Origin of the sequence: Algihabitans albus (assembly GCF_003572205.1) — a bacterium.
In the GTDB taxonomy this organism is placed as follows: Bacteria; Pseudomonadota; Alphaproteobacteria; order Kiloniellales; family DSM-21159; genus Algihabitans; species Algihabitans albus.
In genome coordinates this window covers 784021-841179 of record NZ_QXNY01000004.1, presented here as the reverse complement: position 1 = coordinate 841179, position 57159 = coordinate 784021, and the positions used below count along the sequence as shown (strand labels likewise).

Genomic DNA, 57159 nt, shown 5'->3' with positions numbered 1-57159 from the left:
CTTCGACGTCGACTTTCAACGCGATATCCAGAAGGGCGATTCCTTCCGGCTGCTGTTCGACGGCTTCCGCGACGAGACGGGCGCCTTCGTCAAGTCGGGCGACATCCTCTTCGCCGAACTGGTGCTGTCGGGCAAGCCGGTGCGGCTCTACCTGCACACACCCGGCAGCGGCGTCACCGACTACTTCAACGAAGAAGGCCAGTCGGTGCGCAAGACCCTGCTGCGCACGCCGGTCGACGGTGCCCGCCTGTCGTCCGGCTTCGGCATGCGCCGCCATCCGGTGCTCGGCTACAACAGGATGCACAAGGGCCTGGACTTCGCCGCCCCAACCGGCACGCCGATCTATGCGGCCGGCGACGGTGTGGTGGAGAAGGCCGCGCGCTGGGGCGCCTACGGCAATTACGTTCGGATCCGCCACAACTCGACCTATAAGACGGCCTACGCTCACCTTTCCAAATTCGGAAAGGGCGTGTCTGCGGGTACGCGCGTCAAGCAGGGTCAGGTGATCGGCTACGTCGGATCGACCGGTCGCTCGACCGGTCCGCACCTGCACTACGAGGTCCTGGTCGAGGGGGCTCAGGTGAACCCACGGAGCATCAAGCTGCCCAGCGGCGAGGTTCTGAAGGGCGACGAACTCGCCGCCTTCCAGGCCGAGAGGAAGCGCGTTGACCACTTGATGGCGACGCTGAGGACAGCGCCTCAGATTGCGAAGGGCGACTAGCCGCTCTCCCTCAGTCGCGCAAAAACAGCGATCCTGACCGAAACGGCACGGAGCCGACGAGGCCTCGTGCCGTTTTGCGTCGGTACGGCGATTGGGGTTCAATCGCGCTTCTAAAGAACCACGAAGCGATTCACCGATCGCCGAGACCTCGCTTCATCTGTTCGATCATGGCCATACCGAGAGCAATTGCCGGAACCACGAAAAGATTCCGGCCGATCGCTCTTCGATCTAATTCCCGGCGACGGTGGTGCCATCGATGCGCAGGGTCGGCGCGTCGACCGAAGTACGGAAGACCAAGTCGTCGGCCGGCGTAATCTGGGCGAACATCTCCTTGAGGTTGCCGGCGATGGTCGCCTCGCTGACCGGATAGGCCAACTCGCCCCCCTCGATCCAGAAACCGGCGGCGCCGCGGCTGTAATCGCCGGTCACCGGGTTGACGCCCTGCCCCATCATCTCCGTGACATAGAAGCCTTCCTGGATGTCCTCGAGCAGCGCCTCGCGGCTGACCTTGCCCGGCGCCATGTAGAGATTGGTGACCGCTGGCGATGGCGGACCCGACACGCCGCGCGACGCATGGCCGGTCGACTCCAGACCGAGCTGCCGCGCCGTCGCGAGGTCGAGCAGCCAGGTGGTCAACACGCCGTCGTCGATCAATCGGCGCTGCGTCGTGGGAAGTCCCTCGGCATCGAAGGGGCGCGAGCGCAGACCCCGGCTGCGGTGAGGATCGTCGAACACCACGATGCCCTCGGCAAAGATCCGTTCGCCGAGCTTATCCTTCAGGAAGGAGGTGCCACGAGCCACCGCGGCGCCGTTGATCGCCCCGGCCAAGCTGCGCAGCAGTCCGCCGGAAACGCGCGGGTCGAAGACCACGGGATAGCGTCCCGTTTTCGGACGGCGCGGATTGAGCCGTTTGACCGCCCGCTCGCCGGCGCGCCGACCGACCTCGGCCGGATCCTCCAGGTCGGCGCCGAAGACCGTCGTGGAGTAGTCGTAGTCCCCCTCCATCTTCAGTCCTTCGCCGGCCAGAACCGAACAGCTCACCGCATGGTTGGAGCCGGCATAGCTGCCGGAAAAGCCGTTGGAGGCGACCAGGGTGGCCCTGTTGGACCCCCAGGCCGCAGCGGCCCCGTCGGAATTGGTCACCCCGGAAATCGCCAGAGCGGCCTCCTCGCACAGGCGGGCGCGTTCGATCAGAGTGTCGGGCGAAGGTTCTTCAGGATCCAGCAAATCCAGCTCCGGGCGCGCCTCGGCCAGTTGCTCCGGGGCCGCCAGGCCGCAGTAGGGGTCCTCGGGCACCACCTTCGCCATGGAGACCGCGCGCTCGACCAGGGCCCGCAGCGCGTCCGCCCCGATGTCCGTCGTGGAGACCATGGCCTGACGCCGGCCGATCAGAACGCGCAAGCCAAGGTCCTGGCCTTCGGCGCGCTGCAGCCGGTCGGTCTCGCCGTGGCGGAGTTCCTGCGAGAGCGACCAGCCGCGCACGAGAATCGCATCGGCCGCATCGGCGCCCTGCGCCTTGGCTTTGGCGACCACATCCTCCAGCAGCGTACGATCGGTGTCGGCGTGGGTGTCCGTGGCGGTCATGAAATCTCCTGATCCAGAAAGGCGGGTCACGCGGGATATAGGCGCGGAGGGCCAAGCCGTCAGGCCCGCCGAACCTCCGAAGGCAATCGGAGGGCCGTGCCTTCAGAGGCCGCCAATGGCCTTGCCTTTTAATGGCGGCCGACGGCCGCTGTGGAATTTACGTTAAAGGCGGCCAACGGCCGCCGTGGGATTCTCGCCGATATCCCACCATAGCCCGGTCATGATCTGCAGCCCCTCGCGACAGACCGGAGCGAGCACATGCTCGTCGGGAGCGTGCTGCTGACAGCCTGCGTAGGAGTGCGGCACCCAGACGGTGGGCATGCCGAGAATCTCGCTGAATGCGTCGTTCGGGATGGTACCGCCCAGATTGGGCAGCAGCATCGGCGGATGGCCCAGCGTGCGATCCAGCGAGGCGGCGGCAAAGGCGACGCTCGGATGATCGCTGTCCAGCCGCGTCGCCGGCATGGGGGTCGCCTCGGCCGGCTCGACCGTACAGTCGTCGAAGCCTTCCGCCTTCAAGTGCCGCTGCACCGCCGGCACGATGTCGCGCCAGTCGGTGCCGACGACGAAGCGAAGCTGACAGGTGGCGACCGCCTCGCCGGGGATCGCATTGACCGGCGCCGTCGGATCGCCGGTGCCGAAGGCGAGAATCTCCAGAGCATTCCAGCCGTAGAGCCGTTCGACCGGGGTCAAGCCCGGCTCGCCCCAGCCGGCATCGATCTCCGGCGCGTTGTCGCCGCCGTCGAACTCCAGCTTGCCGAGGTCGGAGCGCAGCTTGTTGGACAGGGGGGCCGGGCGCAGGTCCGGTACCTTTATCTCACCCCGCGGGCCCACGACGGCCGCCAGCGCATGAGCGAGCCGAACGCCAGGATTGGTCAAGACGCCGCCCCAGTTGCCGCTGTGATGCGCGCCGTCGCGGGAGTGCAGCCTGATCCGGAAGTTGAAGACGCCGCGCGACCCCATGTAGAGCGTCGCCGCTTCGGGCTTCAGCCGTGGTCCGTCGGAGGCAACCAGCAGGTCGGCCGCAAGCCGGTCCTTCTCGGCCCGGCAGAACTCGCGCAACCCCGGCGAGCCAACCTCCTCGCCGGTCTCCAGCAGCACCTTGACGTTGAAGCCAAGCCGGCCGCGGGTGGACAGCACGAAACCCAGAGCCGCGATGTTGATGCAGTGCTGCGCCTTGTTGTCGGCCGTGCCGCGCCCGTACCAACGCTCGTCCTCGGTCACCAGCGCCCAGGGGTCGAGGCCGTCTCGCCAACTTCCCTCCTGACCGCGAACCACGTCGGCATGCCCATAGGTCAGAACGGTCGGAAGATCGGGATCTTCGATCCGCTCAGCCACCAGGAAGGGCACGCCCTCGATCACCGGATTGTCGTGCAGGCTGCAGCGAAACCCCATGCGTTCCAGCTCGGGCGTCATCTCTTCTGCCAGGTAGCGCCGCAAGTGGGCGCGCTTGTCGACCTCCTGGCTCGTGCTGGGAACGGCGACCCGGCGTGCCAGAACGGCCCGAAAGCGGCCGTCGTCAAAGTAAGCTTCCGCAGCCTCGACGGCGGCGGAACGGTCTTGGGTGGAGGCATCCATGACGCTGAACGGTTCCCTTGATGATGGCGTGATGATCGTAGCGCGGTCGTCTTGCTTCGCGCAGCGGCGCGCGGCGGTCAAGCACCAGAGGCTCCACCTGGAGGTTTCCGGTCTCTGCAGGAAGGCCCTTCATCCGGTGGGAGACACGAAACGCGCGATCCAGAGGCCCGGCAGAAGGTGCGCCCTGATGGTGCGCCAACCCACCGCCAGCAGCGCGCCATCGGCACTGCGCAAGACCGTCGCCAAGTCGAGCCGCGCGCCGGCTCCGAGACGCTGGACTTCGCCGGGAAAACCCTCGGTAGCGAGACCGCGATTGCTACCGGGAGCCGTATGTCGGCGCACAACTTTTACGAATGCTTAGCACATCTCAATCTAGTGTGAGGCTCGTTGCGAAGACTTGAAAGCCCTCTTCATGTCGATAGCTCTTGCAGACAACCGGCAGGCTGAGAAGGCTGGCCTGCGGCTGGCAGCCGCGCTCATTTTACTATCCGCTCTGGCGTTGCTGACTCTGTCCCTGCGGCAACCGCAGCCGGAGATGGAGGTCGCGCTGATCTTCGCGCCGGGAACAAGCCAAGACGCGGCCTTGATCGCGGTCGCGGAAGCGAACGGACGCACGGTACGGCCCGGCGCCTGGTCCAACATCCTGGTGGCCGTCTTCCCCAAGGAACTCGCCTGGAACGAACTCTGGGAGATGGGCGCCCTGGTGGCCGTCGATCCTCTGGCTTTCGGAGCTTGCCTGATTTCGGACGGAGCTGACGCATGAACGCGCTGATCTCTCTACGCCTGCAAGTCGCAAAGGCCATGTTGGCCGCCTTATGGCTGCATGTGCTGACCGTCGCCGCGATCGCGATCATGGCGCAGCACGACTGGCTGGCGCCGACCGGGGTCGCGGTTCTCTTCGCCGGCATTGCAACGGTCCTGTGGCGGCTGGATCCTCAGGCCCCGGCCTTTCGCTACGCCACGGCCGTCGCCTTCGTGGTGCAGATTGCCCTGATGATCTATGAACTGCGCGGCCATCCCTGGCAGATCGACCTGCATATGTACTTCTTTGCGGCCCTTGCCATGATGGCGGCCTTCTGCGACTGGCGAACGATTCTGGTTGCGGCGACGGCAACGGCCGTGCACCACCTGACTCTCAACTTCGTCATGCCGGCCGCGGTCTTTCCGGACGGCGCGGACCTCGGCCGCGTCATCTTGCACGCCGTCATCGTCGTGGTGGAGACAGGTGTCCTGCTCTGGCTCACCCACAGGCTGGTTGCGGCCTTCGCGAACTCCGAGGAGGCCGTGACCCAGGCTCGCGCGGCGGAAGCCGAGGCGCAGCGGCTCGGCCAGGCCCAGCAGGAGACGGAACGGCACGCCACCCAGGAGCGCAAGCGGACCCTGACCGAGCTCGCGGACCGCTTCGAGGCCAGTGTCGCCCAAGTCGTCGAAACGGCAGCCGGCAGCGTGGATCGGATGCGCGGTCAAGCCGAGGGGCTCAGCGATATCTCTCAGCGCTCGGCGGGAGCTGTAGCGGGTGCCAGCGAGCGCGCCGGCCAGGCGACCGAGAACGCCCAGACCGTGGCGGCGGCCTCCGAGGAGATGTCGGCCTCGATTGGAGAGATTTCCAAGCAGGTCAGCCACGCCCAGGGGATCAGCCAGGCCGCCGTCCAACGGGCGGAAACCACCGATCAGACCGTCCAGAGCCTGGCTCAGGCGGCGCAGAAGATCGGCGAAGTGACCAATCTGATTTCCGACATCGCGGAGCAGACCAATCTGCTGGCCCTCAATGCCACGATCGAGGCCGCCCGTGCGGGTGAGGCCGGCAAGGGGTTCGCGGTGGTCGCCTCCGAGGTCAAGAATCTCGCCAGTCAGACGGCCAAGGCGACGGAAGAGATCGCCAATCAGATCGGCAATATGCAGTCCGTAACCGGCGAAGCGGTCCAGGCGATCGGCGGCATCCGGCAGACCATCGGCGAACTGGCCGAGGTGGCGACCGCGATTTCCGCCGCCGTCGAAGAACAGACCGCCGCGATTGGAGAGATCAGCAGCAACACCACCAATGCGGCGGAGGCGACGCGCGCGGTATCCGATGAAATGTCCAACGTCCGGACCTCGACCGACGAGACACGCTCGACGGCCGGCGAAGTCTCCAACGCGACCAAGGACCTATCCCGCGAAATCGACGGCTTGAAGCAGGAGGTCGCCAACTTTCTGGATCAGGTGCGGGCGGCCTGAGGCGCATGTCCGTGAGGCGGATCGGGATCGTTCGGAACCGATCCGCTCCAGCCATGCACTACCAGAGCCAGGTTTCCGGATTGGGGTAAGGTTCGTTCCGGCTGACGGCCTGAATGCCTTTGACGCAGCGGACGATCAGCCAGACCCACAGGAAGAGTAGCAGCAGCCACCCGATGATCACGATGGCCAACAGCGCGCCAACGAGGCAGCCGAGCAGAAAGATCCAGAAGGTTCGCACCTGGAAGCGGAAGTGGCTCTCCAGCCAGCCCGACGACTTGCCGCGATTCACATAGGCGACCACCACGCCGATCAGAAGCGTGATGCCGGAGACGAGAGCGCCAAGATAGAGCGCATAGACCACCACGGCGGGGGTCGTCGATTCATCGGAATGGCCCTGCGCGGGCAGGACGGAGTTGCCGTCTCGATCCGGCTCCTCGGGTGCAGTTTCGCTCATATCGAACCCCACGGCTTTTCTGCGCGGTCCCGACCATCGGGCCGGGATCGGGCTACTTCCAGATCGCCCTGCCCGAACCCGGCAAGCCCAGGTCGGGCCAGAGACGGTCGACGCGATCTATGACGTCCTGGTCCATGCGGATCACGTCGCCCCAGTCGCGCTTCGTTTCCGGCGGCCACTTGTCGGTGGCGTCGAGACCGATCTTGGAGCCCAAGCCGGAGTCTGGGCTTGCGAAGTCGAGATAGTCGATTGGCGTGTTCTCGAGGATCGTAGCGTCCCGCGCGGGGTCCATCTTGGTCGAGATCGCCCACATCACATCCTTCCAGTCGCGGGCGTCCACGTCGTCGTCCACCACGATCAGCCACTTGGTGTACATGAACTGCCGCAGATAACTCCAGGCGCCGAGCATGACCCGCTTGGCATGGCCGGGGTAGGCCTTTTTCATGGAGATCACGGCGATACGGTAGCTGCAGCCCTCGGGCGGCAGCCAGAAATCGCGGATCTCCGGAAACTGCTGCCGCAGCAGCGGTATGAAGACCTCGTTGAGCGCTTCGCCCAGAACCGAAGGCTCGTCCGGCGGACGGCCGGTGAAGGTGGAGAGGTAGATCGGCTTCTCGCGGCGCGTGATGGCGGTGACGGTGAAGACGGGAAAGGGTTCCACGGCGTTGTAGTAGCCGGTGTGGTCTCCGTAGGGACCCTCGTCGCCGTAGTCCTCCAGACTGACGTAGCCTTCGATCACGATCTCGGCCTCGGCCGGAACCTTGAGCGGCACTGTCTTGCAATCGACCAGCTCGACCCGCCGGCCGCGCAGCAGCCCTGCAAACTGATACTCGCTGAGGGTATCGGGGACCGGAGTCACGGCGGCCAGAATCGTGCCGGGATCGGCCCCCAACACGGCCGCGGCCGGCAGCGGCTCGCTCTTGGTCTTCTTCCAGCGCGCGTGATGCTGCGCCCCGCCACGGTGCTTCAGCCAGCGCATCAGCGTGGTGTTCCGGCCGGTCACCTGCATGCGGTAGATGCCGAGATTGAAGGCGTCGGCCTTGTCCCCCTTCGGATTGGGACCCTGGGTGACCACCAGCGGCCAGGTGATCAAAGGCGCCGGCTCGCCCGGCCAGCAGGTCTGCACCGGCAGGTCGCTCAAGTCGATCTCGTCGCCCTGCAGCACGACCTCCTGACAGGGCGCGCGACCGACCGTCTTGGGCTTCATCGCCACGACGGTCTTCAGCAGGGGCAGCATGTTCCAGGCCTCGCGAAAGCCGCCGGGCGGCTCGGGCTGGCGCAGAAAGGCCAGCGTCTCGCCGACCTCGCGCAGCTGCGCCGGCTCGCGCTCCATGCCCCAGGCGACCCGCTCCACCGTACCGAAGAGATTGACCAGAACGGGCATGTCCCAGCGGCGACCCCGGCCGTTGTCCACCGTCTCGAACAGCACCGCCGGTCCGCCCTCCGCCAGCAGGCGCGTTTGAATCTCGGTCATCTCCAGAACGGGAGAGACCGGATGCTTGACGCGCAGCAGCCGGCCACGACTCTCAAGCTGCTCCATGAACTCACGCAACGACCTGTAGGGCATGCCCCGTTTCTCTCCCCGAACTTCGACCCGCGAGCGCTTCAGATAAGGGCAAGATGACCGCGCCGCAGCCGAGCGGCAATGCGACGTGGAATAAAATCCGATCGAGATCGTTGTCTGGGCATGACGCTCTTCATCACATCCAGTGCGAAAGGATCCGCCAAAGCGAAGATACCCGGCACAGACCTTTCAACACGTCGCGGCAACCGTCCTCCTCCACCCGACGTGTTCGGACGGCGGGGCTCCCCCTCCCGGCCCGCCGTCCACGGTCTTGCAAGAGGCCGGCCCGCCCTCCACATCGATTCGTGACCTCGGCAACCTTGGCGTTTCTGCTGTGTATTCGCGTGACGACGAAGCCCCCGTTCCGGCACCGCAGGACATTCTGGTGCGCGAAGTCGCCGGCCCGATTCAACACCGCAGCCGAATCGCTTTCTGCTTCTCCGAGACCGGCTGGGAGCTCCTCGTCTCCAACTCCGGTCACGAGACCATCCTGCGCGGCCGCGACAAGCGCGACTTCGCATTCGGCGGCTGGGCGGACCTCAAAACCGGACGGATCTGGGCGGCCAACGGCACGATCAAGAACGTGCCGAAGCGCTGGCGCGCCACGGTCGCCGGAGCGTTGGAGAACCATTTCCGTCAGTTTTTTCGATGGCACTAGGTCGGCCTGCGCTTCGAGAGAGGCTCCAGGCCCCGGCCATCCCCCGCAGCTCCTGAAACGCCAAATCGCCCAGTCGGGCTTTGGAAAGTTTTAGGGCATTCCGGATTAGACGTTGCAGGTCAGGATGATGTCTACTAGGTGCAAGACCTAAGCTTTTAGTCATCCGCCTTGCTTAGACGAAGGTGCGAAACAGCCATGCAACAGTATTGGGTCGTCGGCGGCGAGTATCGCGACACGAAGTTCCAAAAGCCGATGTGCGGCGCCGAAGAGTGGATCGGTCCCTTCCAAAGCTATCAGGACGCGAAGCAGGAATGGTCCCGGCGCGCCTGGCAGACGGTGGACGACGCCCACACGCGCTACCGCATCGAGCAGGGCGATCCCGATCTACCGCCGCCCTGCACGGACTGACGTCGTCGCGGCTGGCCGGATCCGACGGCCGCTCCGATAGCGGGGCGCCGGCGGTCTGCGTCCGCGGAGCCTTCGATGCCCTTTGAACTCCCCCGCGATGCCGTGGCCCGTCTGGCCTTGGCCAAAAGCTACCCTTTCGAAGCGCCAGACGGCTGCTTCCTTTGGCGTGCCACCGGCCTCGCACCTACCCTGCATCCCATTTCCGAGGCCGACTTCAGCGGACGGACGCCCGTGCTCGCGCACGGCTCCAATCGGGCGCCGATGCAGTTGGCGCGAAAGTTCGCCGGTCAGCCCGGGCTGGAATCCGATATCCCCGTCACGGCGGGCTGGCTACAGGAGTCGGACGTGGTCTACTCGGCCCATGTCACGCGCTACGGAGCCATCGCCTCGACGCTTCGGTCGGTGCCTGGGTGTCGGGTCAGGATCGCAATCACCTGGCTGACCGAAGGTCAGCTCGGGCGCATGCATGAAACCGAAGGCCTGAACTACCGCTACGGCTGCCTGGCCCGGCGTTTCGAGGCGGACAGCGGACCACGGCGATCCCTCGACAGCCTCCCGACCTATCTCAGCGACCACGGAAGCCTGACCCGCGGCGACGGCGCGCCGCTCGGCCTCGCCGCCGTTCGGGCCGAGGGTCGGCGGCACGAGGCGATCTCCCAAACCACGGCGCTGGCCTTGGTGCGTGACACTCACAGGCCGGCCGAAGACCTGGACAGCCATATTCTGTCCAACATCGACGACGGCGTACGTCGCAGCAGGCTCATCGCGAGCCTACGCGCCTCGGCACTGGCCGCCGATCTCACGGATTTCGAGCCCCTCTCGTCCCAAGGCGACTGACGGACCGACCCGGAACCGACGCGGGCTATCGGAGGATCTTACGGTCGTTGCTGTCGAAGAAGACGGCGAATCCCAGAATACGGTCGACTTGCCGTGCCTCGCCGAAGGGCAAGAGGACCCGCTCGTAGCGGACTTGCCCCCCGTTCGCGCGCCAGGTCATGGACCCGGAATGGTAGACCGGCGCCGCCCGCGACAGACAGGATTCGTAGTCCTCCAGAAGATCCGGTCGCTGGGTCGCTGGAATCAGCTCCGTGAGCTTCTTGCCCGTGATCTCGAAGCCGTAAAGATCGCGATAACTCGTACCGGCGAGACGGAGGTACATCTCGTCGATGGTGGAGCCGTCGATGATGAAGACGCGCGACAGAAAAGGCTTCAGCTCGAGAGGATCGATCGTTCCCGATTTCGGCAAGCTTGAGGGGCCGCGCAACTGATCCCAATGCGCAACGATCGCACTGATCTCTTCGTCAGAGCGGGGCGGGACTTGCGTATCCAAACGTAGCGGGGCGATATCCATCTTTACGCGCCTAAGAGGCGGACAGGCCGCAGATTCCTTAGTGACTATAGATGATTTGCTAAGAAAGCGCGAAATTTCCCAGCGTAATCAACTTTTGCGGTATTTTCCGACCCATCAGACGACCGAAATGCGAAAGCGATTGTCCTCGAACGCTCGATTCGCCCTCACCAGGTAGGTCGCCGGTCGGTTTAAACGTAAATACGGCAAATAGCTACGCCCCGAGACGGGCGGGGCGCTCACCCGACCGCAGAAGCGAAGTTGGGGCGATCTACAGCGGTCCGGCCAGAAGAATACCGGCGAGAAACAGCGCACCCGCATCGCGGTTGGACTTGAAGCGCACCAGGCAATTGCGGGGATCGTCTATATCCAAAGTGACGATCTGCCAGACGAAATGGCCCGCCATCGCGGCAACGCCCAGGAAATACGGCCAGGCGGCCTCGGCGCTCCATCCTGCGACGATCAGAAGCAGGACTGCGACGGCATAAAAACCGGCAAGCCAGGGTCGGCTTTCGTTGCCCAGCCGCAAGGCGGAAGACCTGACGCCGATCAGGGCATCGTCCTCCTTGTCCTGATGGGCGTAGATCGTGTCGTAGCCGAGCGTCCAGAAAAAGCCGGCCACGTAGAGCAACAGCGCCGGCCAGGCGATCGAGCCAGTCACGGCCGCCCAGCCCATCAGAGCCCCCCAGTTGAAGGTCAGGCCCAGCCAAGCCTGCGGCCAGTAGGTGATGCGCTTCATCAGCGGGTAGGGAAAGACCAGCAGCAGGGAGGCCAGGCCCAGGAGAATCGCAGTCTGCGAGAGCTGCAGCAGAATGGCGAGTCCCAGTCCCAGCAGCACGGCGAGAAAGACAAGCGCCTGCAGCACCGAGATCTGGCCGCTGGCGATGGGGCGGCTGGCCGTCCGCGCCACCTTGGCATCGATCCTGCGGTCGAGCAGGTCGTTGACCGTACAGCCGGCCGCGCGCATCACGAGGGCGCCGAGACCGAAGAGCAGCAGCAGAGGAAGGTCGAGTGCCTGGTCCTGCCAAGCCGTCGCCAAAGCAATCGACCACCAGCAGGGCCAAAGCAGCAGCCAGGTCCCGATCGGCCGGTCGGCCCGCGCCAGCCGCAGGTAGGGCCGCCAGGCCTCGGGCGCATGGCGGTCGACCCAGGAGTCCCGGGGAATGTCACTGCGTTTGGCGGTTGTTTGCTGCGATCCGGCCATGGCCTAACCTTGGACGTCTGTGGTCGCAGACACAATGAAAGACAGACCGAAAGACACGGCCCGAGAGTAACGGCTGCGGATCTGGAAGACCGATTGTGATCGAGCCATGCGATCCCAACAACGCGAAACGAGAGAAACGATGGTACGAGATAAGGTGGCCACGCGCCTGTATGTCGAAGACGACCTGGCGAACGGTCAGATCATCGGCCTCGATCAAGGCCGCGCGCACTTCCTACGCACCGTTCTGCGGCTGAAGGCCGGCGCCCGCGTTGCGCTGTTCAACGGGCGCCACGGCGAATGGTCGGCGGTCCTGGAGGGTCTCGGGAAAGGCTGGGCCTCGCTGGCCATCGGCGACCAGCGCCGGGTCCAGGTCGCCGAACCCGATCTCTGGCTGGTCTTCGCGCCGATCAAGCGCGGGCGGATCGACTTTCTGATCGAGAAGGCGACCGAGCTCGGCTGCTCCGAACTGCACCCGGCGATGACCCGCTTCACCGCCATGGATCGGGTCAACACCGACAGGCTGGCCGCCAACGCCCGGGAAGCGGCGGAGCAGTGCGAACGCCTGTCAGTGCCGCAGGTGCGAACGCCGCACGACCTCGACAAGCTGATCGCAGCCTGGCCGGCAGAGCGCCACCTGCTGGTCTGCGCGGAGCGCCGCGACGCAGCCCCGATTGCGGACTCGCTCGCCGACGCGCGGACCGCGGGGCTCGTCGAGCAGCCCTGGGCCGTTCTGATCGGCCCGGAGGGCGGCTTTGCCGATCACGAATTCGCGGCGCTCTCGCGTTTGCCGCGCGCACGTTTCGTTGGACTCGGTCCGCGCATTCTGCGCGCCGACACCGCCGGCATCGCCGCCTTGACCTGCTGGCAAGCCTGGCTCGGCGACTGGCGGCACCATCCCGAGGTCCGAAGCGATCTTTGACCGGAGCGCAAAGGTGAGCGGTCGTATCTCCGCTTGACCCCTCCATCGGCATGGCTTCTTGTGCCCGGAGGGAGAGGTCGGGGCATCGGCCGGAGTCGGCGAAAAGCCGGAATCAGCAAAAAGGACGAACATGTCCGCACCGCCGCAGGAGAAGGGTGCGCCGATCGAGTGCAAGGCGCAGCTTGTCGAATACTTGGAAGCCGGCTGCAAGGCGGCGGACGATTGGCGCATCGGGACGGAACACGAGAAGTTCGCCTTCGATCAGCAGACCCTAAAGCCTCTGCCCTACGAAGATCCGACCGGCGGCGCGAAGTCGATTCGCCGTATTCTCGAGGCGCTGGCCGAGCGTTTCGGCTGGTCTGCGATCGCGGAGAACGGCAAGCCGATCGCGCTGACCAAGAACGGCTGCAACATCACGCTGGAGCCCGGCGGGCAGGTCGAGCTCTCCGGCGCGCCGCTGGAGACGATCCACCAGACCTGCGACGAGGTGCATACCCACCTCCATCAGGTGAAGGAGATCTGCGGACCGGTCGGCGTCGGCATGATCGGCCTGGGTTTCGCCCCGACCTGGACGCGGGCGGACATGCCCTGGATGCCCAAGAACCGCTACGAGATCATGAAGTCCTACATGCCGAAGCGCGGCAAGCTCGGGCTCGACATGATGCTGCGCAGCTGCACGGTTCAGACCAATCTGGATTTCGCCTCGGAATCCGACATGGTGCGCAAATTCCGGGTCTCGCTCGCCCTGCAACCCGTCGCCACCGCCCTCTTCGCCAATTCACCCTTCGTCGAAGGCCGGCCGAGCGGCTTCCTGAGCTATCGCAGCCATATCTGGACCGACACCGATCCCGACCGGACCGGCGTGCCGCAGTTCGTTTTCGAAGACGGCATGAGCTTCGAGCGCTACGTCGACTACGCGCTCGACGTGCCGATGTACTTCGTCTACCGCGAGGGTCGCTATCTCGACGCCTCGGGCCAGTCCTTCCGCGACTTTATGGCCGGCCGTCTGCCGGCCCTGCCCGGTGAGACGCCCTCCGAGAGCGATTGGGCCGACCATCTGACCACCCTGTTCCCAGAAGTGCGGCTCAAGCGGTTCCTGGAGATGCGCGGGGCCGACGGCGGCCCGTGGAAGCGGCTTTGCGCCCTTCCCGCGCTTTGGGTGGGTTTGCTCTACGACGCGGACTCCCTGACGGCCGCCGAGGAGTTGATTGCCGGCTGGACGGCTGAGGACCATCAGCGCCTGCGCGACGAGGTGCCGCGCTTGGGCCTCGCCACCGAGGCTCCGGGAGGCGGCGTGCTACGGGATCTGGCCCAGCGCATGCTGGACGCGTCGGCGCAGGGCCTGAAATCCAGAGAGCGGCTCGATTCGGCAGGCGAGAGCGAGGTTCACTTCCTCAACACGCTGCGAGAGATCGTCGAATCGGGCCTGAGCCCCGCGGAACGCAAGCTCGAAACCTACCGCGGCCGCTGGAACGGAGACCTCGCCCCGCTGTTCCGAGAGTTCGAGTATTGACCGCGGAAACAAGCCCTTTTGGGGGACTGGAATGAGCCCCGAGGACAAGGACTGGCTGAAGGAGTGGCTGCCGAAGGTCGGAGTCGTGGCCTATCTGCTCTGCATTCTGGCCTTCATCGGGTCCCACGTTCGGCCCGGCTCGCCCGACAGCCTGCTCTTCGCCCTCAAGATGGGCGTGGCACCGGCGCTGCTCGGTACTCTAATCGTGATCGCCCTGATGTATCTCTGGCGCCGCCGCAGCTGAGCGGTCCGCGACGTCCTGGTGACGGTCGGGGTGCGGCGAACCATGAAAAGAGCCGCGGTTGGGGGCCGCGGCTCTTCGGGTAACGTTCGCTCTCGACGTGAGAACTAACCTCTTGGGGAAGGGCTAGTCGGAAAAGGTTAATCCCTGAAATCTTAACGAGACCTTAACGCTGCGAAGAAAGCAGAATCTTTTTCGCGTGACAGGCAGGAGCCTCCAATGGTCGAGACCCTTCATCCTTGCTACAGCCCGACGGGCGCGCCGAAGCCCTTTTCCACCTACAGCCCGATGGTCGAAATTTCGGCCGGGCGGCGCAGCTTTCACGTCTCGGGTCAGGTCGGCGTTCGGCTCGACGGCAGCCTGCCGAACAGCGGCGAAGACCAGATGCGACAGGCCTGGGTGAACCTGCTGGCTGTACTGGAGGGCGCCGGACTCGGCCCCCAGCACCTGGTGAAGGTGGTCGGCTACATCACCAGACCCGAGTTGACGCCTGCGTTCCGAAAAACCCGGGACGAACTGCTGGCGGGCGCCCGGCCCGCCTCCACGCTGGTGGGCGTGCCCTTCCTTGCCCAACCCGACTGGCAGGTCGAGATCGAGGCGGTTGCGGCGATCTGAACGCGCCGAGTCCGCCGCCGGCATTTAACCGGTCGCCGAGATCGGGGCGTTTAGCGTCCAGTCGTAGCGGTGATCGAAAATGCCGGTGACTCCGGCCAGACGGCCCGCCAGTTCGGGCTCCGCATAGTCGCGCAGGTGCGCGATCACACCTGCCTCGCTGTCGCCGAAATCTTCGCGGAACCAGCGGTAAATGCTGGAGACGACCAGACCGCCGTTGGAAAAGGCGGCGCCGCGCGGATGATTGACGAAAGCACGGGCCGCCGCGTCGAGGGTCGCACGGGCGGTCGCGGCCCGGAAGGCCCGCGGCTGAAGGTTCGGGCAGCCGAGCGCGGCGCAGTTCACCGCGTAGTGGATCAGCGGATCCCGATTCCAGATCGGCCGCAGAATGCGGTGTTCGATATCGTCAAGGGAGAGCGCAGTGGCCTCCACCTCGATCAGCTTTGCGCCCCAGGGACCGGAGCTGAACAGTCCGGGCGAGATATCGATGTCGCGGATCGAGTCCACCGGATAGTGCGCCAGCACGGTCTCGACGGTCAGCGCATTGTAAAGATTGACCCAGTAGGCGAACTGCTCAGGACGATCCAACTGGGACACCGCTTCGCTCGCCAAGTCATCCAGGTATCGCCTGAGCGCGCCCCGATCCTCGGCCGTGACCGCCGCGTAAGCCACACGCACGATCCCGTCGCCATCGGAACGAGCATAGCGCGCCAGAAGTGCGTCCCAGGCAGCGTGATCGACTTGCCGATCGGCGCCAGAGACGTGCGGCAACCAGCGTGGCCAGAGATCCGAGGCCGGCGCGGCGGCGGCCGGCGGCGCGGTTCCGATACCAACAGCGGCCGCGCAAGCGAAACCGAGAAATCCCCGGCGCGTGACGGTCATGGCGGTCATCCCTGGAGTGGAGCGTAGTCGTTGAGGCGCCAGTCGTAATCGTGACTGGCCCAATCGTCCAATTCGGTCAGCAAGGCGGCGCGCGCACCCCTGGCGTAGCGGCGCAGATGCTCCAGCACGGCGCTGCGGCCATACCCGAAGTCGCGACCGTACCAGACATAGATGCTTGAGACCCGCAGACCGTTGAAGCGCATCTGCAGGCTGCGCGGATGATTCACGAAGGCCGTCGCGGCGGACTCCAGCTGATCCTCGAGCCGCCGGGCGTCCAACGCGTCCGCTGCGAGATGGGGACACCCTATCGCCGCACAGTTCAGCACGTAGTGCAGGCGGGGATCGCGCCAGATCGGCCGCAGAATGCGGTGCTCGATGTCATTCAGGGAAACGGCCCGGTGTTCGACCGTCACCAGCTTTTCCGCCCAGGGTCCACCGGTGAAGAACGCTCCCGACAGATCGACGTCGCGGACCGAGGCGACCGGATAGACCTTGAGGACCTGCTGCAGCACCAGTGCATTGTAGAGATTGACCCAGTAGGCCAGTTGCTCGCTGCGCGGATACTGGGTGATCGGCACGTCGCTCAGCCGGGCGACATAGCCGTCGAGCGCGGCGCGGTCGCCGGGTGTCACGGCACCATAGTGGAACAGGCTGTCGACACCGCCGGTGATCGGCTGCGTTTTCAGATAGATCTGGAGCAGGCGGCCGAAGTCCCCGTGGTCGATCCGCGCCAAAGTGCGTGGATCGTAATAGTTCCAGTGCTCCCAGAGCTCGGGATTGGGCGCCGCTTGGACTGTTTGAGGGAACGCGGCCAGCGGACCGGCCAGGGTCATTCCGGTGAGCAGGGAGCGACGGGTGATCGAGGCAGGCATCCTGCGAAAGCCTCCGGTTGGGAAACGGCAAGACTGGCAGCAAGGCTGCAGCGACATCCCTCGCCCAATGCGTTTCGGTTGACGCGTCCATACTTTGAGGTGGGGCGGCCAGTGCCTCATACCCAGACACCTTTTCGTGACGCGACCGCCTTACGTGCCGGTCTGGTCCGAGGGATCTCCAACCCTTGTGTCATTTCCGCAACACACCATATCCGTCAGGAAACCGGAGATGCGCGTGACGCACATCAAAGGTCCCTCCGGGAGGCGCCGCTAATCTTAGGGCCTCTTGGGGTCTGACGGAGAGCGAGAGACTATCGAACGGCATCGTCGATCGCGGGCTCAACATGAGCCGTGAACGGAGAGGGCAGAAGAGAATGGACTTCGAGAAGTATACCGACCGCTCGCGCGGTTTCGTTCAGGCCGCGCAGACACTGGCGCTGCGCAGCAACCATCAGCGCCTGACGCCGGAGCACCTTTTGAAGGTGTTGCTGGACGACAAGGAAGGCTTGGCCGCCAACCTGATCCGCGCCGCCGGGGGCGACCCCAAGCAAGCGCTGACCGCGACCGAAGCGGAGTTGAACAAGCTGCCGCAGGTGGAGGGCGGCGGAGCCGGACAGGTCTATCTGGCGCCTGAACTGGCCCGTCTGTTCGAGCAAGCCGAGCAGATCGCCGAGAAGGCGGGCGATTCCTACGTTACCGCCGAGCGCCTGTTGCTGGCGCTCGCCATGGCAAGCGGAAGCGCCGCCGCCAAGGCCTTGGGGGACGCCGGTGTATCGCCGCAGTCGCTCAATCAGGCGATCGAGCAGGTCCGCAAGGGCCGCACCGCCGACAGCGCCAGCGCGGAGGAGGGCTATGACGCCCTCAAGAAGTACGCCCGCGACCTGACCGAAGCGGCCCGCGAAGGCAAGCTCGACCCGGTCATCGGCCGCGACGAGGAAATTCGCCGCACCATTCAGGTGCTTTCGCGCCGTACCAAGAACAATCCGGTACTGATCGGTGAGCCGGGCGTCGGCAAGACCGCCATCATCGAGGGCCTGGCACAGCGCATCGTCAACGGCGACGTACCGGAGACCCTGCGCAACAAGAAGCTGATGGCCCTGGACCTCGGCGCCATGGTGGCCGGCGCGAAGTTCCGCGGAGAGTTCGAGGAGCGCCTGAAGGCCGTGCTGCAGGAGATCGCGGCGGCGGAAGGCGAGATCGTCGTCTTCATCGACGAGATGCACACCCTGGTCGGGGCCGGCAAGGCCGAGGGCGCGATGGACGCCTCCAACATGCTGAAGCCGGCGCTGGCGCGCGGCGACCTGCACTGCGTCGGCGCGACCACTCTGGACGAATACCGCAAGCATGTGGAGAAGGACGCCGCGCTGGCCCGCCGGTTCCAGCCGGTCTTCGTCTCCGAGCCGACGGTGGAGGACACCATCTCCATCCTGCGCGGTCTGAAGGAGAAGTACGAGCTGCACCATGCCGTCCGGATCACCGACAGCGCCATCGTCTCGGCCGCGACCCTCTCGAACCGCTACATCACCGACCGCTTCCTGCCGGACAAGGCCATCGACCTGATCGACGAGGCCTCCAGCCGCTTGCGCATGGAGGTCGACTCCAAACCGGAAGAGATCGACGAGCTGGATCGCCGTATCGTTCAGCTCAAGATCGAGCAGGCCGCGCTGAACAAGGAGTCCGACCAAGCCTCGAAGGATCGTCTGGAAAAGCTGGAGCAGGAGCTGGCCGACCAGGAGCAGCGCTCCGCTGAACTGACGGCGCAGTGGCAGGCCGAAAAAGACAAGCTGGCCGACGCACAGAAGATCAAGGAACGGCTCGACCAGGCGCGCGGCGAGATGGAGATCGCCCAGCGCGAAGGCCGCCTGGACCGCGCGGCCGAACTGCACTACGGCGTGATTCCCGATCTTGAACAACGCTTGACCGAGGCCGAGCAGGCGCAGGAAAGCCATATGCTCAACGAGCAGGTCAGCGACGAACAGGTCGCAGCCGTGGTTTCACGTTGGACCGGCGTACCGGTCGACAAGATGCTTGAGGGCGAGCGCGAGAAGCTGCTGCGTATGGAAGAGGTGCTACGCCGCCGGGTAATCGGCCAGGAGGAGGCCGTGGCGGCCGTCTCGCAGGCCGTTCGCCGCGCCCGCGCCGGACTGCAGGACCCGAACCGGCCGATCGGCTCCTTCCTCTTCCTCGGACCCACCGGCGTCGGCAAGACCGAACTGACCAAGGCTCTCGCGGCCTTCCTGTTCGACGACGAGCAGGCCATGGTCCGCCTCGACATGTCGGAGTACATGGAGAAACACGCGGTCGCGCGCATGATCGGCGCGCCGCCGGGCTACGTCGGCTACGAGGAAGGCGGAGCCCTGACCGAAGCGGTGCGCCGCCGGCCCTACCAGGTGATCCTCTTCGACGAGGTCGAGAAGGCCCATCCGGATGTCTTCAACGTGCTGCTGCAGGTGCTCGACGACGGCCGCCTGACCGACGGCCAGGGCCGCACCGTAGACTTCCGCAACACCTTGATCGTGATGACCTCCAACCTCGGCTCCGAAGTTCTGGCTGACCTGGAGCCGGGTCACGACAGCGACGAAGTGCGCGAACAGGTGATGGCGGTGGTGCGCAGCGCCTTCCGGCCGGAGTTCCTCAATCGGCTGGACGACACGCTGCTGTTCCACCGGCTGACGCGCGAGCAGATGACCGGGATCGTCGATATCCAGCTCGGCCGGCTGGAGACGTTGCTGGCCGACCGCAAGATCGAGCTACGGCTCGACGAGGCGGCCAAGCGCTGGCTGGGTGATACCGGCTACGACCCGGTCTATGGGGCCCGCCCGCTGAAGCGGGTGATCCAGCGCGAGCTGCAGAACCCGCTGTCGGAGTTGATCCTGGCGGGCAGAATCGCCGACGGCCAGACGGTGACCGTCAGCGCCAGCCCGCTCGGCCTGATCATCGACGGCGCACCGGCCAAAGCGGCGGAGTAACGGGTCGAAGACGCGGTCCGGCGCCTCCTCTCCATCTCTAGGCGTAAGCCTTCCAGAGCAAGACGCCGGCGACAGCCAGGGCAGAGGCGAAGACCAAGCGGAGAAAGCCGGACCAGCGGCTGCGCAGAGCGATCCAGGCGATGTCGCGAGGCGAAAGGCGACTCCGCACGCCGGCTTGAGTCAGGCTCGGGCGGACTTGCAGCCGCGCCCAATAGGCTGCCAGGCCAGGACGCCGGCCCTCTGCCCAAAGGCGACCGTGACCGAGCAGTGCAAGGCGCGCCAGCAAGACCGCCCAGAAGACATCCGCCAGGGTGAAGTGTTCGCCCGTCAGAAACGGGCGATGGGCGAGCGCCGCTTCGGCGCGGTCGAGGGTCACCTCCAGTTGACGCTCGACCGCAACGATGCGGTCGGGACTCGAGAGATCCCGGGCCAAACGATCGATCTCGATTGCCTTTGCGTTGTAAAGACCCGCCAAGTCCGGATTGACCGCCGCCCGGTCCTCGAGGCGATGGAACTGCCGCCGCAGGTGGCGCAAGGCCAGGCGCGGAAAGCGCGCCGCGGTCAGCAGCGCAACCGGCAGTCGGTCGACCAGATCGATCCAGGCCTGCGCCTCGCCGCGATGGTCGAGCAGCGGGCCGTCGAAGGCCCCGTCCAGATAGCGGCAGATCGCCTCCGTGCCCGTCACCACACGCTCTCGATCGCACAGAACCGGTAGCTCCATCGCCGGGTTGAGCTTGACGAACCAAGGGTCGAAGGCCTCGAGTCCCGGGCCGATATCGACCGTCGTCCGGCGCCAGGACAGGCCTTTCTCGACAAGGCAGAGCCGCACGATCTGACACATGAAGGACAGCGGATGGTTGTAGAGCTGAAGAATCTTCGCGGCACGCCGAACCATTCGGAGACCCTAACGTCGGCTTGACGGAAAGACCAGATTGAGGGCATCCGGCAAGACGCGGACTTCGGCGGGCAGAGCGGCGACGATGTCACCGTCGCCCTGAACCGGATCCTCGACCGGACCCTGGATACGGATCTGGCGGCCGGTCACGATCCGAAAATCCGAAAGACGGGGCAACAGCCCCAAGGCCAGAGCCGCCGCATACTTCAGCGCCGCTGCACGGCCCGGCGTATCGAACAGGCAGACTTCCAGCGTGCCACTCTGCAACTGCGCTTCCGGCGCCATGACGAAGCGGCCACCGTAGTATCTGGCGTTGGCCACCACGGCCGAAGCCACCGTCTCTTCGACACCGTCGATGCGGACGTTGTAGCTGGGAAAGTCGAAACGGCCGATCTGGCGCATCGTCTGGTAGATGTAGGCGCCCTTGCCGAGCCGGCGCTTCATGCCCTTGCTGACCTGCGCGACGACGTGGGCGTCGAAACCGACCCCGGCCATCAGCGTGAAGCGTCGGCCGTTGGCTTCGCCCAGCGTCACCGGATGCACCGGGCCTTCGAGGATCGCGCGGGCCACCTTGGCGCTGGAGGTCGAAAGACCGATTTCCAGGGCCAGCACGTTGGCCGTACCCAGCGGAAGTAGCGCCAGCGGTGTGGTCGCGCCGCCGGCGCGGTTCTGCCCCAGGCCGTTGATCGCCTCGTTGATCGTTCCGTCGCCGCCGGCTACGACAAGACGGTCGCAGGCACCGCGCTCCAGCTCCGCCGCAAAGGCCTCGGCGTCGCCGCGACGGCCCGTCGGGCGCTCGTCCACCTCGACGCCGGCCTGCAACAGACGATCCAGCACAGCGTGGTACTTCTGCCGTTTCGCCCCTCCGGCAGTGGGATTGAAAATCACCTGAACGCGGCGGATCGCGGCGGTATGAGGTAAGGCTTGTCCGCTGTCCCGCCCCTCGCTGCCAAGTTTAGAAGCTCTATCGATCACTGTCGCGCCAAGTATTGACATTTATTTGGATCTCTATCGTTTGGCGCAGTTTAAGACATTTCAATTGAGTTACCGTCGCGTGAATTTTCATGGAAGATGTTGCGTAGCAATGGACGGCTTCGTCCATATATTGATATACGCCCTGGAACAGCAATAGGAATTCCGCGCGCGCCGTTAAAGCAGACAACGGCCGACTCGACAAGACGAGGGCTCGTGATGCACGGAATGGTCGATCAAAAACGCTATAGAGCGATTTTCATTTCTGACATTCATTTGGGTACGCGCGGATGTCAGGCAGAATACCTGCTCGATTTTCTGCGTTGCACGGAGTCCGAATACCTCTTCCTCGTCGGCGACATATTCGACGGCTGGCGTCTGAAGCGGACCTGGTACTGGCCTCAGGCGCACAACGACGTGGTGCAGAAACTGCTGCGCAAGGCGCGCAAGGGCACCAAGGTCATCTATCTGGCCGGCAATCACGACGAAGCTCTGCGCAACTACACCGGCGCGCACTTCGGCGGCGTCGAGGTCTGCAACGACCACATCCACGAAACCGCGGACGGCAAGAAGATGCTGGTCATCCACGGCGACGCCTTCGACGGCGTGGTCAAGTACGCCAAGTGGCTCGCCCTTCTGGGCGACTGGGCCTACAACTGGATGCTCTGGCTGAACACTTGGTTCAACCGCCTCCGCCGGATGCTGGGCTTCGGCTACTGGTCACTCTCGGCCTATCTGAAGAAGCGGGTCAAGAACGCCGTCCAGTTCATCGACAACTATGAACAGGCGGTGACGGAAGAGGCGCGCCGCCGTGGCGTCGACGGCGTGATCTGCGGCCACATCCACCACGCCGAAAAGCGAGACATCGACGGCATCCTCTACGTCAACGACGGCGATTGGGTGGAGAGTTGCACCGCCTGCGTCGAGCACGAGGACGGTCGGCTGGAGATCGTCCATTGGGTGGAGGAGCGCAACCTTTCCCTGCTCCCGCAGCAAGACGAGCTGGCGCTGCTGGCGCCGCCGGACGCCGCCCAGGAGCTCGGCCGGGAGCGCGACCGGAAGGTCGCCGCAGCCTGATGCGCATCGCACTGGTCAGCGACGCCTGGTTCCCGCAAGTCAACGGCGTGGTCCGGACCCTCAGCCGCGTGCGCGAGGAGGTCTTGGCCCTGGGTCACGAGGTCGAGGTGATCTCCCCCGACCTCTTCCGGACTTTCCCCTGCCCGACCTATCCGGAGATTCGCCTGGCGGTGCTGCCGGCCCGCAAGGTCGGCGCCAGGCTCGATGCCTACCGGCCCGAGGCGATTCACATCGCCACCGAGGGCCCGCTCGGCTGGGCGGCCCGCAGCTATTGTCTGCGACGGCCTGTGCGCTTCACCACCAGCTACCATACCCGCTTTCCCGAGTACCTCTCGGCACGCCTGCCCGTCCCGACCTCCTGGGGCTACGCCGCGATGCGCCGCTTCCACGGTGCCTCCAGCGGCATCATGGTCGCGACTGCGGGACTGAAGCAGGAACTGGAACAGCGCGGCTTCGGCAACGTCCGGCAATGGTCGCGCGGCGTCGATACCGATCTCTTCCGTCCGCGCGAGGATCCGGCGCTGGACCTGCCCAAGCCGGTCTACCTCTACGTGGGTCGAGTTGCCGTCGAAAAAAATATCGAAGCCTTCCTGAAACTCGACCTGCCGGTCGGCACCAAAGTGGTGGTGGGCGACGGTCCGATGCTGTCGGAGCTCCAGCGCCGCTACCCCGACACGCTATTCACCGGCGTCAAGCACGGGGACGAGTTGGCGCGCCACTACGCCAGCGCCGACGTCTTCGTCTTCCCGAGCAAAACCGACACCTTCGGCGTGGTGCTGTTGGAAGCGGCCGCGACCGGCCTGCCGATTGCCGCTTTCCCCGTTCCCGGCCCGCTCGACGTCGTCGACGGTCATGGCATCGGCGTACTGGACGACAACTTGCCTTACGCCATCGAACGGGCGCTTGCGATCCCGCCGGAACGCTGCCGCAGCCACGCTCTCAAATTCTCCTGGAAGGCCTGCGCCGAGCAGTTCCTGCAAAACCTGCAGCCCTTCGGCGAAGAAACGGCGGAAGCTGCCTAGCTCAGGTTCGAGGCCCGCCCGGCCTCTGATGCCTGCGGTGCGCTCACGCCTCCAAGAGCCCCAGGTCTCGCTGCCTCTTCTTCGATAGGCCCAGCGAGACGAGGCGGTGAGAGTGGCGCAGATACTGCTTCAAGTCATCGTCCGACAGGCCCGGCTCCGCGTAGTGCTGGATCCAGGTCAGGCCGCGTGAGGCAAGATAAGGCGCCGGGCGCAGGCCCGGCTGATCCTTCAGAATTTCGAAGGAGAGCTCGGTCACCTTGAAGACGAAGCGGGCGTCTCCGTGGCTCCAGCCGCCAATGGCAAAGACCTTCCCGCCGACTTTCCAGACATCCGCGCCGCCCCACTGAACCACATGCGTCGTCGCCGGCAAGGCGCGGCAAAAAGCGTTGAATTCCTCGTACATCAAGGGACGGGCTCCTCAAGGCATCGCCGCGTCGAAGTTCGCTGCGGGCTTCCCGGCAACTGCCGGTGATCGAGACGATAAGCGATCCGCAGTCCTTCTCCAAAAAGCTTGTTTTCCTTGTGGATATATAGAACAATTCAGGAACATTTCTGACCGCAGACTGTCTTTCCTCGCACAGCATTCGTCTTCGCGCAGAGGGCTGCCACATGACCGACCTCGTCATCTACCTGCCGAGCATCCTGCTTGCCTACTCGGCCTTTCTGCTGGCAATCGCCAGCCCTGGGCCGAACATCCTGGCGGTCATCGGCGTCTTTCTGCGCGTTTGCCGGACTCAAGCTCCTGTCCAGCCGTACTTAAAACGCCGCAGCGCCTTAGACCTTCCTCACTGTCCGGGTATAAGAACGAATGTTAAGGTCGTGCCAGTACCCTTGTGTTGGCCCAGTATCCTTGCGTTGGCGGTGGGCAAAGGGCATTCCCCGTCCTAAGTTGCTGACGTAATTGTACCGGATAGCTTCTTGAGCAGAGTGTCCACATCGAGCGCCGCAGCCGCGGCTGCCGACAAGCGTCGTCTAAAGCTCGACGCGCAAACCTGGCCCCTGGCCCGACGGGTGCTTGCGGGCTACGTCAAGCCCTACCGGGGCACCATCGGGCTGGCTGTCGGCGCGATGGCCGTCATGGCGATCGCCACCGGCGCCATGCCGCAGCTGCTCGACCCCATCATCAACCGCATCCTGGTCGACGCCGAAGCCTCGCTGCTCTGGCCGATTGCCATCGCGGCCTTCGCCGTCTTCGCGGTCAAGGGGATCGCCACCTACGTCCAGGCCGTGCTGATGGCCAAGGTCGGACTGTCGATCGTTGCGGACCTGCAACGCGACCTCTTCCGCCGTGTCATGGCCAACGACCTGGCCTTCTTCACCGAGACGGCGCCGGGCGTTCTGGTCAGCCGCTTCATCCACGACATCGGCCTGATGCGCAACGCCGTGTCCAACACGGTCGTCGGCATCGGCCGCGATGTCCTGACGGCCTTGGCGCTGGGCATCGGAATGTTCTACCAGGACTGGGTCCTGGCGCTGCTGGCACTGGTGGTTCTGCCGCTCTGCGTCTGGCCGATCATTCGCCTCGGCCGCCGGATGCGCAAGATCAGTGGGTCGACCCAGCAGGAAACCGGACAGCTCGCGACCCTGTTGGACGAAAACTTCCAAGGCATCCGGCACGTGAAATCCTACGTAACGGAGCCCATGGAGGTCGAACGTGCGAAGCAGAGCATCGACGAGGTGCTGCGCCTACAGCTCAAGGGCGCGCAGGTGCGCAACCTCGCCAACCCCCTGATCGAGGTTTTCGGCGGTCTGGCGATCGTCGCCGTGATCGTCTACGGCGGCAGTCAGGTGATCGCCGGCACCTCGGACCCCGGGTCCTTCACCGCCTTCATCGCCGCGGCCCTGCTTGCCTACGAACCGCTCAAACGCTTGGCAAAACTGAATGCCAATCTGCAGGAAGGTCTGGCGGCAGCGGCGCGCATCTTCGATCTGATGGACCGCCAGCCGGAGGTGGTCAGCATCCCGGCGGCGCCCGTCCTGCAGGTCACGGAGGGCGAAGTCCGGCTGGAAGACGTCGACTTCAGTTATGCCGGCAGCGGCGGCGGCAGCGCCCTGCAAGCCGTCAGCCTGGAAGCCCCTGCCGGCCGGACGGTGGCGCTGGTCGGCCCCTCAGGCTCGGGCAAGACTTCGGTGCTGAACCTGATTCCGCGTTTCTACGATCCGACCTCTGGCCGCGTCACGATCGACGGGCAGGATCTGCGCAACGTCGATCTCGGCAGTCTGCGCCGGCAGGTCGCTTTGGTCAGCCAGGATATCATGCTCTTCGACGACAGTGTCCGGGCCAACATCGCCTACGGTCAAGAAACACCGGACCCCCAGGAGGTCGAACGGGCGGCCCGTCACGCCGGCGCGCACGATTTCATCCTGGCGCTGCCGCAAGGCTACGACACCCAGGTCGGACCGCGTGGCGTCAAACTGTCCGGCGGTCAGCGTCAACGCATCGCGATCGCCCGCGCGATGCTGAAGAACGCGCCGATCCTGCTGCTCGACGAAGCCACCAGCGCGCTCGACACCGAGAGCGAGCGCCACGTTCAGCAGGCACTCAGCGAATTGATGACGGGACGCACGACCATCGTGATCGCGCACCGCCTCTCGACGGTGATCGACGCAGACGTCATCTATGTCCTCGAGGCCGGTCGCGTGGTGGAGCGTGGCACCCATGCGGAGCTGCTGGCCGCGGAAGGCGCCTATGCCAAGCTCTACCATCTGCAGTTCGCGGAAACCGATTCCGACAGCCTGACCCCGGAGCGCGCGGGAGATATCTCGCAGGCGGTGGCGGAATGAGCTGGCTGAAACGCGTGGGCAAATGGTCGATGACCCGGCGTCTGGCAGCGCGCACGGCCGGCTTCTACTTGAAACTGGTTCACCGCACGACCCGCTGGCGACAGGAGGTTCCGGAAGAGACCCAAGCCCTGCTGGAGGCGGAAGGCCCCTTCATCGCCGCTTTCTGGCACGGCCGGATGATCATGATGCGCGCGGCCTGGCCAGGGCGGCCTCGGGACTTCCACATGCTGATTTCCGAACATGCCGACGGTCAATTGATCGCCAGGGGCATGCAGCATCTCGGCTTCTCGACGATTTCCGGCTCGAGTCGCCGGGGTGGGCTGACGGCCCTGCGAGAGATGGGCCGGAGACTGCGGAACGGCTCGGCCGTCGGCATCACTCCGGACGGACCGAAAGGCCCGCGCATGCGGGCCAAGGCCGGCGCCATCTCGGCAGCACGCCGCGCCGGCGTCCCAATCCTGCCGATCAGCGGGGCCGCCAGCCGGACCCGGCTGCTCGGGACCTGGGACCGCTTCTGCCTGGTACTCCCCTTCGGTCGGGGCCTGCTGCTTTGGGGCACCCCGATCTCGGTCCCCGCCGACGCGGACCAAGCCGCCCTAGAGGATGCCCGCCTGCAACTGGAAGCGCAGCTCAACGGCCTGACCGCCGAAGCGGACCGGCGGGTCGGACGGCCCAAGGTGGAGCCCGCCGCGGTTCAACCCGCACCGCACGAGTTGAAGCGAGCCGCCAAACTGTCCGGGCCGATTGTCGGGTCGCCGGGCGCCCGTAAATCGGCCTGAAAGCGGCATGCGCGCGCCGGCGTTCTGGCAGGGAGCGAACCTGCTTTCCGATATCCTGATGCCGCTGGGCGACCTCTATGCTGCCGGCGGTTGGCTGCGCCAGCGACTGGCCGCCCCTAAACGCGTCGGCGTGCCCGTCATCTGCATCGGCAATCTCGTGGCGGGCGGCGCCGGCAAGACGCCGACGGTGCTGGCCGTTCTAGCAAAACTGCGCGCGCGAGGACTGCGCCCGGCGGCCTTGCTGCGCGGCTACGGCGGTCGGCTCACCGGACCGATTCAGGTCGATCCCGGCGTGCACAACACCGGCACCGTCGGCGACGAAGCCCTGCTGCTGGCCCGCGCAGCGCCGACCTGGGTCGCACGCGACCGCGCCGCCGGCGCCAGGGCGGCAGCCGATCATGCCGACGTGATCGTCATGGACGACGGCTTCCAGAATCCGAGCTTGGCGAAGGACCTATCGCTTCTGGTTGTGGACGGCGCCAGCGGCTTCGGCAACGGGCGGCTGATCCCCGCCGGCCCCTTGCGCGAACCGGTCGCGCGTGGCCTGGCCCGAGCCGACGCGCTCGTCCTGGTCGGGCGTGACCGCCAGGATACCGCGCGGCGCGCGGCCGGCAAGCCGGTCCTGCGGGCCAGCCTGCAGGCCCACGGCGGCGGCGGCCTCAAGGGCCGCCGCCTGATCGCCTTCGCCGGGATCGGCCGGCCGGCGAAGTTCTTCGAAACACTGCAGGACCTGGAAGCGGACCTGATCGGCACCGCCGAGTTCGCCGATCATCACCCTTACACATCAGGCGATCTCGCACCTCTCGTGGCCAAGGCCGAAAGGGCCGGCGCCAGTCTGATCACCACGGAAAAGGACGCCCTGCGCCTCCCGCAGGCGCTCTCTGCCGCAATCGAGGTCCTGCCGGTCGAGCTGGTCTTCGCACGGCCTACCGCGCTCGACGGGCTCCTGGATGAGCTATTCGGCGGCTTGCGCGGCAAGGCCGGAGCATCGGCAGATGGCTAAGCCCGTCAGCTTCGCTAAGAAACTGCGGTGGCGTCTCGAAGTGATCGGCCTCCGCTGCATCATGTCCCTCTTCGCAGCGCTTCCGCTCGACCGGGCTTCGGCGCTCGGCGGCTGGCTGCTGCGGAGGTTCGGGCCCGGGCTACCGGTCCAGCGAGTGGGACGGACGAATCTCGAGCTGGCCCTGCCGAACCTGAGCGCAGACGACCGGAACCGCGTGCTGGCGGAAATGTGGGAGAACCTCGGTCGGACGGCCGGCGAGTATCCCCACCTGAAGGAGATCGTCGACGAAGCCAGCCAACGCGTGGTGCTGGACTTGCATCCCGCCTTCGACGCGCACCGCGCCACCGGCCGGGCCATGATCGTCGCCTCGGCGCACTTCGCGAACTGGGAGGTGATGCATCTGGCGGCCGGCATAGCCGGTCTCGACGTCGTGACGGTCGTGCGTCACCCCAACAACCCGCTTGTCCGCGACCGGCTGGAGGCCTGGCGCTCGGTCACTGGCGGCGCGCGCGTTCCGAAGGGACGGGAGGGCGCGCGCGCGGCCGTGGCGGCCCTGAAGGCCGGCAAGATGCTGGCGATCCTGGCGGATCAGCGGATGAGCGAGGGGATCGATGCCGAGTTCTTCGGTCTACCGGCCATGACACCGGCGGGGCCGGCCCAACTGGCGCTGCGGACCGGCTGCCCGCTGTTCCCCGCGAAGTTGGAGCGTCAGCAGGGTGTCCGCTTCCGTTTGACCATAGACGCGCCAATCCCGGTACCGGAGGGACTGGATCGGGTTGACGCGACCGTCGCCATGACTCAGGCCCTCAACGACAGGCTGGAGGCCTGGATCCGCGAGAAGCCCGGGGATTGGCTTTGGCTGCACCGCCGCTGGCCGAGCGCCTTCTACGAAAAACTTTAATGGACGCTGAGCGGGGTCAGGCCTTGTTGAAGCAGCGCAGCAAAGGCGCTGTCCCGGCTGGGAAGACTGCCCATGACCTGGCCATTGGCCGCATGCACCACGAAGACGATCTGACCTTCGGAGGTTATGGCCGGCTTGACGTAAGCCAAGTCGTCGACGCCGAACGCCTGCAGGTCCTGCTGGCTGAATCCGCGTACAGACTCTAGGTTGATTTGAACCATTTGATGCACCTTTCTCACGTGTACGGTGACCCGATTGCTTCGGCCTCACCGGTTGTCCGTGCCCGCGCCGGTTCCTGCGGTTCTTCGATTCTGACACCGCAAGCCTAGCCCGGAATTACTTTACTGGTCGTTTCCAGTCGGCCCGCTTTTCGACTGCGCCGCCTTCGCCTCGACCGTTTTCGGCGCCTGACTCTCGAGCGTTTTCGGCGCTGCATCGCCGAAAGTCCGGATCTTCACCGTTTTCACGGCGGGTTCGCAGAGGGGTCTTTTGAGGTCGATGTGCAGAAGCCCCCGATCCAAAGTCGCGCCTTCGACCTCAATCCCGTCAGCAAGCATGAAACTGCGTTGAAACTGGCGAGCGGCAATACCGCGATGGAGAAAACGACGCTCTTCTTCATCGCTTTGCTTGCCGCGCACCGTCAGCTGATTGTTCTCGATCTGTATCGAAAGGTCGTCTTCGCCGAAACCCGCCACGGCCAGCGTAATACGCAGGCGTTCGTCCGACAGGTCTTCGACGTTGTAAGGCGGATAGCCGTCGCCGCTGGTCTTGGCAATCCGGTCCAAAGTCCGCTCCAACTGGTCGAACCCCAGGAGCAGCGGAGAGTTGAACATAGAAGCTCTGGTCATCGATCTACAGGTCCCTGGCCTGCCGGCCCTCGCCTTTTGCGACAACGGGCTCGGAAACTGGAACAGCCGCGTCGGCCTCGCGTTCTGGAGCACCGATGCGGCGGCAGCCCGACTGATGGCGCCGCCTGCACAAAGATGTAAGAAAGCGAAGCCGCGAATCAACGTTCGGCGCTTTTCCGGCCGCTGAAGCCGAAACGCCGTAAAGGTGGTGTACTGCTTGACATTTGCGCGCCAAAGCATCGTTATTGCAGCAGAATTGCTGGAAAGCGATCCTTACGTCCCCGCTCTCCTTTATCGAAGTCAGGAAACCGGAGCGGCTTCTGCATGATCGACTGGGCCCGCGAGATTCGACGCCACCGCGAGTCCGCCGGTCTTCTGCAGGGCGAACTCGCGGAAGACCTGGGCGTGACCCAGGCGACGGTGTCGCGCTGGGAGAGCCGCCGGCAAAGACCGGATCTCGCAAGCCAAAGGCGTCTTCGCCGTCTGATTTGGAGCAGCGTCCTCAGTAGCGACGCCCTGTTGCTGCATACGGTCACACAATCGCCGGCGAGCAGTTCCCTTTGCGACCGCCAGGGCCGTCTGCTGGCGGCGTCGCACGGCATCGTCGCGTCCTTCGGGTTTCGTCTTTCACCGGGAGAGAGGCTGGAGTTCGATATGGAACAGGTCTCGCCAAGCGGCTACCGCATGTTCCAAGTAGCCCGCGAGGCCGGCCTCTTCGACGGCGAGATCGCCTCCTTTGCGTTCCGCGGCGTCGTGCAGGCCCGCAACCAACCGCTGGTCTGCGACGAGATCTGGTATCCGGTGCAGTTGAATGACGGCGAGGTGCTGATGCGGGCCGATGTCCAGCTACGCGAAGCCGAAAGCGAGGGCGAACTCAGGGCTCTTGCGTCGATGCCGACGCCCGCGATCACCGCCATGGACGATCTGAAACGGCCCGGTACCGGCATCGATGACAGCCTCGGCGACCGCGTCTGAAGCGGAGTTACCGCCACTTTAGAACGGCGTAGCCTTAGACCGCGACGCTGTGGCGGTCCTGTGCCGGGTTCAGATAGGCATCGAACAGAGCGGCCACGCAGCGCACGAAAGGCCGGCCAAGCTCGGTGACCGCAACCTCTTGGCCAGCCATGGCGACAAGACCGTCGGCCTCCATCTCGGCCAGCTCCGGGGCCAGCGCCTTCGCCAGATCGTCCGGCAGCTGCACGACCAAGTCGCACATCAAACGCTCGATCAAGGCGGCGCGGCGCTTGTCCTCCGCGCTGAGCGCCACGCCCTTGGCGGTCGCGAGGCCGTCCGCGTCCACAGCCTCGCCGTAGACATGCAGCGGCGTCGCGTTCTGAACCAACCCCTGAGGAAGCTGGCCGATAGCCGAAGCGCCCAGGCCGATCAAAGCCTCGGCTCGGTCGGCGGTATAGCCCTGGAAGTTTCGGCGAAGACGCCCCTCGGTCTGGCACCGGGCCATGGCATCGTCCGGCAGGGCGAAGTGGTCCAGACCGATGCGCAGATATCCGGCGGCGACAAGCCGCTCGGCCGCCGCCTCGGCCATCTCGAAGCGCTCGGACGCGCCAGGCAGCGCCTCCTCCGGAATCAACCGCATATGTTTCTTCATCTGCGGCACATGCGCGTAGCCGAAGAGCGCGAAACGGGCCGGCTGCAGCGCGATCATCGCCTCGACACTGCGCAGGAGACGCGCGGTATCCTGGTAGGGCAGACCGTAAACCAGGTCGACATTGAGAGCTCTTACGCCGGCGGTGCGCAACCGCGCGATCGCGTCGCGGGTGCAGTCGAGCGGCTGGACGCGGTTGATCGCGCGCTGGACCTGGGGATCGATGTCCTGCACACCCAGGCTGGCCCGGGTCACACCGATCTCGGCCATCGCCGCGACCTGATCGTCGCGCAGGTCGCGGGGATCGATCTCCACCGCGAACTCGGCATCGTCGGTCAGGGGGAAAGCGGTTCGCAAGGCCGCCCCCAAATCGCGCATGTGCTCGGCCGTCAGCAGGGTCGGCGAGCCACCGCCCCAATGCAGGTGACTGCAGGCACGCCGGGCCGGCAGGCGCTCGGAAACCAGTGCGATCTCGCGCAACAGCTTTGGCAGGTAGACGGCAACCGGCTCGTAGCGCTGCACGATCTTGGTGTTGCAGCCGCAGAACCAGCAGAGCGTGTCGCAGAAGGGAATATGTGCGTAAACCGAAAGCTCTACGCCCTCCGGCAGTTCGCCGAGCCAGCCGCCGTAGGTCTCGCCCCCGACACCCTCATGGAAGTGCGGCGCCGTTGGATAGCTGGTGTAGCGCGGCACCATCCGTGCGTACTTCTCAGCCAGCGCCTGCGGTGACTGACGGGATCGGGCGGCCCGGCCCGGAGAGGCGATCATTTGATCCATGCCGTAAGGGTCGCGCCACCGGCAGCGGCGCGCGTTGATGTGCCTCAAACCAGATCTAGCTGCTCGGGAAGGCTCCTCGGGTCCGGTTCGCAAAGGCGACCAGGGAGAGCATCACCGGCACCTCCACCAACACCCCGACCACCGTCGCCAAGGCGGCGCCCGAGTTCAGACCGAACAGGCCGATGGCCACCGCCACCGCCAGCTCGAAGAAGTTGGACGTTCCGATCAGGGCACAGGGCGCCGCCACCTTGAAGGGCACGCGCCAAGCCCAGGCCGCGGCGTAGGCGAGGAAAAAGATACCGTAGGATTGGAGCAGCAGCGGCACCGCGATCAGAGCGATCACCAGGGGCTGCGTCAGGATCGTCTCGCCCTGAAAGCCGAAAAGCAGTACCACGGTGGCGAGCAGACCCAAGACCGAAACCGGCTTTATCGCGGCGGTGAAACGCGCAACGGCCGCTTCGGCCGACTCGCCGCGCCGAGCGTGCGTCAGCAGCCAACGGCGGGTGATCGCTCCGGCGATCAGTGGCACTACCACATAGAGCCCAACCGAGAGCAGCAGCGTGTTCCAGGGCACGGCGATGTCCGTGACGCCAAGCAGCAGCGCAACCAACGGTGCGAAGGCGAAGATCATGATCACGTCGTTCACCGAGACCTGCACGAGCGTGTAGGTCGGATCGCCCCGAGTGAGCTGAGACCAGACGAAGACCATTGCCGTGCAGGGCGCCGCGCCCAACAGAATCAATCCGGCGATGTACTGCTGCGCGTCGGCCGGGGCGATCAGGTCGGCGAAGACTACCTCGAAGAACAGCACGCCCAGCCCGGCCATGGTGAAAGGCTTGATCAGCCAGTTGACGACGACGGTGATCGCCAGCCCCTTGGGCCGGTCGCCGACATGGCGCAAGCTGGCGAAGTCGACGTTGACCATCATGGGGTAAACCATCGCCCAGATCAGCAGGGCCACCGGCAAGTTGACCGATGCAACCTCCCAGCCTGCCAAGGTCGCGAAGATCCCAGGCACCAGATTGCCGAGCAGCAGGCCGGCGCCGATGCAAAGGGCGACCCAGACGCTCAGCCACTTCTCGAAGGCGCCGATGCCGCCAGGCATAGCGGCGGCGGTGGTGCTTTCGGCCGGCATAATGGAAGTCCCCGAAGCGAGAGGTCAGGCGCGCTGCTTGTGAGCGACGACGTTGGCCGTGCCGATCTCGTCCAAGCGTCGTTGAAGACTGAGTTTGTCGAGAGAGGTCATCGGCAGATTCACGAAAATCCCGATTCGCTGCTCCAGCATGCGCAGCGTCTCAAGGAAGGCATAGCGCTTCTCGGCTTCCGACCCGGTTGCGGCCGCCGGATCGGGCAGGCCCCAGTGGGCCGTCATCGGCTGGCCCGGCCAAATCGGGCAGACCTCTTCCGCTGCCCGATCGCAGACGGTGAAGACGAAATCCATCTTGGGCCCGTTAGCCCGATCGAAGACATCCCAGGATTTCGAGGTCAGTCCGGAAATCGGATAGTTCTGACGGCCCAGCAGATCGATCGCATAGGGGTGAACCGCGCCCTTGGGCTGACTGCCGGCGCTGTAGCCGACAAAACCGCCGGATCCGGTGCGATTGAGAATCGCCTCCGCCAAAATGCTGCGTGCCGAGTTTCCGGTGCAAAGGAACAGGACATTCTTGGCGTGACGCGTCACGACGCTTCCCTCCTTTCCGCCGCGGCGTCGGCGGCATCCGCGAGAGAGGGTTCCGGGCTGCAGATCTCGGGGTGGCCGTTGCAGCAGTCCTGCATCAGGAAATCGAGCAGCCGGCGCATGCCCTCGTAGTGAGTCGCGTAGAAGATCTGCCGGCTTTCCCGACGGGAGAGCAGCAATCCCGCGCGCTCCAACTCGCGCAAATGAAACGACAGCGTGGCGGGCGGGACCCCAACCGCCTGCGCGATCTCGCCGGCCGGTCGGCCCTCGGGGCCGGCCTGGACCAGCAACCGGAAGACCTTCAGCCGGGTTTCCTGAGCCAGAGCGGCCAGAGCCTCGATGGCATCCTTATTCTTCATATTTTTAAATTAGTCAAAATTTCAAGTTACAGCAAGCTCTCGTGACCCTGCAGTGTGCGTCGGTGTGAAGCGCTCCCGCTCAGCTCACCTGTTACGCCGTGCAAAGAGAAGATGGCCCGGCTCGAAACTGCGCAGGTGATCGATAAACTCCACCTTTGCATGGATCGCCTGTCCGCTAATGAAGCCGAAGTTGGCGCAGAAAGCATTGGTCGCAAGACTCCGCGACGGCACCCCGTGAAGGAATGTCTCGATCCGCAACCCCTTCATCTTCTTCGCGAAGACATCGATGCGAGTCATCATCTCCGCCTCATCATCGAGCGACTCGTCCAGCTTCTGCCCCAAGGCATCGATGCCGGTGTACTCCAAATCGGCTAGATACGGAGTCCTGAGGTCGGCGCGCCAGTAGATACTACGACCGAAAGGCTTCAGACTGCGTACGATGGCCTGTACGCGGATCGGCGTCACGTCGGAGGGTGCCGAGACCACCTCGAAAGTGAGAAACGATCTCCAGGACTCCGGAATGATTTCGCAGAAAGCGAGATATTCCTGTCGAATTCTACCCGACGCGAGGGTTTCAAAGTGCACCGGGCAAATGACCGGAAATCTCTTACTCGCGATCTCCAGTCGCTCGAAATTGCAGGCGAGATCATGCAGAAAAGAGAAATCGAACTCGAGCGTCTCTGACGGATCTTGGTGACCTTCCTGATCGACACCGGGCGAACCAGACATGCGTTCTGGCAGAAAGGCAAGAAGCGCCTGACTCCTGACATCCCAGACCGGCCAGTATTGGAATTGGGCGTTCCAGGCCTCCAGGACGCTTGAGCCGAGCCTAGAGACCCTACCGTCCGGCTGCTGATCCGCCTTACAGGGAACAATCGCCTCGGATGCTTCGAGATCGGCAGCGGTAGAGGCAGTCACCGCCTCGAGACGACGATCGGCGGCACTCTCGACCAGAGCCGATACGGCGCCGAAGTCGAACTCGCCGCGGCCGACGAGATGCCGCTCGACATCCATGACAAACCTGTCGACGCTGATGAAGGGTCCAACCTCGTCGTAGTTCTGAATCCGGGCTTCGATCTCCTTGGCGATCAAGGCCGCCTTGGCGCGGGCTTCGTGCCCTGAGGACTCGGGAAAAATCACCAGAAAACGATGATTTCCTAGATCTTTATAGCGGTCGCCCTCCGTCAAACGGGTACGAAAGACCGTCTCCGCCGCCTCCTGCACGCGAGCCTCGAAGTGTGCGTAGCGCTCACCCAAACTCTCACGCAAATCGGTAAATCCGCTGACCACCAATTGACCGGCGCCAACGACCGGCTGACCCTCCAGTTGGCTCTCGCGATCGTCGAGAGCGGACTTGCTCCAGGAGAGCCTCGCGCTTCCGCTCCCACTCGCGTCTGCGACGGGAAGTTCGGGAAGCTCGATTGGCGGGTTGATCCGTCGAAGGATCGTCGGCGATCTCCGAAAAGCAGTCTTGAGCGCGCCGCTGACCTGCTGGCTAGGTTCGAGTCTCATCGATCGGTTCTTGGCGCGCACGTCCGTCATGGCTGCTTCTTCACCTCAACCGTTAGCCAGCGGCGCTCGACAGCGAGCTGTTCACGAGAGTCGGAAGCAATGCGTTTACGCAAGCCTCCAGCTCGTGGAAATTGATCGGCTTCTGCAAAACACGGTTGGCTCCAAGCCGCTCGGCAAAGCCGAGAAACGTCAGATCGCCGCTGACTCCACCTCCGGATATTGCGATCAGGGGCAGATCGGGGTTCGCCGATCTGATTTCATGAATCGTCTCCGTCCCCTCTTTGTTGGGCATCAGAATGTCGGTGATCACCAGCGCCGGTCCCTCCACGGCGAGAAGTGCGATCCCCTTGCTGCCATCCTCCGCCTCAAGCACGGTGCAGCCGATATCCTCCAGCATCTCGCGCAAAGTTGCGCGAACCAGATCGTCGTCTTCGATCAAAAGAACTTTGGTCATAACCGGTCTCCGGAGATTGAATGCTTCTTGATGCAATCACTAAGAGAATCGACGTTTCTCTCCATGAGAGAAACCGGGGGCGAAGGAAGGCCTGCTGCACTCCAGGCCTTCGAAACCAGGATCCGACAACCTGCAACCAACCGATCAGCCGCCGGGGACAGAGGCTGTTTCGACAACAGTTCGAAGTCGACCGAGACCGATGAACCACAGGGACGGGTGGAGCGGGGGCTACTCATACTCACTTTCATGTCTCAACTGTCCCGCAGAGTAACGGCTGGGACCAGCGACTCCCGCGAACCTGCCATCTGCTCCCTAAAGGCCTGTCGGATCTTGATTGCCAGATCCTCACGGCGATAAGGCTTGGTCACGAGATTCTCGGTGGCTTTCACCTCGCCTTCGCGGAGCACCGCCGCCTCGGCGTATCCTGTCGCGTAGAGGACCGGGAGACTGGGACGTAAACGGCGTGCCGCCTTAGCCACCTGCGTCCCGTCCATGCCGCCCGGCATCACGATGTCCGTGAAGAGAAGATCGATCCCTTCATCTTCGTTTAGAATCGCAAGCGCCTGGCGTCCATCCTCGGCCTCGCGCACGCTGTACCCGAGATCTTCGAGAAGACCGACCGCGACTTCCCGTACGTCGGCCTGATCTTCGACAACGAGCACGGTCTCGCGACCACCTTCGATGTCCACCTCCAATTCCTCCGACGTCGCGAAATTGCAGCGACTGCGATCGGCAACGGGAAGGTAGAGACGAATCGTCGTGCCGCGGTTCAGCTCGCTGTAGACCCTGACATGCCCCCCTGTCTGCTTGATGAAACCGTAGACCATGCTCAGACCGAGCCCACTTCCCTTACCGACATCCTTGGTCGTGAAGAAGGGCTCGAAAACCTTGTCGATCTTGTCGGCGGCTATGCCGCAACCGCTATCCGTCACGGACAGCATGACATAGTCGCCGGCCTCCACCTCATGCTCTCGGGCCGCATCGTCCTCGTCGAGATAGATACTGGCGGTCTCAATGGTCAGACGTCCGCCGTCGGGCATGGCGTCTCGTGCGTTGACGGCCAGATTAAGAATGGCAGACTCGAGCTGGCTGGGATCGGTTTGGACGCAGGAAATTCGGGCACCTAGGCGGCAGTCCAGAGCGATCGACTCGCCCAGGGTGCGGGTCAGCATGTCACTGAGGCCCTCGACCAGGGGATTGGGATCGATGACCTCGGTCTCCAGTTTCTGGCGCCGCGAAAATGCGAGCAGACGCCGATTCAACTCGGCACCTCGGTCGACGGCCTTGACGGCCGCGGCGATTCGCCTGGCTGCCTTCTCGTCGCTTTTCAGAGAACGTTCGAGAAGCTGCAGATTACCCAGGACGACGCCGAGCAGGTTATTGAAGTCGTGCGCCAAGCCGCCAGTCAACTGCCCGACCGTCTCCATCTTCTGGGATTGCGCCAACTGGCGTTCGACGATCCGACGCTCGGTGATATCGTTCAGGGCTGCCATCGATCGCGTGGGCCGCCCCGCCTCGTCGTATTCCGCAACCGCCGACAGGAGGATGTCGAGGATCTCTCCGGACTTCGTGACGAACTGATACTCGACGTTCTTGCAAAAGCCATCCCGGAAGAATTGCGGCATGCTCTGCTCAGCTGCATCGCGCACGGATTCCGGAGTCATGAACTCCCGTGCCTTGCGGCCGATGACCTCTTCCTTGCTGTAACCCAACCTTTCCAGCCACAAGTCGCTGACGCTCAAGAGGTGCCCCTCGGCATCGATGGAGTGGAGCATCACGGGTGTCTTGGTATAGAGAGAGCGGAAACGCTCTTCGCTCGCGCGAAGCCTTTGCTCGGCAAGTTTCTCGGCCGTGATGTCGGTAGACGCGACGAAGACGAAGCGTTCGCCGGTATCCGCGTCGGTATAAGGCACCTTGTCAGTCCGCATCCAGCGACACTGGCCGCCTTGCGGCGGAAGTTCTTCGATGATGCCGAGCTTAGGCTCACCGGAGCGAATCACCTCCAGATCGTCTTCGTGATACTTACGCGCCATATCGGGAAACAGGTCGAAGGCATCCGCACCCTCGACCTCATCGACCGTCAAGCCGATCGATCGCGCGGCCGGCTCGTTGACCCGTAGGATGCGGTTCTTGTCATCCTTGTAGAAGATGCGAACGGGCACGTTATCGAGAATCAGCGCCAACTGCCGCTGCTCCGATATCAGCTTCGTCGCGACACGCTTCTGTTCCGTTATGTCGATCGCAATTGCGATCACCCCTTGAACGGCTCCGGCGTCATCGAAGTCGGGCACGTAGAGACATTGAATCTCCCGTGTCACACCATCTGGGTAACTGACGGTCGCCTCAAAGGTCGACTTAACGCCATAGCGTGCACGTTCCAGATAGGGCCGCAAGCGCGCGAAATTATCGACTCCCAGAACGTCGGCAGCGTTAAGACCCGCTATGTCCTTCTGAGAACAGCCGTACCATGCAGCACCGGTACGATTGATGAAACGGTACCTGAGGTGGTTGTCCGTATAGGTGATCAGGAAGGGCAGGTTATTCGTAATGATCCGGAGGTGAGCTTCGCGTTGGCGAACCTCTTCCAAGGCTGTCTCGAATGACCTCTCGGCCTCGCGTTGCGCGGTGACATCGTGCATGGAGGCAACCGCGCCCAGTTTGACACCTGTATCGTCGTACAAAGGCGCGCTCCGGCAGACGACACGCCTTTGCGGAAGATCGGACGGCGCGATGACGACTTCCTGATTTTCGACGTTTTCGCCTTGAAACGCTCTGAACAGGGGAGTTTGCTCCATGGCAAGCGGCGTCTCGCCATCCGCGTCGAGCAGACGATAGGTGTCGACCCAGTCTTCCGGCAGCAGCGGTTTCATGTCCAGGCCGGCGATCCGGCAGGCCGAGGCATTGAACAAAGTCAGGCGGCCTTCGGAATCACAAGCAACGATGCCATCCTGAACACTCTCCAGAACGGCTTCCAGGAACCTCTGATTCTGCTGAAGCGTCGCCTCCATTTCTTTCCGTTGCGTAATGATTTCCTTGAAGACGATCAGGCCGCCGATCTCTCCGTGACGGTTCTTCCAAGGCCGCATCTGCCGTCTGACCCATTGGAAGCCGCCTCCTGGTTTCGGAAACTTTTCTTCATCGACATCGACCGCCTCACCTTTCAGACACCGCGTGTACTGTTCGTGCCATCCTGGTGGAATATGAGACGTGACCTCGTCATGGGGTCGGCCGATTAGCGATCCGGAGTCGAGCTCGAAGGCTTCGCACCAGCTGCGGCTGACCGCCAGGTAACACATGTCGGTGTCGAAGACCGCGACGGAGACAGGTGCGTACTCGAAGAACAACTCGAGTTGATGCTCGGCGATGGCGAGACTGTTTTCGACCTGGGCGCGCGCTTCGACTTCACGCAGGACGTCACCCGCCGTGTAGCGCGTGTCGATGTGATCTACGACCATCACGGCCAGATCCTGGAGAGCGGCCTTGTCGTCCTCGGAGAAATCGCCGCGTGGCTCGGTGTCGACCAGACACAGGGCGCCGAGCGCATGTCCTTGCGGATTGATCAGTGGCGCACCGGCGTAGAAGCGAATCTGCAGGTCGCCCGTTACGAGAGGATTTTCGGCGAAGCGACAATCTTGCCGCGCGTCGGGAATGACGAAGACATCCTCCTGGAGAATTGTATGGCCGCAGAAGGCCACGTCACGCCCGGTTTCCTTCGCGTCCAGTCCGCAAATCGATTGAAACCACTGTCGGTCCTGATCGACCAGCGAGATCATCGCGATCGGCATTTTGAACTGCTTCGCCGCGAAGCGAACGATCCTGTCGAGCATCGGATCTGGCGCCGTATCGAGAATCGCGTAGCGACGCAGCGCTGCCAGTCGCTCGATCTCTGTCGGCGGTAAGGGTGCAGGTACGGTCATAGCCGAGCCGATCGGTTGATCGACGCCGTACAAGCCGGCGCCCAGTAGGGCTATGAAGTAATACAATGTCGGATAATTTTAAGTTAACACCTCGAGACACGTTAATATACGTACTATTCGACCTTAGATAGCAACCATGAGAATTATAAAAAATATCTGCGCACGAATATATTCGATGCTTTTACTTTCGTATAGCGCGTCGTCATGGAGAGACATACACCCATAAATCAACTGTAAGCAGGGTCAAAAACGCCCGCGGTTCAAAACGACCAGCGGGCAACAACGAAGCGCGCTTCGACCGCAAAATCCCGGCCGGACGATCCTCGAGCTTTCGCCGCCGTGTGACTTTTTTTCTGTCCGCGACCCGTGAGGCATTGAACCGAGCCAGCCTTTCGATAGTTTAACGATAGGCACCGCAAAAACGGACCAGCGAGGCGGGTGGCATGCGGACCGAAGCTTTGGGCCTGGACTCTCAGGCCACAAAATCCCCACGGCAAGATCCCTGGCCACGAGAGACCTCGCCCCCAAATGCTTGGCCAAGAGCCGGGACATTTGAACTCGCCCCTCGATATCGGATCGTAGCTGCCCAGGACGCTACCGCCTGAGAGTGCATTACGACGGAGACCTGCCGATTGAGGAGTCGATCGCTCCGATAGATCAGGCCCCTCCGCCCCATCCGCTTATCCCCTGACTTGAATGCTTGAACGGAAGTGTGACGTCATGGACCATCGTCCCTATCCCCCGCAGGACCCTCCCGAGCAGGCGGACACTGCGCGCGCGCCGGAAGTGGAACGCCGCCTCGATCAGTTCAGCGCGGTGCGCCGGCGAACCCTGGACCTTTCCGAGCCGCTAAGCGCCGAGGATCAGTGCATCCAGTCCATGCCCGATGTCAGCCCGACCAAATGGCACTTGGCGCACACGACTTGGTTCTTCGAGGAGTTCATCCTCAAGGCCTTTTCCGACGACTACGAAGTGTTCAATCCGAAGTTCGGGTTCCTCTTCAACTCCTATTACGAGCAAGTCGGTCCACGCCATGAGCGCCCCAAGCGTGGCCTCCTGTCCCGCCCCTCCCTCTCCGAAGTTCTCGCCTACCGAGCGCATGTCGAAGATGCGCTCAAGCAGGTCCTGGCCGGCCACGACGACACGAATGCGGGGCCTTGGACGCTGCTGGAACTCGGTTGCCATCACGAACAGCAGCATCAGGAACTGCTGCTGACCGACATCAAGCATGTCCTCTCGTGCAATCCGCTGAAGCCCGCCTATCAGCCACCGCGGCCAAGAGACGCAAGCCGGACCCGCACCTGGGATTGGATCGAACACGCGGGGGGACTGGTCGAAATCGGGCACGGCGCCGACGACTTCGCTTTCGATTGCGAGGGTCCCCGCCACAGAATTTGGCTGGAGCCCTTCAAGCTGGCGAGCCGGCCGGTCACCAACGGCGAGTTCCTGGCCTTCATGCAAGACGGCGGCTACACACGTCCGGAGCTGTGGCTCGCCGATGGTTGGGCGGCCTGCAAGGCGCATGGCTGGCAGGCTCCCCTCTACTGGAGTCGCACCGAGACCGACGACTGGCGAATCTTCACGCTCGCCGGTCTACGCCCCCTCGACCCCGACGCGCCGGTCTGTCATGTCAGTTTTTTCGAGGCCGACGCCTACGCCTCCTGGGCCGGAAAACGCCTTCCGACCGAGGCGGAATGGGAGGTCGTCGCCACACCGCTGACACCAGCCGGCAACTTCGCAGGGTCTCGCGAATACCATCCTGTCCCGGCTCGTGGGGACGGACTCCGGCAGATCTATGGCGACGTTTGGGAGTGGACCGCCAACGCCTACCGTCCCTATCCCAGCTTCAAAGCCGCCGAGGGCGCGGTCGGCGAATACAACGGCAAGTTCATGTCGGGCCAGATGGTCCTGCGTGGCGGCTCTTGCGTCACGCCGGAGGGACATGTGCGGCCGACCTACCGCAACTTCTTCTATCCAGCCGATCGTTGGCAGTTCACCGGCATCCGCCTAGCCGACGACTGCGCACAGCGCAGCGTGGAGCTTCCCCCGCTGACGGAGACCGAGGAACCGCAGGAGACGCCCGCCGACCCCTCGACCCTCGCGTTTCTCAATGACGTGGTCGTGGGGCTATCGGATACGCCGAAGAGCCTGCCGGCCAAATGGTTCTACGACGAGACGGGCGCCGAACTGTTCGAGGCGATCTGCGATCTGCCCGAATACTATCCAGCGCGGACGGAAACCGGGATCCTGGAGACAGTCGCACCCGCCATCGCCGAGGCGCTCGGGCTGCGGCCGGTTCTGGTGGAGTACGGCTCCGGCGCGATGTCCAAGGTCAGACGGTTGCTCGACTGCCTGCAAGACCCTCACGCGTTCGTCGCCATCGATATCTCCGAAGAGCAGCTCGAGCAGTCCGCGCAGAGCCTGGAAGCCGCCTATCCGAGCCTCCGCGTTCACACGATCGCCAAGGACTTCACGAAGCCGATCCGTCTCCCCGCCTGGTTGGGCGAGGCGGGACGGCGTTGCGCCTTCTTTCCGGGTTCGACCATCGGCAATTTCGATCCTTTGGAAGCCCGGCTCTTGCTGGAGCGCATACGCGAAGCGGTCGGCAGCGGCGGCGCTCTCGTCATCGGCGTCGATCTGAAGAAGGATAAGGCGCGACTGGAAGCGGCCTACGACGACAGCGCCGGCGTCACCGGTCGATTCAACAAGAATATCCTCGTCCGCATCGAACGAGAACTCGGCGGCGATCTGGACCTCGACGCCTTCGAGCATCTGGCTCTGTTCAACGAAGCGGCGGGCCGCATCGAAATGCATCTGCGCAGTCGGAACCGCCAGACCGTGACAGTCGCGGGGCACAAGTTCCATTTCGAACCCGGGGAGACCATTCACACCGAGAATTCCCACAAGTTCACGGTTCCTGAATTCCAAGCCCTTGCGAAGGACGCCGGCTTCAGCGCCGTAAAGGCCTGGACGGATGCGGAGAACCTCTTCTCGGTACATCTGTTCGACGCGGACTAACTCTAGGGGTCGGAGGCAAGCCAAGCTCGAATAAGCAAAATGAAATTGGGATAGGAGTGACTCACGAAATCGACGATCGAAGGCACGCTAATCCTTGGCTTCGGCGGGCACAGATCGTATTATGGCTAATGTTGGTTTGCGACAGATCAACTGTGAAAACTCATTCGGAGGATTGATATGACCTGGAGCGCACCACGGATCGAGGAGATCTGCATCGGTATGGAGATCAACGGCTACTTTCCAGCCGAATTCTAAGTCCGATGTCACGATAGCTTCACGCGCCCTTCGAGTTAGGTCGCCTCGGCGCTATCGGTCCCAGTTCGGCGGCCAACGGCAGCGACCCGTTCTAGAATCGCAAGCACTCCGTTGGTTCGCTGTTCTGAGGCGGCCGGCCGATAATTTTCCGGCATTCAGCCGCCAAAAAATCAGCAGCGGCGCATAGCCTTCAGTAGACATTGCACACAGTCCGGATACCGGCCCTGATCGCCGCCGGACTCTCGGTCCTTTTGATCGGCTTGGATGTCGGGGCCATCTGGCCCGCCGCACGTCACCGACAGAACCCTTCCGAACAGCTCAAATCTATCGCCGGCCCGTGCCGCCCTCATCACGCGGCCGTTGCAGGCAACGGCAAGAACGACGGCGCGAAAAAAGGGAGCGGCGGCCCTCAGTTGTCGGTTGGCTGCTCGATGGTCACGAATTGATTGACCGATACATCCGTCAGGACGTTGCTCTCGTAATACGGTCGAGGCCAAACCACCTTGATCCGATCGATTGTTTCGGAGCTTCCCAAGCCGAAATGCAGTTCCTGCGGCGAAGACGAGAGGAAGCTTCCACCCGCTCTCACTTCCTGGAGCTGAGTCGTGCCGTTCGCCGTCACGTAGACTCTGGCCCCGACCGCCCCGGAGTTCTTGCCGCGCCCGCGCAGGGACACCGTGATGAAATTCGTGTCGGGCATCGAACGGGCGTTGTTCCTATAGAGCAATAGCCGGTCGTTGTGATTGCTCACCAGGATGTCCACGTCGCCATCGCGGTCATAGTCGAAGCAAACGACGCCCCGTCCCGACTTCGTATCCGTAATGCCCCACGCCGCGGAACGCTCGACGAACCCACCCTCTCGATCTGACATGAAAAGTCTGCTCGGCGTTTTCTCGAACTCCAGCATCGAGCGCCGCAAGGATACGAAAACCTGCGGCGGTCCGAGATGGCGTGCCATCTGGGTCTGCAGATCGAAGCCATTCACGTGGAACAGATCGGGCCAGGCATCGTTGTTGAAGTCGGCGAAGCATGCACCCCATCCCCAGTAGCCTTCGGTAACGCCGGACGCCTTTGTCGCATTGACGAACACACCCCGGTCGTTCCGATACAACCGGTTTCCGGTGACGCCCCAGGTTCCCTCGGCGAATCCGTTGGGATCCCAGATGCTACTGACGAACCAGTCCAGATCCCCATCGTTGTCGTAGTCGGCGACGGCGGAGCCCATGCCGTTCTCGTCGCTGATCTCGTTGGCCGCGGTCACGTTGGCGAAGCGGCCATTCCCCAGATTTCTGTAGACTTGGCTGCTTTCGAAGTCCGACGCCATGAGAATATCGGGCCGGCCGTCCAGATCGAAATCCGAGAAGGTTCCGGTGAAGGTGAAGTCCGACTTGCCAACCATGCCCAGCAGACCCGCGGGACGATCCTCCGGCGTGAAGGCTTTGCCTTCGTCGGCACCGTTGTTCCTCCAGAGATGGTTCGGTTGCGCTCCGCCCAAGCCCGGTCCACGCCAATGCGTGGAGAGCGCATCGAGGTCGCCATCCGCGTCGTAGTCTCCAAACGAGAAGGACCAGCTCGTGAAATCGGCCCCGATTCCCAAGCCGTGCCATAGGGAAAACCGCTCCCCGTCCTCGTTGCGATAGATCGTCGGGATCTGCGATCGCTCCGCTCCAGAGGCTTGTCCCAGGATCGAAGGCTTTTCGGGGTGCACGATATTCGTCGTGATCAGGTCGAGGTGGCCATCGCCATCCAGGTCGGCCATCGCCGCACCGTTCGAAAAGTCCGTCTTCACGATACCCCAGGCTTCCGAGATATCCTCGAACCCACCGCTTCCGTCATTGCGGTAGAGAACATCGGCGGCGGTATCCCCCGTCGGATAATAGATGTCCGGCCAACAGTCGCCATCCAGGTCGCCGGCGGCGACACCGCCGGTAAAGAGCACACGCTGCGCCGTCTCGAACCTATAGAGCTCCCAGGAAACCTGATGCCTCGCCGTGAGTCCGGCCTCCAGCGCCACCTCGTCGAAGACGAAACCGCCGGCATTCGCGCCCGGCAGGCCGTGCGTACAGTCAGTTCGTACTACGGGGTCCGCGCTTCCGACTTGCGGATCGTGACGGCCGGATCGGGGCGTCTCATCGGCATGACGTTCCGTCGCGAGCCCAGAGGGAGGCGGCCCATGCGGTGCAAAGCGCGCGACCAGACGGTTGTTGTCGGGGCTTGGCTCGTCTTCATCGGGACTCAAGTGACTCAGACAGCTGTGGCTGTCGAGACAGGGGTCGGTCAAGGCATGCAGGAAACGCTCGAGCGCATCGACGTCCGCGTCCGAAAGCTCCAGACCCGACGGCAAGGCACTCAGGCCGAGCGACTGTTTTTTCTCGAGATCGCGAAGCGCCGCACGGGTCAAGGACTCGGCATTCGCGTAGAGCGAACTCACATGGCGAAGCTGACCGTTATCGCTGAAATCGAAATCGAAACGAGAGATCGACTGCTGGGGGTCCAGATGATGATCCAGCATATCGCGCAAATCAAGAAACGCCCCGGTATGTCCGTAGGGCATGGTTCGCGCGACGTTGAACAAGGAAGGCGTCCGGAAGCGAAAACGATCCTCGTCTCTTTGGGTCACACCACGGCGGCCGAAATCCTGGCCGTCCGCTTGGATACCGCGACCGAACTGCGGCACCGCGATATTGTGAAACTTCTCATCGGAGAAGATCGGTGGCGTATGGCAAACGGCGCAGCCCACCCCTCCCTGCTCAGGAGGCAGGAAGAAGATCGCCGCTCCCCGCCTTTCCTGCGTATCGAGGCGGCTTTCGTCGCCAGCCAGGTATGCAGTCCAATCGTTGTCAACGAAGATCTGCGAATCCTGGTAGGCAGCCAGCGCATCCTGCAGGTTTTCGAAGGTGATCAGCTCGGCGGCCGTGCCGTCCGGTGCCTGAAAGGCCTCACGGAACCATGTCAGCCAGGCGTTCCTGGACAATTCACCCGTGGTCCCTCTCAGTCGATCGACCAGAGCATCGCGCACTTCCTCGTGAGACCGGTCGGCTCCGAAGTGAAAGCCCTGCATCTCCTGCGGAGACACCACGGGAAAGCGTGCCTGCGAAGCCATGATGCTCCTGCCTGCACCGGGGTCCGCGTGCAGCAGGACGCTGTCGGGCGTTCGATGCCGCGCCGCCAGACCCAGTTCCGGCCTGTCGGGGTCGAGCAGAAAAAGGCGCCCATCGTAGAACATCGCATGCCGATAGAGCCCGCTGTTGAAGGTCGTCGGCGAGTGCCGGGGCACATTGGGTGCGCCATTCGCCTTCGGGTCGCCCGACGCCCTCCAGTCGTGCCACCGCCCCGGTCCCAACAGGTCCGGATCGTAAGCGCTCTCGCCGACTGGGAGACTGAGTTTGTCCCCGCCGGCAAGAAGCGGGTGATGACAACTCGCGCAGGCGACGTCCATGTTCCCGCTGAGCGACTTGCTGAAGAAGAGCTCCCGCCCCAACTTCACCAGGCCCGGGCTTGCTGGCGCGGGCAGATCGTCGGAGTCGAGAAAGAGATCCGCTCCGTGACGCGCCTTTATCAGATCCAGCTGCGCGTCGAGAAGGGCGTCCTCCGAAAAGAGCCCGTCCTCCGCCTCGACCTCAGACGAAAGACCGGGAGGCCACAGCAAGACAAGGCAGACCGCCGCTTTAGCCAGTCGGGTAAAGAGGAGACGCAGTCGCTCGCACGGCGGCATGGCCTCTACCTTCCCGGCAAGCTGCAGATGTCGCTGCGCACGACGCTACCATCTGAAAACCGCAGACTGACGCCTGACTCTTCGGGCGTGATCCTGGTGACCTGCAGAGGACTGCTGTGAACCAGGGTCGTGTTGCCGCCGGCCTCTCCGATCTTCCGACAGTCGGGACTATGGTAGATGTCATAGTTCCGGGTTTCCTGATCGCCCGTTCCGAAAACCGTCAAGACGCCCGTTCCACACTGCGCCATTGCAAAGATCGGCGATCCGCCATTGTAGACGGACGTCCGTTTCTCTTCTTCGGTCTGAATCCAGAAAACCTCGTGACTGCGTATCTTGACGAAGAAGCCACCGCCGCAACTCACGCCCGTGATCGGCGTCGCGGCCTGAACTGTGTTACCAGGTTGAGCAAGCAGAAGCAGACAGAGTGCCGCCACGAAGCAGCCGGTGAAACGCCGACGCTTGCCGCTCCCGTCAGCTGCGGGGCCGAACCGGATCGTCATCGCTCTCTCAGCTTCCTTTCCGGCCATGACCCACGCGGGCGGTGAATGCATCGGCCACGACGATTTCGCCGTTCTCGACACGAAGCGGGAGGGCGGGCAGCTCGCGCGGCGCCGGACCTTCCACGACCGAAGCGGCGTTCTTCGGATTGAACTGACTTTGATGACAGGGGCACATGAAGGTTTGGGCATCTCTGTCCCACGCCGTCACTGGACAGCCGTTGTGCGTGCAGATGGCCGAGTAGGCCACCGCCCCGTCACCGGAGTTGGCCAATGTGTCCGGCATCAGGTCCGAGGTATCGAAACGTTGCAGAAGGATCTGGTTGTGACGCGATCCATCGCGGACAATTCCACTTTCCTTCTCGATGGGAACCACCACCAGCTGCTTGCCGGCCGTCTCCAGATCCTCGAGTTTCAGGAAGGGCCCACGCCGTCTCTTGCTGAAATAGGTCAGGCGGTCGCCCACCTGCGGCGGGAGCTTCCTCTTCTCCTCGTCCGGCAAGGCCGCCGTATCGGCCAGCGCGGACCGGGCTGAAACCAATCCCTTGAAGGCGAAAGCGGCCAGCAGGAAGCTCTTCACGACCGTTCGACGGCTTTCCGTCCCGACGCCTTCGCTGGCAGGCCCCGAGCACCCGCAGCCCTCGGCCGTGTCGTTGCAGTTCCCGTCTTCAGAGTTCTTGAAAGACACCATTTAGTCGATCTCCCACGTCTGTCGCACGTTCAACCGAGATCGCCGCGGATTGGCGAAACTCAGGAATTTCATTTCGACTGTCGCCCGTGGAGACAGGCAAGCCGGACCGCAGATCCGGCTTGCCAGAGTCTCCCGCAGGATTTTCGGTGCTTAGCTCTCAGGAAGCGCGAAGACCCAGACGACACCGCCTTCGGGCACGTCTGCGATCCACTCGTTGGTCTCGTCCTTGGCCGCCAGCACACCGTTGGTCCACTGCGCGTCGACGCCATAGCCGGCGGTGACTGCGATGTACTGCTTGCCATCCACAGTGTAGCTGACCGGCGGTGCGATGGCCGTCGAGTTCAGCGGGAACTCCCACAAGATCTCACCGCTTACGGCGTCGAAGGCCCGCAACTTCCTGTCGTTCGTACCGGCTCCAAATACCAGGCCACCGGCGGTCGACAGAACCGGACCCCAGTTCATCGTCTTGCCGAAGTCGTGCTGCCAGACCATCTCGCGGGTGTTCACATCCCAAGCCTGGAGCTGTCCGACGCCCTTGCTCGGGTCGTTGACATAAACGTCCAAGTCCGGAATATCGATCCCAGCCCAGAACTGGCCGGAAGCCGGGTCGACATCGTCCTGCCAAATCCCGATGAAAGAGTTGCAGAGGTTTTCGTTCGCCGGGACGTACATCAGGCCGGTCTGCGGATTAAAGGCTTCATAGGGCCAGTTCTTTCCACCCCAGAGGCTCGGGCAATAGCCCACCCGCTTTCCCGTTACCGGAGTATGGTTCGGGTCGTAGGAGGGACGCCCTGTCTCGGGATCGAGTTCCGTGAAGACGTTGTTGTAGACGTACGGCTTGCCCTCCAGGTACTTGATCTCGCCGTCCGGCATGCGTTCCATCCAGAACATGTAGCCGTTGCGCTGGGGTGACATCAGTCCCTTGACGGTGCTGCCGTCGTGCTCGAAGTCCAGCAGCATGGGGGCGTTCATCGCGGCCCAGTCCCAGGAGTCGTTCCAGTGGTACTGGTGATGCCCGACGATCTCGCCGTCCTCGGGGTCCATCGCGAGCGCCGAGGCGACGTAGAGGTTGTCGCCGGGGCGTTGGTCGCCGAGCCACGGCGATCCATTGCCGACGCCCCAGTAGAGCACCCCAGTCTCCGGATCATAGTTCCCCGGCATCCACATACTGCCGCCGCCGTACTTCCAGGCGTCGGGACGCTGACCTTCCTTGAGCCAGGTCTCATGGCCCGCTTCGCCGGGACCGGGAACGCTGTAGGTTCTCCACACCGTCTCGCAAGTGTCGGCATCGGTCGCTTCCAAGAACCCACGAACACCGAACTCGCCACCAGACGGACCGACCATGATCTTGCCTTCGATCGGCATTGGCGCAGAGGTGATGTAGGCACCGATGCTCCAGTCGCCGATGACGTTCTGGCAGAGGCGTTCGCCGGTTCTCGCGTCAAGCGCGTTCAAGGTTCCGTCGAGGCCGGCGGCAAAGACCTTATCCTCCCACAGCGCGACACCGCGGGCCGTGTTGTGCATGACGCCCAGATCGCTCGGGTTGTCATGCTCGTATCGCCAGAAAAGCTGACCGGTCTTCGCATCGAGGGCGATGACGTGATTGTACGGCGTGGTGATGAACATCACGCCATCGTTCACCTGGGCCGGAGCCTGATGACCTGAATCGACACCCGTCGAATAGGTCCAGACGGGCGTGAGCTGCCGAACGTTCTCGGTGTTGATCTGATCGAGCGCGCTGTGCATCCACCCTTCGTAGTTGCCTTTCGGGAGCAGCCAGTCACTTGGATCGGCTTCAATGAGACGCTCTTTCGTAACAGGGCTGTAGTCAGTGATCTCCTGATTGACCCGGTTCAAGGTTTGCCCGAAAGCCTGAAGGGAAGCCAAACTGAAGGCTAGCGTACTGCAGGCGAGCAGCAGCTTCGATCGAACCGTCCTCATAAGATGTTTCCTCCAAATTTTTCTTGTTGGGAGACGTCTTGAGTTCTTCCTTTTTTGGACGCGCACGCCCGGTCAGCGACGAAACCGATCAAGTCTCGACGGTATCGCCCATCGGCAGGTCGCGCAGTCGCTTGCCGGTCGCGTTGAAGACCGCGTTGGCAAGTGCCGGTGCGATCGGCGGCAATCCGGGCTCCCCCACTCCCGATGCATGCACGGAGAAGGGATGCTCGACGATGTGGGTGTGGACTTTCTTCGGGAAGTTGGTCGAGCGGACCATGGGGTAGTCGTTGAAGTTCGACTGGACGACGGCACCGTTCTCGTAGGTGACGCCGCTGTGGAGCGCGAGCGTCATCCCCATCACCGCGGAACCTTCCATTTGGCTGCGGATACGTTCCGGGTTTACGGCAAAGCCGCAGTCGACGGCCATATGCACCTCGGGCACGGTGATCCGACCCTCCTCGATCTTCACACGCACCGCGGAAGCGACGTAGGTGACGAAGGAGCGATGAACCGCGAGACCCCAGCCCTCGCCGGCCAGCATCTCTGCGCCCCAACCGGCCTTGTCGGCCGCGAGGTTCAACACGCCCTTCAGGCGTTTGGTGTCGATGGGATAGGCGGAATAGGTTTCGCCGTAGTTCCAGTAGTCATCGGGGAAACCTTGAGCTTCCGGGTCGAGCTGGCGATCGGCACCGATCAACTCCAGCAGCATCTCGCGCTGATCCTTGCCGAGCTCATCCGCGAGTTCGGCGGCAAATGACTGGATCGCCCAGGCACGCGGGATGTTCGAGACCGCGCGGAACCAACCGATCCGGGTATGCGCCATCGCCTTGCCGTTCTCGCAGCGCACGTTCGGGATCTCGAACGGCATGTCGACGTGTCCCATGCCGGACTCGATGAAGAACTGATGACCGCTGTCCGGTGCGAAGGTCGAGAGGATCGAGGGCGCCACGGAGTTATGGCGCCAGGCGACGATCTTGTCCGAGGCATCGAGCGCGACCTCGATCCGCTCCACCGAGGTGGTGTGGTTGAAGCTGTGACGAATGTCGTCTTCCCGAGTCCACTGGACCTTGACGGGTGAGCCGATCGCCTGACTGATCAGCGCGGCCTCGATCACGTCGTCACATTTCGACTTCCGCCCGAAGCCGCCGCCCAGCAAGGTGACATTCATCCTGACGTCCGACATGTCCATACCGAGTGCCGTCGCAACGTCCTGCCGGGCGGCCGACGGAGACTGTACCGGGGCCCAAAGCTCGGCGCCGCTGTTGGTGACGTTCGCGACGGAAACCAGCGGTTCCATGGCGGCGTGCACCATGTGAGCCTGAGAGTACTCCCGTGCGAAGGAACGCGCCGCCGATCCGAAGGCTGCGTCGACGTCCCCCTCATCGCGCAGTATTTCGCCTGGTTTCTTGGCGGTCTCGCGCATCTCGGCCAGAAAGGCTGCGGAGTTGTAACCGCCATGGGGGCCATCGTCCCACTCGATCTCGAGCGCATCGCGGCCCTTGATCGCGGCATCGGTGTTGCTGGCGATGACTGCAACGCCCCCGAGCGGGGCGAACTTGGCCGGCGGGATCGACCCCGGCAATTCCATCACCTGCTCGACACCGGGAAGCTCCAATGCCCGACGCGCGTCGAAACTTCGGACCTTGCCGCCGACGACCGGCGGACGCGCGATCACGGCGAACTTCATGCCCGGCAGCCTCACATCGGCGCCGTAGATGGCCTTACCGGTGGTGATGTCGTGCAGATCGTAGATCTCCACATTGCCCTTACCGATGTAGCGGAACTCGGACTCCTCCTTGAAGGACAGCTCCTCGAAGGCCGGGACCGGCTGCAGCATCGCCGCCGCCGCCAGCTCGCCGAAGCCGGCCAAGTTGGCACCGCTCGAAACCTCATGGACGCCAACCTCGACCTTGTCGATCTCGACACCCCATTGCTCGGCCGCCGCTCTCGCGAGCATGAGCCGGACCGACGCTCCGATCTGTCTCATACTCTGCAGGTGATGCCGCATGGACCGCGAACCGTCGGTATCCTGATTACCGTACTTCGGCTCGTTACCCTCGGCCTGGATCAGGGTTACACGCGACCAGTCGGCACCCATCTCATCGGCGACCACCATCGGGAGCGAGGTGCGCGCGCCCTGGCCCATCTCCGATCGATGGGCGACGATCTCGACGCTGCCATCGGGATAGAGCGTGACGAAGACGAGGGGGTTGTCGCGCAGCCCGTGGGGCATCTGCTCGCCGCCGACGGGATAGCGCTTGAAAGCCTCGGCCGGGCCAGCGAAGGCGGCAATCGACAAGGCGGCGGCACCGCCGGCCAGGAATCCGCGACGCGAAACTTTCGCGAGTCTCGTTTCCCAATTGGCACCCGGCGATGTCGTCGAGGTCGTGATGGCGGCTTGCTCGAGATAGTGCAGCATGACTCAGCTCCCCGTAGCGGCAAGACGGACGGCGGCGACAATGCGCTCGTAGCAGCCGCAACGGCAGACGTTGCCTTCCATTTCGGTAAGGATCTCTTGGTCTGTCGGGCTTGGATTCGCGGCCAGCAAACTTGCGGCCTGCATGATCTGGCCGGCTTGGCAGAAACCGCACTGCGGCACGTTGAGTTCACGCCATGCCGCCTGCACCGGGTGATCGCCAGTCGGCGAGAGCCCCTCGATCGTCGTGATTTCCTTGCCCGCAACCTCCGCGACGGTCAGCATGCAGCTACGCGCAGCGACGCCGTCGACATGCACCGTGCAGGCGCCGCAGAGACCGACGCCGCACCCGTACTTCGTCCCGGTTAGCCCAGCCAGATCTCGAAGCGCCCACAACAAGGTCATGTCGTCGGGGCCATCGAGATCACGGTCCTCTCCGCTGATCCTCACAACCGCCATATCTTCGATCCTCCCTTTATTATTTGCAGAGACGGTCTCTTGTGAGGCCGCCGAAACTCTTCACTTCACGGCATGGCGGGTCCACGCAGCGCGAGCAACGGATGCTCCGCTCCTTGCAGCGCTTCCGCGCAAAATGAGACGTGATGGGGATAGTTATCGAGATCGTTCCACCGGCTGCGGAACGTTCCTGCAGGGGCAAAGCGCTTCCGTCCGCGATGGGTCCGCGAATGGCCGATTGAACGGTTTGGCTTGTGGAGCGACACTTTCTGCACATCGCGGGCCGACGGAAAACGACCGCCACCCGCAAAACCCGAACCTTCCCGCGCTAGGCTCGGAGCTGCCGGAGTGCCGTTCCGTCTCGCCTGGTGTTTTTCCGGAAGTGGACGAAGCGTCGCCGAGAGAGATGGAAAGCGGGCGATCGGACGCTCGCGGGAGCCGCAGCGGAGCCGTCCTCGCTTGATAGATGTCCGCCCGACCGGCTTTGCGTGCACGTCGAGACCGATCTCAAGCGCGTGGGGATCTTCGCCCACCATCAACGCCTCCCTCAAATCACCTGCCCGCACGACGACGCCTTGTAAGCGTTCGCCATCTAACTGATTGAAATCCTCTCACCACAACTTTGGTCTGTCAATAAGGCAGTCTAGTGGTATGACCAATTTTCTTAAGAACGTGGGATTGGTATCGCGCGGCGAACCGCCGTGGAAGCCGTCTCAAAAGGCTGTCGGAGAAGGGGTTAGGTGCGGTTCATGAAGGGGCTGCACGTCACCGAAGACACGCCAGGCAGCTGTCAGCCTCTGGCACACCAAAGTCCAACTGCGCAAGCGGACGCGAGCATCCGCCCCCCCTCTTCGCACTTGGTCTTCACGCTCTTTTTTCCCAAGCCGCACGACGGCTGGCCAGTGCATGCGCACCGGCATCCTTTCGCTTCTGCTGCAGCATTTTGAGAACGAAATCGAGATGAACGTGCATTTTCTCGCGGGCCTTCTGGGCGTCGCGCGCATCGATCGCCTGCGCGATGGCCCGATGCTGATCCAGCAGTTTCGCTCGCGCCTCCGCATCGTCGAAGATAAGCGCCCGGCTATAGCCGATGCCCCGGCGGAGCAGATCCAGCAAGCTTCGGGTGACCTGAATAGCGACAACGTTACGGGCCGCTTCGACGATAGCCATGTGGAATTCCGTATCGAGCGCGGCCTCGGTATTTTGATCGTGATTCTTGGCGGCTTCTTCGAGCTGCTGCAGCAGTCTGAGAATCCGCAGCCGCTCGATCTTCGTCGCCGTTGTCGCCGCGGCGGCGGCGCACTCGCCTTCCAACATCCGACGGAACACGATGTAGTCATCGATCGCCCTGGGCTGCGCCTCGATCAGACTGCGTAGCGGGGACGCGAGGTCGGCGCCCACATGCGTCGAAACGAAAAGCCCAGCCCCCCTGCGCGACTCCAGCAGTTTTTCGGAAATCAACGCCTTGACCGCCTCGCGGAGGGAAGTACGGGAAACCTTCATGTGTTCGCACAGCTCGCGCTCGCTCGGCAGGCGGTCCCCCGGGCGCAGCACGTCTTCCGCAATCAGTTCCCGGATTTGCGCGGCGGCGGCCTCGGCAATGCTCTCTGACTCAATGGGCCGGAAAGGCATAACAGACATCCTTGTCCCAACTTTGGATTCGCACACGATCATTTAACGCATCTTCGAGGCCGGGAAAGTCGCCACGGCGAAGCACGATTGCAATGAGTTGCCGGCCAGCCGAACGTCTTCAGCCTGGCGGCTTCTCCCGCAGCTACGGCGAGGAACGCTGTCAAGCTGCAGAGTCTGACTTTCAAGCGACTTACACCGGATGCCGCGGGCCTCTCCCAGATCCGCCATCGCGGCGGCGACCGTTCGCCTACGGTCTTCGTCCCCCTATACCGCTACCATTTCACGAGCCCTCGGTACCGCTCGCACCCCATCGTCCTCCCAGAACAACATCGCACGGCACGGCCTTTGCACCAGCACCCTAACCAAGAGCTCACTCCGCAAGGCAGCCGAAACAGCAAGGCAGCCTCCTCTCTGTCTCATCTAGGCAACCCGGTCGATGGCCTCGGAAGGCTATCTCCTTTATGGGGTGGAATCGAGTCTCGGCAATCTATGCGACAGTTTCCCATGAGAAGTATCATTGTATTCGATCTGGAGGCATGTCCGTGGCCTGCCGATCCATGGCAGGCGGCCGGCGACCCCACGACGATCGTTTGCGTACTGGCACCGGAGACCGTGCAGGGAACCTCCGATGGCGAGTTGCCCGATCGCCTTTCCGTACCGGTCGGCGTACCGCCAAGGCTGCGTCGTCGCCCTTTCCTCACCGGCACCGGAGAGCTAAGCGCGGCCCGCGGGCCGGGCAAGCCTCTTATGCCAAGGCGGCGGCTTGTGGCACCTTCCTGGCCTCGCCCCCCAGCCTATCAGGCGGAGCAAGCATGGATACGACCCCTTCCCGCGATTGGGATGACGCGTTCGCCAACATGGCCCACGTCCCGGGCTCGGCGCAGTTGCCCAGCAAGTGGGCAGCACGGGCCGCCGCCTATCGGGAGAGCGGTTTGCGGATCGAGCAGGACGTCCCCTATGGCGACCACCCCCGCGAACGGTTCGATATCGTCTGGCCCGATAGCACGCCCAAAGGCCTGGCCGTCTTTGTGCATGGCGGCTATTGGATGCGCCTCGACAGATCCTACTGGACCGACCTGGCTGAAGGCGCGAGGGCATGCGGCTGGGCCGTCTGCCTGCCCAGCTACACACTGGCGCCCGAGGTCCGGATCAGTCAGATGACCCGGCAGATCGGGAAGGCGGTTACCGCTGCGGCGGCGCGTGTTGCGGGCCCGCTCCGACTGGCGGGGCATTCAGCCGGCGGGCATCTGGTCTCACGGATGATCTGTACGGACACACCCTTGGCAGGCGACCTGGTGGGGCGGATCGATCACACGCTTTCGATCAGCGGGCTTCATGATCTGCGCCCCCTGTTGCATACCGAGATGAACAAGACCCTGCATCTGGATCTTGCGGAAGCGGCCGCCGAAAGCGCCGTTCTGCATCGGCCAGCCGGCAATCGGCGCTTGACGGCCTGGGTCGGCGGCGGGGAGCGGCCCGAGTTTATCCGGCAGGCGCAGATCATCGCTCAAATCTGGGAGGGTTTGGACGCAGATACGAACTGTATCGTGGAGGGGCTCCATAACCACTTCACCGTAATTGAAGGGCTGCGCGCTGTGGACAGCGCCATCACCAAGGCCTTTATCGAGAAATAATATATGATTTATCCATTCATATGCGATATGGAGGATTGCATATGAAACCTTGGTAAATCGCCGATGTCCGCGCCGCAGTCGAAATCCGATGCTCTCTATCAGCGGGTTCGTCAGGATATCCTGACCCTCCGCCTGCCTCCAGGTGCGGCGCTGCGCCTGCCGACCCTGTCGGACCGGTATGGACTCGGTCTTACGCCGCTTCGGGAATGCATGAACCGGCTGAGCGCCGAAAGATTTGTGGTGCCGGAGCATAACAAGGGCTTCCGTGTGGCGCCCCTGTCACTTCCGGACCTGCTTGACCTGGAGCGTACGCGCAGCATCATCGAAGGTGCGCTTTTCGCCGAGGCCGTCGCCAGTGGCGACGAGGCCTGGGAAGCCGAGATTGTCGGTAGCTTCCATCACCTTTCGAAAACGCCCTTCCCATCCGTCCTCCACGCGCCGGAAGAGCTGGAGGTCTGGACCAAACACCACGCCGCTTTTCACAGCGCCTTGATCGGCGCTGCGTCGTCGATCTGGATGCACCGCTTCCGCACCGCGCTGGGCGATCAGCTAGGGCGCTATCACAGGTTCATCCAAGCG

The 57159-nt window shown here is 63.6% G+C and carries 50 protein-coding genes (2 of these 50 cut by a window edge); 22 read left to right on the top strand and 28 right to left on the bottom strand.

Annotation, left to right across the window (positions count from 1 at the left end; genetic code table 11):
• Positions 1-721, top strand: the 3' portion of a protein-coding gene (locus DBZ32_RS14055) for a M23 family metallopeptidase (RefSeq protein WP_162906756.1). Its footprint begins 590 nt before the window's first position; 721 of the gene's 1311 nt are visible here — the last part of the coding sequence; the start codon falls outside the window, past its left edge; the stop codon is at positions 719-721.
• A 228-nt stretch (positions 722-949) separates the two neighbouring features.
• Here DBZ32_RS14055 and DBZ32_RS14050 read toward each other — a convergent pair whose 3' ends face one another.
• The 3 genes from DBZ32_RS14050 to DBZ32_RS14040 form a co-directional block, all read right to left on the bottom strand.
• Positions 950-2305, bottom strand: a complete 1356-nt coding sequence (locus tag DBZ32_RS14050) for a TldD/PmbA family protein (RefSeq protein WP_119167730.1) — start codon at positions 2303-2305, stop codon at positions 950-952.
• 162 nt (positions 2306-2467) lie between these two features.
• Positions 2468-3883: a M20 family metallopeptidase gene (locus DBZ32_RS14045; protein ID WP_119167729.1), complete on the bottom strand. Its 1416-nt coding sequence runs from the start codon at positions 3881-3883 to the stop codon at positions 2468-2470.
• Between the two features lie 129 nt (positions 3884-4012).
• Positions 4013-4225 (bottom strand): hypothetical protein, encoded by a 213-nt coding sequence (locus tag DBZ32_RS14040; RefSeq protein WP_119167728.1) that lies wholly within the window; start codon positions 4223-4225, stop codon positions 4013-4015.
• A 70-nt stretch (positions 4226-4295) separates the two neighbouring features.
• Between DBZ32_RS14040 and DBZ32_RS14035 the strand changes: the two genes are divergently transcribed.
• The gene (locus DBZ32_RS14035) at positions 4296-4646 is read left to right on the top strand and encodes a hypothetical protein (protein WP_119167727.1); all 351 of its coding nucleotides are present in this window, start codon (positions 4296-4298) and stop codon (positions 4644-4646) included.
• The gene (locus DBZ32_RS14030; protein WP_119167726.1) at positions 4643-6100 is read left to right on the top strand and encodes a methyl-accepting chemotaxis protein; all 1458 of its coding nucleotides are present in this window, start codon (positions 4643-4645) and stop codon (positions 6098-6100) included. Before DBZ32_RS14035 ends, DBZ32_RS14030 begins: the two co-directional genes overlap by 4 nt.
• 58 nt (positions 6101-6158) lie before the next feature.
• Here the strand turns inward: DBZ32_RS14030 and DBZ32_RS14025 are convergent, their stop codons facing one another.
• Positions 6159-6554, bottom strand: coding sequence for a DUF4870 family protein (locus DBZ32_RS14025; protein WP_208539221.1), 396 nt, complete (start codon positions 6552-6554; stop codon positions 6159-6161).
• 52 nt (positions 6555-6606) lie between these two features.
• Positions 6607-8121, bottom strand: coding sequence for a UbiD family decarboxylase (locus DBZ32_RS14020; RefSeq protein WP_119167725.1), 1515 nt, complete (start codon positions 8119-8121; stop codon positions 6607-6609).
• A gap of 331 nt (positions 8122-8452) precedes the next feature.
• Between DBZ32_RS14020 and DBZ32_RS14015 the strand changes: the two genes are divergently transcribed.
• The 3 genes from DBZ32_RS14015 (at position 8453) to DBZ32_RS14005 (ending at position 10021) form a co-directional block, all read left to right on the top strand.
• On the top strand, positions 8453-8776 hold the full coding sequence (locus tag DBZ32_RS14015) for a hypothetical protein (RefSeq protein ID WP_119167724.1): 324 nt from the start codon (positions 8453-8455) through the stop codon (positions 8774-8776).
• A gap of 195 nt (positions 8777-8971) precedes the next feature.
• The gene (locus DBZ32_RS14010) at positions 8972-9184 is read left to right on the top strand and encodes a DUF4170 domain-containing protein (protein WP_119167723.1); all 213 of its coding nucleotides are present in this window, start codon (positions 8972-8974) and stop codon (positions 9182-9184) included.
• 75 nt (positions 9185-9259) lie between these two features.
• Positions 9260-10021, top strand: a complete 762-nt coding sequence (locus DBZ32_RS14005; RefSeq protein WP_119167722.1) for a hypothetical protein — start codon at positions 9260-9262, stop codon at positions 10019-10021.
• Positions 10022-10046: 25 nt separating this feature from the next.
• On the opposite strand, the gene DBZ32_RS14000 is transcribed toward DBZ32_RS14005, so the two are convergent.
• Positions 10047-10535, bottom strand: coding sequence for a PAS domain-containing protein (locus DBZ32_RS14000; protein WP_119167721.1), 489 nt, complete (start codon positions 10533-10535; stop codon positions 10047-10049).
• 268 nt (positions 10536-10803) lie between these two features.
• Positions 10804-11736: a 4-hydroxybenzoate octaprenyltransferase gene (ubiA, locus tag DBZ32_RS13995; protein WP_119167720.1), complete on the bottom strand. Its 933-nt coding sequence runs from the start codon at positions 11734-11736 to the stop codon at positions 10804-10806.
• Positions 11737-11875: 139 nt separating this feature from the next.
• Here ubiA and DBZ32_RS13990 point away from each other — a divergent pair, with 139 nt between their 5' ends.
• The 4 genes from DBZ32_RS13990 to DBZ32_RS13975 all read left to right on the top strand — a co-directional run bounded on the left by DBZ32_RS13990 (position 11876) and on the right by DBZ32_RS13975 (position 15024).
• Complete coding sequence (locus tag DBZ32_RS13990) at positions 11876-12655, top strand: 16S rRNA (uracil(1498)-N(3))-methyltransferase (protein ID WP_119167719.1); 780 nt, start codon at positions 11876-11878, stop codon at positions 12653-12655.
• A 130-nt stretch (positions 12656-12785) separates the two neighbouring features.
• Positions 12786-14168 (top strand): glutamate--cysteine ligase, encoded by a 1383-nt coding sequence (locus DBZ32_RS13985; RefSeq protein WP_119167718.1) that lies wholly within the window; start codon positions 12786-12788, stop codon positions 14166-14168.
• A 31-nt stretch (positions 14169-14199) separates the two neighbouring features.
• Positions 14200-14412 (top strand): hypothetical protein, encoded by a 213-nt coding sequence (locus DBZ32_RS13980; RefSeq protein ID WP_119167717.1) that lies wholly within the window; start codon positions 14200-14202, stop codon positions 14410-14412.
• A 216-nt stretch (positions 14413-14628) separates the two neighbouring features.
• Positions 14629-15024 carry a RidA family protein gene (locus tag DBZ32_RS13975; protein ID WP_119167716.1) on the top strand — a complete coding sequence of 132 codons (396 nt, stop codon included), beginning with the start codon at positions 14629-14631 and terminating at the stop codon, positions 15022-15024.
• Between the two features lie 24 nt (positions 15025-15048).
• On the opposite strand, the gene DBZ32_RS13970 is transcribed toward DBZ32_RS13975, so the two are convergent.
• Both DBZ32_RS13970 and DBZ32_RS13965 read right to left on the bottom strand, forming a co-directional pair.
• Entirely contained in the window at positions 15049-15903 is an 855-nt protein-coding gene (locus DBZ32_RS13970) for a DUF547 domain-containing protein (protein ID WP_119167831.1), read from the bottom strand.
• Between the two features lie 5 nt (positions 15904-15908).
• On the bottom strand, positions 15909-16775 hold the full coding sequence (locus tag DBZ32_RS13965) for a DUF547 domain-containing protein (RefSeq protein ID WP_162906755.1): 867 nt from the start codon (positions 16773-16775) through the stop codon (positions 15909-15911).
• A gap of 374 nt (positions 16776-17149) precedes the next feature.
• On the opposite strand from DBZ32_RS13965, the gene clpB reads away from it, so the two are divergent.
• Positions 17150-19744: an ATP-dependent chaperone ClpB gene (gene clpB / locus DBZ32_RS13960; RefSeq protein ID WP_119167714.1), complete on the top strand. Its 2595-nt coding sequence runs from the start codon at positions 17150-17152 to the stop codon at positions 19742-19744.
• 37 nt (positions 19745-19781) lie between these two features.
• On the opposite strand, the gene DBZ32_RS13955 is transcribed toward clpB, so the two are convergent.
• Both DBZ32_RS13955 and DBZ32_RS13950 read right to left on the bottom strand, forming a co-directional pair.
• Entirely contained in the window at positions 19782-20639 is an 858-nt protein-coding gene (locus DBZ32_RS13955) for a glutathione S-transferase family protein (RefSeq protein ID WP_119167713.1), read from the bottom strand.
• Between the two features lie 9 nt (positions 20640-20648).
• Positions 20649-21635 (bottom strand): diacylglycerol/lipid kinase family protein, encoded by a 987-nt coding sequence (locus DBZ32_RS13950; RefSeq protein WP_119167712.1) that lies wholly within the window; start codon positions 21633-21635, stop codon positions 20649-20651.
• Positions 21636-21839: 204 nt separating this feature from the next.
• On the opposite strand from DBZ32_RS13950, the gene DBZ32_RS13945 reads away from it, so the two are divergent.
• Together DBZ32_RS13945 and DBZ32_RS13940 are read left to right on the top strand one after the other, a co-directional pair.
• Positions 21840-22688, top strand: coding sequence for a UDP-2,3-diacylglucosamine diphosphatase (locus tag DBZ32_RS13945; RefSeq protein ID WP_407923497.1), 849 nt, complete (start codon positions 21840-21842; stop codon positions 22686-22688).
• On the top strand, positions 22688-23710 hold the full coding sequence (locus DBZ32_RS13940) for a glycosyltransferase family 4 protein (RefSeq protein WP_119167710.1): 1023 nt from the start codon (positions 22688-22690) through the stop codon (positions 23708-23710). Before DBZ32_RS13945 ends, DBZ32_RS13940 begins: the two co-directional genes overlap by 1 nt.
• A 43-nt stretch (positions 23711-23753) precedes the next feature.
• Here the strand turns inward: DBZ32_RS13940 and DBZ32_RS13935 are convergent, their stop codons facing one another.
• Positions 23754-24113 (bottom strand): MmcQ/YjbR family DNA-binding protein, encoded by a 360-nt coding sequence (locus DBZ32_RS13935; protein WP_235830195.1) that lies wholly within the window; start codon positions 24111-24113, stop codon positions 23754-23756.
• A 524-nt stretch (positions 24114-24637) separates the two neighbouring features.
• Between DBZ32_RS13935 and DBZ32_RS13925 the strand changes: the two genes are divergently transcribed.
• Genes DBZ32_RS13925 through DBZ32_RS13910 form a run of 4 tightly spaced genes read left to right on the top strand, consistent with a single transcriptional unit; the run spans position 24638 to position 29177 of the window.
• On the top strand, positions 24638-26494 hold the full coding sequence (locus DBZ32_RS13925) for an ABC transporter ATP-binding protein (RefSeq protein WP_235830207.1): 1857 nt from the start codon (positions 24638-24640) through the stop codon (positions 26492-26494).
• Positions 26491-27273: a lysophospholipid acyltransferase family protein gene (locus tag DBZ32_RS13920; RefSeq protein ID WP_235830194.1), complete on the top strand. Its 783-nt coding sequence runs from the start codon at positions 26491-26493 to the stop codon at positions 27271-27273. Before DBZ32_RS13925 ends, DBZ32_RS13920 begins: the two co-directional genes overlap by 4 nt.
• 7 nt (positions 27274-27280) lie before the next feature.
• Positions 27281-28276: a tetraacyldisaccharide 4'-kinase gene (lpxK, locus tag DBZ32_RS13915; RefSeq protein ID WP_119167708.1), complete on the top strand. Its 996-nt coding sequence runs from the start codon at positions 27281-27283 to the stop codon at positions 28274-28276.
• On the top strand, positions 28269-29177 hold the full coding sequence (locus DBZ32_RS13910) for a lysophospholipid acyltransferase family protein (RefSeq protein ID WP_162906754.1): 909 nt from the start codon (positions 28269-28271) through the stop codon (positions 29175-29177). The genes lpxK and DBZ32_RS13910 overlap by 8 nt, the downstream gene beginning before the upstream one ends.
• Here DBZ32_RS13910 and DBZ32_RS13905 read toward each other — a convergent pair.
• The gene (locus DBZ32_RS13905) at positions 29174-29398 is read right to left on the bottom strand and encodes a DUF1150 family protein (RefSeq protein WP_119167706.1); all 225 of its coding nucleotides are present in this window, start codon (positions 29396-29398) and stop codon (positions 29174-29176) included. The two genes, DBZ32_RS13910 and DBZ32_RS13905, sit on opposite strands and share 4 nt — an antisense overlap.
• A 120-nt stretch (positions 29399-29518) precedes the next feature.
• Positions 29519-30025 carry an Hsp20 family protein gene (locus DBZ32_RS13900; protein WP_119167705.1) on the bottom strand — a complete coding sequence of 169 codons (507 nt, stop codon included), beginning with the start codon at positions 30023-30025 and terminating at the stop codon, positions 29519-29521.
• Between the two features lie 324 nt (positions 30026-30349).
• Between DBZ32_RS13900 and DBZ32_RS13895 the strand changes: the two genes are divergently transcribed.
• Positions 30350-31000 (top strand): helix-turn-helix domain-containing protein, encoded by a 651-nt coding sequence (locus DBZ32_RS13895; protein WP_119167704.1) that lies wholly within the window; start codon positions 30350-30352, stop codon positions 30998-31000.
• A 34-nt stretch (positions 31001-31034) separates the two neighbouring features.
• On the opposite strand, the gene hemN is transcribed toward DBZ32_RS13895, so the two are convergent.
• The 7 genes from hemN to DBZ32_RS13860 all read right to left on the bottom strand — a co-directional run bounded on the left by hemN (position 31035) and on the right by DBZ32_RS13860 (position 40325).
• Positions 31035-32405 carry an oxygen-independent coproporphyrinogen III oxidase gene (gene hemN / locus DBZ32_RS13890; protein WP_235830193.1) on the bottom strand — a complete coding sequence of 457 codons (1371 nt, stop codon included), beginning with the start codon at positions 32403-32405 and terminating at the stop codon, positions 31035-31037.
• A 55-nt stretch (positions 32406-32460) separates the two neighbouring features.
• On the bottom strand, positions 32461-33540 hold the full coding sequence (gene arsB / locus DBZ32_RS13885) for an ACR3 family arsenite efflux transporter (protein WP_119167703.1): 1080 nt from the start codon (positions 33538-33540) through the stop codon (positions 32461-32463).
• 24 nt (positions 33541-33564) lie between these two features.
• On the bottom strand, positions 33565-34086 hold the full coding sequence (locus tag DBZ32_RS13880) for an arsenate reductase ArsC (protein ID WP_119167702.1): 522 nt from the start codon (positions 34084-34086) through the stop codon (positions 33565-33567).
• A complete protein-coding gene (locus tag DBZ32_RS13875; RefSeq protein WP_119167701.1) occupies positions 34083-34442 on the bottom strand; it encodes an ArsR/SmtB family transcription factor in 360 nt (119 codons plus the stop codon). Before DBZ32_RS13875 ends, DBZ32_RS13880 begins: the two co-directional genes overlap by 4 nt.
• A gap of 84 nt (positions 34443-34526) precedes the next feature.
• Positions 34527-35954 (bottom strand): hypothetical protein, encoded by a 1428-nt coding sequence (locus tag DBZ32_RS13870; protein ID WP_162906753.1) that lies wholly within the window; start codon positions 35952-35954, stop codon positions 34527-34529.
• A gap of 52 nt (positions 35955-36006) precedes the next feature.
• On the bottom strand, positions 36007-36408 hold the full coding sequence (locus DBZ32_RS13865) for a response regulator (protein ID WP_119167699.1): 402 nt from the start codon (positions 36406-36408) through the stop codon (positions 36007-36009).
• 251 nt (positions 36409-36659) lie between these two features.
• Complete coding sequence (locus DBZ32_RS13860; protein ID WP_119167698.1) at positions 36660-40325, bottom strand: PAS domain S-box protein; 3666 nt, start codon at positions 40323-40325, stop codon at positions 36660-36662.
• A 720-nt stretch (positions 40326-41045) separates the two neighbouring features.
• On the opposite strand from DBZ32_RS13860, the gene egtB reads away from it, so the two are divergent.
• Together egtB and pqqA are read left to right on the top strand one after the other, a co-directional pair.
• A complete protein-coding gene (gene egtB / locus DBZ32_RS22495) occupies positions 41046-43343 on the top strand; it encodes an ergothioneine biosynthesis protein EgtB (protein ID WP_119167697.1) in 2298 nt (765 codons plus the stop codon).
• Between the two features lie 177 nt (positions 43344-43520).
• On the top strand, positions 43521-43598 hold the full coding sequence (gene pqqA / locus DBZ32_RS22840; protein WP_119167827.1) for a pyrroloquinoline quinone precursor peptide PqqA: 78 nt from the start codon (positions 43521-43523) through the stop codon (positions 43596-43598).
• Positions 43599-44007: 409 nt separating this feature from the next.
• Here pqqA and DBZ32_RS13845 read toward each other — a convergent pair whose 3' ends face one another.
• From DBZ32_RS13845 to DBZ32_RS13815, 7 genes are all read right to left on the bottom strand, one after another.
• Positions 44008-47313, bottom strand: coding sequence for an FG-GAP-like repeat-containing protein (locus DBZ32_RS13845; RefSeq protein ID WP_119167696.1), 3306 nt, complete (start codon positions 47311-47313; stop codon positions 44008-44010).
• 5 nt (positions 47314-47318) lie between these two features.
• Positions 47319-47813 carry a hypothetical protein gene (locus DBZ32_RS13840; protein WP_119167695.1) on the bottom strand — a complete coding sequence of 165 codons (495 nt, stop codon included), beginning with the start codon at positions 47811-47813 and terminating at the stop codon, positions 47319-47321.
• A 7-nt stretch (positions 47814-47820) separates the two neighbouring features.
• Positions 47821-48501: a QcrA and Rieske domain-containing protein gene (locus tag DBZ32_RS22490; protein WP_119167694.1), complete on the bottom strand. Its 681-nt coding sequence runs from the start codon at positions 48499-48501 to the stop codon at positions 47821-47823.
• Between the two features lie 150 nt (positions 48502-48651).
• Positions 48652-50442, bottom strand: a complete 1791-nt coding sequence (locus DBZ32_RS13830) for a PQQ-dependent dehydrogenase, methanol/ethanol family (protein ID WP_119167693.1) — start codon at positions 50440-50442, stop codon at positions 48652-48654.
• Between the two features lie 88 nt (positions 50443-50530).
• Complete coding sequence (locus DBZ32_RS13825) at positions 50531-52861, bottom strand: xanthine dehydrogenase family protein molybdopterin-binding subunit (RefSeq protein WP_119167692.1); 2331 nt, start codon at positions 52859-52861, stop codon at positions 50531-50533.
• A gap of 3 nt (positions 52862-52864) precedes the next feature.
• Positions 52865-53317, bottom strand: a complete 453-nt coding sequence (locus DBZ32_RS13820; RefSeq protein WP_119167691.1) for a (2Fe-2S)-binding protein — start codon at positions 53315-53317, stop codon at positions 52865-52867.
• 861 nt (positions 53318-54178) lie between these two features.
• Positions 54179-54946: a FadR/GntR family transcriptional regulator gene (locus tag DBZ32_RS13815; RefSeq protein ID WP_162906751.1), complete on the bottom strand. Its 768-nt coding sequence runs from the start codon at positions 54944-54946 to the stop codon at positions 54179-54181.
• An 812-nt stretch (positions 54947-55758) separates the two neighbouring features.
• Between DBZ32_RS13815 and DBZ32_RS13810 the strand changes: the two genes are divergently transcribed.
• Both DBZ32_RS13810 and DBZ32_RS13805 read left to right on the top strand, forming a co-directional pair.
• Positions 55759-56580 (top strand): alpha/beta hydrolase, encoded by an 822-nt coding sequence (locus DBZ32_RS13810; RefSeq protein WP_119167689.1) that lies wholly within the window; start codon positions 55759-55761, stop codon positions 56578-56580.
• A 63-nt stretch (positions 56581-56643) separates the two neighbouring features.
• Positions 56644-57159, top strand: partial view of a GntR family transcriptional regulator gene (locus DBZ32_RS13805; RefSeq protein ID WP_119167688.1) — the 5' portion only. 255 nt of this gene lie beyond the right edge of the window; the window shows 516 of its 771 coding nt (coding positions 1-516); the start codon lies at positions 56644-56646; its stop codon lies beyond the right edge, outside the window.

Excerpts from the sequence above, each read along its gene's own strand:
- DBZ32_RS13955 (WP_119167713.1), bottom strand. The coding sequence starts at position 20,639 with ATGGTTCGGCGTGCCGCGAAGATTCTTCAGCTCTACAACCATCCGCTG.
- arsB (WP_119167703.1), bottom strand. The coding sequence starts at position 33,540 with ATGCCGGCCGAAAGCACCACCGCCGCCGCTATGCCTGGCGGCATCGGC.
- DBZ32_RS13830 (WP_119167693.1), bottom strand. The coding sequence starts at position 50,442 with ATGAGGACGGTTCGATCGAAGCTGCTGCTCGCCTGCAGTACGCTAGCC.
- DBZ32_RS13975 (WP_119167716.1), top strand. The coding sequence starts at position 14,629 with ATGGTCGAGACCCTTCATCCTTGCTACAGCCCGACGGGCGCGCCGAAG.
- DBZ32_RS14030 (WP_119167726.1), top strand. The coding sequence starts at position 4,643 with ATGAACGCGCTGATCTCTCTACGCCTGCAAGTCGCAAAGGCCATGTTG.
- DBZ32_RS13825 (WP_119167692.1), bottom strand. The coding sequence starts at position 52,861 with ATGCTGCACTATCTCGAGCAAGCCGCCATCACGACCTCGACGACATCG.
- hemN (WP_235830193.1), bottom strand. The coding sequence starts at position 32,405 with ATGGATCAAATGATCGCCTCTCCGGGCCGGGCCGCCCGATCCCGTCAG.
- DBZ32_RS13920 (WP_235830194.1), top strand. The coding sequence starts at position 26,491 with ATGAGCTGGCTGAAACGCGTGGGCAAATGGTCGATGACCCGGCGTCTG.
- DBZ32_RS14045 (WP_119167729.1), bottom strand. The coding sequence starts at position 3,883 with ATGGATGCCTCCACCCAAGACCGTTCCGCCGCCGTCGAGGCTGCGGAA.
- DBZ32_RS14050 (WP_119167730.1), bottom strand. The coding sequence starts at position 2,305 with ATGACCGCCACGGACACCCACGCCGACACCGATCGTACGCTGCTGGAG.
- DBZ32_RS14025 (WP_208539221.1), bottom strand. The coding sequence starts at position 6,554 with ATGAGCGAAACTGCACCCGAGGAGCCGGATCGAGACGGCAACTCCGTC.
- DBZ32_RS13965 (WP_162906755.1), bottom strand. The coding sequence starts at position 16,775 with ATGCCTGCCTCGATCACCCGTCGCTCCCTGCTCACCGGAATGACCCTG.
- DBZ32_RS14005 (WP_119167722.1), top strand. The coding sequence starts at position 9,260 with ATGCCCTTTGAACTCCCCCGCGATGCCGTGGCCCGTCTGGCCTTGGCC.
- DBZ32_RS13820 (WP_119167691.1), bottom strand. The coding sequence starts at position 53,317 with ATGGCGGTTGTGAGGATCAGCGGAGAGGACCGTGATCTCGATGGCCCC.
- DBZ32_RS13940 (WP_119167710.1), top strand. The coding sequence starts at position 22,688 with ATGCGCATCGCACTGGTCAGCGACGCCTGGTTCCCGCAAGTCAACGGC.
- DBZ32_RS13865 (WP_119167699.1), bottom strand. The coding sequence starts at position 36,408 with ATGACCAAAGTTCTTTTGATCGAAGACGACGATCTGGTTCGCGCAACT.
- DBZ32_RS13910 (WP_162906754.1), top strand. The coding sequence starts at position 28,269 with ATGGCTAAGCCCGTCAGCTTCGCTAAGAAACTGCGGTGGCGTCTCGAA.
- ubiA (WP_119167720.1), bottom strand. The coding sequence starts at position 11,736 with ATGGCCGGATCGCAGCAAACAACCGCCAAACGCAGTGACATTCCCCGG.
- pqqA (WP_119167827.1), top strand. The coding sequence starts at position 43,521 with ATGACCTGGAGCGCACCACGGATCGAGGAGATCTGCATCGGTATGGAG.
- DBZ32_RS13810 (WP_119167689.1), top strand. The coding sequence starts at position 55,759 with ATGGATACGACCCCTTCCCGCGATTGGGATGACGCGTTCGCCAACATG.
- lpxK (WP_119167708.1), top strand. The coding sequence starts at position 27,281 with ATGCGCGCGCCGGCGTTCTGGCAGGGAGCGAACCTGCTTTCCGATATC.
- DBZ32_RS22490 (WP_119167694.1), bottom strand. The coding sequence starts at position 48,501 with ATGGTGTCTTTCAAGAACTCTGAAGACGGGAACTGCAACGACACGGCC.
- DBZ32_RS13815 (WP_162906751.1), bottom strand. The coding sequence starts at position 54,946 with ATGCCTTTCCGGCCCATTGAGTCAGAGAGCATTGCCGAGGCCGCCGCC.
- DBZ32_RS13980 (WP_119167717.1), top strand. The coding sequence starts at position 14,200 with ATGAGCCCCGAGGACAAGGACTGGCTGAAGGAGTGGCTGCCGAAGGTC.
- DBZ32_RS14020 (WP_119167725.1), bottom strand. The coding sequence starts at position 8,121 with ATGCCCTACAGGTCGTTGCGTGAGTTCATGGAGCAGCTTGAGAGTCGT.
- DBZ32_RS13905 (WP_119167706.1), bottom strand. The coding sequence starts at position 29,398 with ATGGTTCAAATCAACCTAGAGTCTGTACGCGGATTCAGCCAGCAGGAC.
- DBZ32_RS13870 (WP_162906753.1), bottom strand. The coding sequence starts at position 35,954 with ATGAGACTCGAACCTAGCCAGCAGGTCAGCGGCGCGCTCAAGACTGCT.
- DBZ32_RS13860 (WP_119167698.1), bottom strand. The coding sequence starts at position 40,325 with ATGACCGTACCTGCACCCTTACCGCCGACAGAGATCGAGCGACTGGCA.
- DBZ32_RS13840 (WP_119167695.1), bottom strand. The coding sequence starts at position 47,813 with ATGACGATCCGGTTCGGCCCCGCAGCTGACGGGAGCGGCAAGCGTCGG.
- DBZ32_RS13945 (WP_407923497.1), top strand. The coding sequence starts at position 21,840 with ATGGTCGATCAAAAACGCTATAGAGCGATTTTCATTTCTGACATTCAT.
- DBZ32_RS13845 (WP_119167696.1), bottom strand. The coding sequence starts at position 47,313 with ATGCCGCCGTGCGAGCGACTGCGTCTCCTCTTTACCCGACTGGCTAAA.
- DBZ32_RS14035 (WP_119167727.1), top strand. The coding sequence starts at position 4,296 with ATGTCGATAGCTCTTGCAGACAACCGGCAGGCTGAGAAGGCTGGCCTG.
- DBZ32_RS13875 (WP_119167701.1), bottom strand. The coding sequence starts at position 34,442 with ATGAAGAATAAGGATGCCATCGAGGCTCTGGCCGCTCTGGCTCAGGAA.
- clpB (WP_119167714.1), top strand. The coding sequence starts at position 17,150 with ATGGACTTCGAGAAGTATACCGACCGCTCGCGCGGTTTCGTTCAGGCC.
- DBZ32_RS13895 (WP_119167704.1), top strand. The coding sequence starts at position 30,350 with ATGATCGACTGGGCCCGCGAGATTCGACGCCACCGCGAGTCCGCCGGT.
- DBZ32_RS14010 (WP_119167723.1), top strand. The coding sequence starts at position 8,972 with ATGCAACAGTATTGGGTCGTCGGCGGCGAGTATCGCGACACGAAGTTC.
- DBZ32_RS13985 (WP_119167718.1), top strand. The coding sequence starts at position 12,786 with ATGTCCGCACCGCCGCAGGAGAAGGGTGCGCCGATCGAGTGCAAGGCG.
- DBZ32_RS14000 (WP_119167721.1), bottom strand. The coding sequence starts at position 10,535 with ATGGATATCGCCCCGCTACGTTTGGATACGCAAGTCCCGCCCCGCTCT.
- DBZ32_RS13950 (WP_119167712.1), bottom strand. The coding sequence starts at position 21,635 with ATGTCAATACTTGGCGCGACAGTGATCGATAGAGCTTCTAAACTTGGC.
- DBZ32_RS13900 (WP_119167705.1), bottom strand. The coding sequence starts at position 30,025 with ATGACCAGAGCTTCTATGTTCAACTCTCCGCTGCTCCTGGGGTTCGAC.
- DBZ32_RS13970 (WP_119167831.1), bottom strand. The coding sequence starts at position 15,903 with ATGACCGTCACGCGCCGGGGATTTCTCGGTTTCGCTTGCGCGGCCGCT.
- DBZ32_RS13935 (WP_235830195.1), bottom strand. The coding sequence starts at position 24,113 with ATGTACGAGGAATTCAACGCTTTTTGCCGCGCCTTGCCGGCGACGACG.
- egtB (WP_119167697.1), top strand. The coding sequence starts at position 41,046 with ATGGACCATCGTCCCTATCCCCCGCAGGACCCTCCCGAGCAGGCGGAC.
- DBZ32_RS13990 (WP_119167719.1), top strand. The coding sequence starts at position 11,876 with ATGGTACGAGATAAGGTGGCCACGCGCCTGTATGTCGAAGACGACCTG.